General features: G+C 75.2%; 52 protein-coding genes (1 of these 52 only partly in view). 24 read left to right on the forward strand and 28 right to left on the reverse strand.

The features are described 5' to 3' along the window. From dnaN to msrB, 4 genes are all read left to right on the forward strand, one after another. Window positions 1-516 carry the 3' end of a DNA polymerase III subunit beta gene (dnaN, locus tag ACI6QG_RS12940; RefSeq protein ID WP_407024985.1) on the forward strand. Its footprint begins 612 nt before the window's first position, so the window shows 516 of its 1,128 coding nt (coding positions 613-1,128); the start codon falls outside the window, past its left edge; its stop codon occupies window positions 514-516. Between the two features lie 134 nt (window positions 517-650). Then, window positions 651-1,781, forward strand: coding sequence for a DNA replication/repair protein RecF (gene recF / locus ACI6QG_RS12945; RefSeq protein ID WP_407024986.1), 1,131 nt, complete (start codon window positions 651-653; stop codon window positions 1,779-1,781). A 56-nt stretch (window positions 1,782-1,837) separates the two neighbouring features. After that, window positions 1,838-4,267, forward strand: coding sequence for a DNA topoisomerase (ATP-hydrolyzing) subunit B (gyrB, locus tag ACI6QG_RS12950; protein ID WP_407024987.1), 2,430 nt, complete (start codon window positions 1,838-1,840; stop codon window positions 4,265-4,267). Between the two features lie 8 nt (window positions 4,268-4,275). Continuing rightward, complete coding sequence (msrB, locus tag ACI6QG_RS12955; protein ID WP_407024988.1) at window positions 4,276-4,674, forward strand: peptide-methionine (R)-S-oxide reductase MsrB; 399 nt, start codon at window positions 4,276-4,278, stop codon at window positions 4,672-4,674. Window positions 4,675-4,677: 3 nt separating this feature from the next. Here the strand turns inward: msrB and ACI6QG_RS12960 are convergent, their stop codons facing one another. Both ACI6QG_RS12960 and ACI6QG_RS12965 read right to left on the reverse strand, forming a co-directional pair. Then, window positions 4,678-5,112, reverse strand: coding sequence for a BLUF domain-containing protein (locus ACI6QG_RS12960; protein ID WP_407024989.1), 435 nt, complete (start codon window positions 5,110-5,112; stop codon window positions 4,678-4,680). Beyond that, window positions 5,109-6,746, reverse strand: coding sequence for an EAL domain-containing protein (locus ACI6QG_RS12965; RefSeq protein WP_407024990.1), 1,638 nt, complete (start codon window positions 6,744-6,746; stop codon window positions 5,109-5,111). Before ACI6QG_RS12965 ends, ACI6QG_RS12960 begins: the two co-directional genes overlap by 4 nt. A 115-nt stretch (window positions 6,747-6,861) precedes the next feature. On the opposite strand from ACI6QG_RS12965, the gene ACI6QG_RS12970 reads away from it, so the two are divergent. Together ACI6QG_RS12970 and ACI6QG_RS12975 are read left to right on the forward strand one after the other, a co-directional pair. Further along, window positions 6,862-8,811: an alpha/beta hydrolase domain-containing protein gene (locus ACI6QG_RS12970; protein WP_407024991.1), complete on the forward strand. Its 1,950-nt coding sequence runs from the start codon at window positions 6,862-6,864 to the stop codon at window positions 8,809-8,811. 34 nt (window positions 8,812-8,845) lie between these two features. Then, window positions 8,846-9,856 carry a helix-turn-helix domain-containing protein gene (locus ACI6QG_RS12975; RefSeq protein WP_407024992.1) on the forward strand — a complete coding sequence of 337 codons (1,011 nt, stop codon included), beginning with the start codon at window positions 8,846-8,848 and terminating at the stop codon, window positions 9,854-9,856. 36 nt (window positions 9,857-9,892) lie between these two features. Here ACI6QG_RS12975 and ACI6QG_RS12980 read toward each other — a convergent pair whose 3' ends face one another. The 3 genes from ACI6QG_RS12980 to ACI6QG_RS12990 all read right to left on the reverse strand — a co-directional run bounded on the left by ACI6QG_RS12980 (window position 9,893) and on the right by ACI6QG_RS12990 (window position 12,404). Beyond that, on the reverse strand, window positions 9,893-10,381 hold the full coding sequence (locus ACI6QG_RS12980; RefSeq protein WP_407024993.1) for a GcrA family cell cycle regulator: 489 nt from the start codon (window positions 10,379-10,381) through the stop codon (window positions 9,893-9,895). A 110-nt stretch (window positions 10,382-10,491) separates the two neighbouring features. Continuing rightward, window positions 10,492-11,355 (reverse strand): TIGR01459 family HAD-type hydrolase, encoded by an 864-nt coding sequence (locus ACI6QG_RS12985; protein ID WP_407025037.1) that lies wholly within the window; start codon window positions 11,353-11,355, stop codon window positions 10,492-10,494. A 2-nt stretch (window positions 11,356-11,357) separates the two neighbouring features. Next, complete coding sequence (locus tag ACI6QG_RS12990; RefSeq protein WP_407024994.1) at window positions 11,358-12,404, reverse strand: quinone-dependent dihydroorotate dehydrogenase; 1,047 nt, start codon at window positions 12,402-12,404, stop codon at window positions 11,358-11,360. A gap of 295 nt (window positions 12,405-12,699) precedes the next feature. Between ACI6QG_RS12990 and ACI6QG_RS12995 the strand changes: the two genes are divergently transcribed. Then, complete coding sequence (locus ACI6QG_RS12995; RefSeq protein WP_407024995.1) at window positions 12,700-13,569, forward strand: DMT family transporter; 870 nt, start codon at window positions 12,700-12,702, stop codon at window positions 13,567-13,569. Here the strand turns inward: ACI6QG_RS12995 and ACI6QG_RS13000 are convergent. The 3 genes from ACI6QG_RS13000 to ACI6QG_RS13010 are packed head-to-tail and all read right to left on the reverse strand — an operon-like array spanning window position 13,542 to window position 14,665. After that, entirely contained in the window at window positions 13,542-13,895 is a 354-nt protein-coding gene (locus ACI6QG_RS13000) for a DUF952 domain-containing protein (RefSeq protein ID WP_407024996.1), read from the reverse strand. The genes ACI6QG_RS12995 and ACI6QG_RS13000 overlap by 28 nt on opposite strands. A 9-nt stretch (window positions 13,896-13,904) precedes the next feature. After that, on the reverse strand, window positions 13,905-14,369 hold the full coding sequence (locus ACI6QG_RS13005) for a cell wall hydrolase (RefSeq protein ID WP_407024997.1): 465 nt from the start codon (window positions 14,367-14,369) through the stop codon (window positions 13,905-13,907). Beyond that, entirely contained in the window at window positions 14,366-14,665 is a 300-nt protein-coding gene (locus tag ACI6QG_RS13010; protein WP_407024998.1) for a hypothetical protein, read from the reverse strand. Before ACI6QG_RS13010 ends, ACI6QG_RS13005 begins: the two co-directional genes overlap by 4 nt. Window positions 14,666-14,737: 72 nt before the next feature. Here ACI6QG_RS13010 and ACI6QG_RS13015 point away from each other — a divergent pair, with 72 nt between their 5' ends. Beyond that, window positions 14,738-14,953 (forward strand): hypothetical protein, encoded by a 216-nt coding sequence (locus ACI6QG_RS13015; protein ID WP_407025038.1) that lies wholly within the window; start codon window positions 14,738-14,740, stop codon window positions 14,951-14,953. Window positions 14,954-14,992: 39 nt separating this feature from the next. Here ACI6QG_RS13015 and terL read toward each other — a convergent pair whose 3' ends face one another. From terL to ACI6QG_RS13075, 12 genes are all read right to left on the reverse strand, one after another. After that, entirely contained in the window at window positions 14,993-16,417 is a 1,425-nt protein-coding gene (terL, locus tag ACI6QG_RS13020; RefSeq protein ID WP_407024999.1) for a phage terminase large subunit, read from the reverse strand. Further along, window positions 16,389-16,661 (reverse strand): hypothetical protein, encoded by a 273-nt coding sequence (locus ACI6QG_RS13025; RefSeq protein ID WP_407025000.1) that lies wholly within the window; start codon window positions 16,659-16,661, stop codon window positions 16,389-16,391. Before ACI6QG_RS13025 ends, terL begins: the two co-directional genes overlap by 29 nt. Continuing rightward, entirely contained in the window at window positions 16,658-18,937 is a 2,280-nt protein-coding gene (locus tag ACI6QG_RS13030; RefSeq protein ID WP_407025001.1) for a glycosyl hydrolase family 28-related protein, read from the reverse strand. Before ACI6QG_RS13030 ends, ACI6QG_RS13025 begins: the two co-directional genes overlap by 4 nt. A 10-nt stretch (window positions 18,938-18,947) precedes the next feature. Beyond that, window positions 18,948-19,388 carry a hypothetical protein gene (locus ACI6QG_RS13035; protein WP_407025002.1) on the reverse strand — a complete coding sequence of 147 codons (441 nt, stop codon included), beginning with the start codon at window positions 19,386-19,388 and terminating at the stop codon, window positions 18,948-18,950. Beyond that, window positions 19,388-21,274: a phage tail protein gene (locus ACI6QG_RS13040; RefSeq protein ID WP_407025003.1), complete on the reverse strand. Its 1,887-nt coding sequence runs from the start codon at window positions 21,272-21,274 to the stop codon at window positions 19,388-19,390. Before ACI6QG_RS13040 ends, ACI6QG_RS13035 begins: the two co-directional genes overlap by 1 nt. Before the next feature lie 6 nt (window positions 21,275-21,280). Further along, window positions 21,281-21,835 carry a phage connector family protein gene (locus ACI6QG_RS13045; RefSeq protein ID WP_407025004.1) on the reverse strand — a complete coding sequence of 185 codons (555 nt, stop codon included), beginning with the start codon at window positions 21,833-21,835 and terminating at the stop codon, window positions 21,281-21,283. Between the two features lie 73 nt (window positions 21,836-21,908). Beyond that, window positions 21,909-22,742 (reverse strand): phage capsid protein, encoded by an 834-nt coding sequence (locus ACI6QG_RS13050; RefSeq protein WP_407025005.1) that lies wholly within the window; start codon window positions 22,740-22,742, stop codon window positions 21,909-21,911. 259 nt (window positions 22,743-23,001) lie between these two features. Then, complete coding sequence (locus ACI6QG_RS13055) at window positions 23,002-23,724, reverse strand: capsid assembly protein (RefSeq protein WP_407025006.1); 723 nt, start codon at window positions 23,722-23,724, stop codon at window positions 23,002-23,004. Further along, window positions 23,724-25,124 (reverse strand): portal protein, encoded by a 1,401-nt coding sequence (locus tag ACI6QG_RS13060; protein ID WP_407025007.1) that lies wholly within the window; start codon window positions 25,122-25,124, stop codon window positions 23,724-23,726. The genes ACI6QG_RS13055 and ACI6QG_RS13060 overlap by 1 nt, the downstream gene beginning before the upstream one ends. Window positions 25,125-25,126: 2 nt before the next feature. Beyond that, entirely contained in the window at window positions 25,127-25,354 is a 228-nt protein-coding gene (locus ACI6QG_RS13065; RefSeq protein WP_407025008.1) for a hypothetical protein, read from the reverse strand. Between the two features lie 146 nt (window positions 25,355-25,500). Continuing rightward, the gene (locus ACI6QG_RS13070) at window positions 25,501-26,001 is read right to left on the reverse strand and encodes a hypothetical protein (protein ID WP_407025009.1); all 501 of its coding nucleotides are present in this window, start codon (window positions 25,999-26,001) and stop codon (window positions 25,501-25,503) included. Beyond that, on the reverse strand, window positions 25,998-26,441 hold the full coding sequence (locus ACI6QG_RS13075) for a hypothetical protein (RefSeq protein ID WP_407025010.1): 444 nt from the start codon (window positions 26,439-26,441) through the stop codon (window positions 25,998-26,000). Before ACI6QG_RS13075 ends, ACI6QG_RS13070 begins: the two co-directional genes overlap by 4 nt. Before the next feature lie 149 nt (window positions 26,442-26,590). On the opposite strand from ACI6QG_RS13075, the gene ACI6QG_RS13080 reads away from it, so the two are divergent. From ACI6QG_RS13080 to ACI6QG_RS13095, 4 genes are all read left to right on the forward strand, one after another. Continuing rightward, window positions 26,591-27,247, forward strand: coding sequence for a S24 family peptidase (locus ACI6QG_RS13080; RefSeq protein WP_407025011.1), 657 nt, complete (start codon window positions 26,591-26,593; stop codon window positions 27,245-27,247). A gap of 36 nt (window positions 27,248-27,283) precedes the next feature. After that, on the forward strand, window positions 27,284-28,138 hold the full coding sequence (locus ACI6QG_RS13085; RefSeq protein WP_407025012.1) for a DMT family transporter: 855 nt from the start codon (window positions 27,284-27,286) through the stop codon (window positions 28,136-28,138). 48 nt (window positions 28,139-28,186) lie between these two features. After that, on the forward strand, window positions 28,187-28,885 hold the full coding sequence (locus ACI6QG_RS13090; protein ID WP_407025013.1) for a class I SAM-dependent methyltransferase: 699 nt from the start codon (window positions 28,187-28,189) through the stop codon (window positions 28,883-28,885). A 68-nt stretch (window positions 28,886-28,953) separates the two neighbouring features. After that, entirely contained in the window at window positions 28,954-29,616 is a 663-nt protein-coding gene (locus ACI6QG_RS13095; protein WP_407025014.1) for a hypothetical protein, read from the forward strand. Here ACI6QG_RS13095 and ACI6QG_RS13100 read toward each other — a convergent pair. The 4 genes from ACI6QG_RS13100 to ACI6QG_RS13115 are packed head-to-tail and all read right to left on the reverse strand — an operon-like array spanning window position 29,584 to window position 33,033. Then, complete coding sequence (locus ACI6QG_RS13100; protein WP_407025015.1) at window positions 29,584-30,519, reverse strand: metal ABC transporter permease; 936 nt, start codon at window positions 30,517-30,519, stop codon at window positions 29,584-29,586. The genes ACI6QG_RS13095 and ACI6QG_RS13100 overlap by 33 nt on opposite strands. Further along, a complete protein-coding gene (locus ACI6QG_RS13105; RefSeq protein WP_407025016.1) occupies window positions 30,516-31,352 on the reverse strand; it encodes a metal ABC transporter permease in 837 nt (278 codons plus the stop codon). Before ACI6QG_RS13105 ends, ACI6QG_RS13100 begins: the two co-directional genes overlap by 4 nt. Next, the gene (locus ACI6QG_RS13110) at window positions 31,352-32,071 is read right to left on the reverse strand and encodes a metal ABC transporter ATP-binding protein (protein WP_407025017.1); all 720 of its coding nucleotides are present in this window, start codon (window positions 32,069-32,071) and stop codon (window positions 31,352-31,354) included. The genes ACI6QG_RS13105 and ACI6QG_RS13110 overlap by 1 nt, the downstream gene beginning before the upstream one ends. Beyond that, on the reverse strand, window positions 32,068-33,033 hold the full coding sequence (locus ACI6QG_RS13115) for a metal ABC transporter solute-binding protein, Zn/Mn family (protein WP_407025018.1): 966 nt from the start codon (window positions 33,031-33,033) through the stop codon (window positions 32,068-32,070). Before ACI6QG_RS13115 ends, ACI6QG_RS13110 begins: the two co-directional genes overlap by 4 nt. Before the next feature lie 83 nt (window positions 33,034-33,116). On the opposite strand from ACI6QG_RS13115, the gene ACI6QG_RS13120 reads away from it, so the two are divergent. The 6 genes from ACI6QG_RS13120 (at window position 33,117) to ACI6QG_RS13145 (ending at window position 37,843) form a co-directional block, all read left to right on the forward strand. Then, a complete protein-coding gene (locus tag ACI6QG_RS13120; RefSeq protein WP_407025019.1) occupies window positions 33,117-33,443 on the forward strand; it encodes an ArsR/SmtB family transcription factor in 327 nt (108 codons plus the stop codon). Between the two features lie 201 nt (window positions 33,444-33,644). Next, window positions 33,645-34,478: a cytochrome c oxidase subunit II gene (coxB, locus tag ACI6QG_RS13125; protein WP_407025020.1), complete on the forward strand. Its 834-nt coding sequence runs from the start codon at window positions 33,645-33,647 to the stop codon at window positions 34,476-34,478. A gap of 37 nt (window positions 34,479-34,515) precedes the next feature. Continuing rightward, complete coding sequence (ctaD, locus tag ACI6QG_RS13130) at window positions 34,516-36,111, forward strand: cytochrome c oxidase subunit I (RefSeq protein WP_407025021.1); 1,596 nt, start codon at window positions 34,516-34,518, stop codon at window positions 36,109-36,111. 4 nt (window positions 36,112-36,115) lie between these two features. After that, complete coding sequence (locus ACI6QG_RS13135; RefSeq protein ID WP_407025022.1) at window positions 36,116-37,075, forward strand: heme o synthase; 960 nt, start codon at window positions 36,116-36,118, stop codon at window positions 37,073-37,075. After that, on the forward strand, window positions 37,072-37,200 hold the full coding sequence (locus ACI6QG_RS13140) for a cytochrome c oxidase system small membrane protein (RefSeq protein ID WP_407025023.1): 129 nt from the start codon (window positions 37,072-37,074) through the stop codon (window positions 37,198-37,200). The genes ACI6QG_RS13135 and ACI6QG_RS13140 overlap by 4 nt, the downstream gene beginning before the upstream one ends. A 31-nt stretch (window positions 37,201-37,231) precedes the next feature. Then, window positions 37,232-37,843, forward strand: a complete 612-nt coding sequence (locus ACI6QG_RS13145; RefSeq protein ID WP_407025024.1) for a cytochrome c oxidase assembly protein — start codon at window positions 37,232-37,234, stop codon at window positions 37,841-37,843. A gap of 97 nt (window positions 37,844-37,940) precedes the next feature. Here the strand turns inward: ACI6QG_RS13145 and ACI6QG_RS13150 are convergent, their stop codons facing one another. Together ACI6QG_RS13150 and ACI6QG_RS13155 are read right to left on the reverse strand one after the other, a co-directional pair. Next, the gene (locus tag ACI6QG_RS13150) at window positions 37,941-38,918 is read right to left on the reverse strand and encodes an extracellular catalytic domain type 1 short-chain-length polyhydroxyalkanoate depolymerase (protein WP_407025025.1); all 978 of its coding nucleotides are present in this window, start codon (window positions 38,916-38,918) and stop codon (window positions 37,941-37,943) included. A 69-nt stretch (window positions 38,919-38,987) separates the two neighbouring features. Beyond that, window positions 38,988-41,153, reverse strand: a complete 2,166-nt coding sequence (locus tag ACI6QG_RS13155) for a mechanosensitive ion channel domain-containing protein (protein ID WP_407025026.1) — start codon at window positions 41,151-41,153, stop codon at window positions 38,988-38,990. A 210-nt stretch (window positions 41,154-41,363) separates the two neighbouring features. Between ACI6QG_RS13155 and ACI6QG_RS13160 the strand changes: the two genes are divergently transcribed. Genes ACI6QG_RS13160 through ACI6QG_RS13175 form a run of 4 tightly spaced genes read left to right on the forward strand, consistent with a single transcriptional unit; the run spans window position 41,364 to window position 43,726 of the window. Further along, window positions 41,364-42,539, forward strand: a complete 1,176-nt coding sequence (locus ACI6QG_RS13160; RefSeq protein ID WP_407025027.1) for an MFS transporter — start codon at window positions 41,364-41,366, stop codon at window positions 42,537-42,539. Between the two features lie 9 nt (window positions 42,540-42,548). After that, window positions 42,549-42,737 (forward strand): twin transmembrane helix small protein, encoded by a 189-nt coding sequence (locus tag ACI6QG_RS13165; protein ID WP_407025028.1) that lies wholly within the window; start codon window positions 42,549-42,551, stop codon window positions 42,735-42,737. A 9-nt stretch (window positions 42,738-42,746) separates the two neighbouring features. Then, window positions 42,747-43,274 (forward strand): NUDIX hydrolase, encoded by a 528-nt coding sequence (locus tag ACI6QG_RS13170; protein ID WP_407025029.1) that lies wholly within the window; start codon window positions 42,747-42,749, stop codon window positions 43,272-43,274. After that, window positions 43,271-43,726 carry a hypothetical protein gene (locus ACI6QG_RS13175; protein ID WP_407025030.1) on the forward strand — a complete coding sequence of 152 codons (456 nt, stop codon included), beginning with the start codon at window positions 43,271-43,273 and terminating at the stop codon, window positions 43,724-43,726. Before ACI6QG_RS13170 ends, ACI6QG_RS13175 begins: the two co-directional genes overlap by 4 nt. A 45-nt stretch (window positions 43,727-43,771) precedes the next feature. Here the strand turns inward: ACI6QG_RS13175 and ACI6QG_RS13180 are convergent, their stop codons facing one another. Together ACI6QG_RS13180 and ACI6QG_RS13185 are read right to left on the reverse strand one after the other, a co-directional pair. Continuing rightward, window positions 43,772-44,881: an endo-1,4-beta-xylanase gene (locus ACI6QG_RS13180; protein WP_407025031.1), complete on the reverse strand. Its 1,110-nt coding sequence runs from the start codon at window positions 44,879-44,881 to the stop codon at window positions 43,772-43,774. A gap of 51 nt (window positions 44,882-44,932) precedes the next feature. Next, a complete protein-coding gene (locus tag ACI6QG_RS13185) occupies window positions 44,933-45,811 on the reverse strand; it encodes a fumarylacetoacetate hydrolase family protein (RefSeq protein ID WP_407025032.1) in 879 nt (292 codons plus the stop codon). Window positions 45,812-45,944: 133 nt separating this feature from the next. Between ACI6QG_RS13185 and ACI6QG_RS13190 the strand changes: the two genes are divergently transcribed. Next, on the forward strand, window positions 45,945-46,952 hold the full coding sequence (locus ACI6QG_RS13190) for a family 8 glycosyl hydrolase (RefSeq protein WP_407025033.1): 1,008 nt from the start codon (window positions 45,945-45,947) through the stop codon (window positions 46,950-46,952). Between the two features lie 87 nt (window positions 46,953-47,039). Next, a complete protein-coding gene (locus ACI6QG_RS13195) occupies window positions 47,040-47,678 on the forward strand; it encodes a hypothetical protein (RefSeq protein WP_407025034.1) in 639 nt (212 codons plus the stop codon). Window positions 47,679-47,773: the final 95 nt, after the last annotated feature.

Raw genomic sequence — 47,773 nt, forward strand, 5'->3', positions numbered from 1 at the left:
AAGACGGTGGCGGAGGTCCGCAAGCTGGCCGAGGAGACGCGCGACGAGGTGGGCGTGCGGCTGTCGGACACCAAGATCTCCTTCACCATCGGCCCGGTGGTGCTCACCTCCAAGCTGATCGACGGCACCTTCCCCGACTACGAGCGGGTGATCCCCAAGGGCAACGACAAGGTGATGGAGGTGGACAACCGCGCCTTCGCCGAGGCCGTCTCCCGCGTCGCCGCCATCTCCTCCGAGCGGCAGCGGCCGGTGAAGCTGTCGCTGGCGCAGGACTACCTGGAGGTGACCGCCAACAGCGCCGAGGCCGGCAACGCGCGCGAGGAACTGGACGGCGGGCTGGTCACCTACGCCGCCGCCCCGCTGGAGATCGGCTTCCAGGCCCGCTACCTCGCCGACATCACCGACCAGGCGAAGGACACGCTGGTGTTCCGCTTCTCCGACGGCAACGCGCCCACCGTGGTGCAGGACAAGGCGGACCAGGGCGCGCTCTACGTGCTGATGCCGATGCGCGTGTAGGATTCCCCACGCCAGTTTTTCCTTCGCTTCGCTGCGGAAAAACCGCCGCGGGGACCCCATTTGAGGGCTCTCAACCCCCTGATGTGGTCCCTCCCGCCACGGCGACGCCGCGGCGGGGCGCCTGAGGCGTCCTGTTGCACGATCCCTCCCCCCGTCTCACCCGCCTGCGGCTGACCCGCTTCCGCTCCTACCCGGCGGCGGAGCTGCGGGTGGGCGGGCGGCTGGTGCTGTTCTCCGGGCCCAACGGCGCCGGCAAGACCAACCTGCTGGAAGCCATCTCCCTGCTCGCGCCCGGGCGCGGCCTGCGGGGGGCGCGCATGGCGGAGCTGGCGGCGCATGGCGCCCCCTCCTGGGCCGTCTCCGGCCGCTTCGAGGACGCCGCCGGCGGCTTCGAGGTCGGCACCGGCACGCTGGACGACGCGGCGGGGGAGCGCCGGGCCTTCCGCCTGGACGGCGAGAAGCTTCCCACCCAGGCCGAGCTGGCCGAGCGCCTGCCCCTGGTCTGGCTGACGCCGCAGCAGGACCGGCTGTTCAGCGACCCCGCCTCCGCCCGCCGCCGCTTCCTGGACCGGCTGGTGCTGGCCTACGAGCCGCGCCACGCCCGCGAGGTCGGCGCCTATGAGCGCGCCATGGCCCACCGCAACCGCCTGCTGGCGGAAGGCGCGCCCGACCCCGCCTGGCTGGGCGCGCTGGAGGAGCAGATGGCCACCCACGGCATCGCCGCCGCCGCCGCCCGCCGCGCCCTGGTGGCCCGGCTCGACGGCGCGCTGGCCCAGGGGGTGGCCGGGGCCTTTCCCGCCGCCCGGCTGGCGCTGGACTGCCCCGCCGCGGCCCTGCTGGACCGCATGCCCGCCCTGGAGGCCGAGGAGGCGCTGCGCGAGGCCTGGCGCGAGGGCCGCCGGCGCGACGCCGCCGCCGGGGCCACCCTGTCCGGCCCGCACCGGATGGAGCTGGGCTTCACCCATGCCGGCAAGGAGCTTCCCGCCACCCTGTGCTCGACGGGCGAGCAGAAGGCGCTGCTGGTCTCCACCGTGCTGGCCCATGCCGGGCTGATCGCCGCCGCCCGCGGCCTGGCGCCGCTGCTGCTGCTGGACGAGGCGGGGGCCCACCTGGATGCCGGCCGGCGGCAGGCGCTGTCGGAGGCCCTGCTGGCCCTGCCGGCCCAGGCCTTCCTGACCGCCACCGAGCCCGGGGCGTTCGGCGGGGGGCGAATCGAGCATTTCGCGGTCGAAAGCGGCGAAATCCGCCCCCTGGCCCCTGGGTAAACGCCCCCGCAAATGCCATATGGGGCTTAGAGTTTCCGCGGATTTTGCCCTTCCCGATGAGCGACCAGACCACCCCCCCCAACGGGGCCGACTACACCAGCGACTCCATCACCGTGCTGCGCGGCCTGGAGGCCGTGCGCAAGCGCCCCGGCATGTACATCGGCGACACCGACGACGGCTCGGGCCTGCACCACATGGCCTTCGAGATCATCGACAACTCGGTGGACGAGGCCCAGGCCGGCCACGCCACCCGGGTGGACGTGGTGCTGAACGGCGACGGCTCCGTCACCGTCAGCGACGACGGGCGCGGCATTCCCGTGGGCATCCACGCCGAGGAAGGCGTCAGCGCGGCGGAGGTGGTGCTGACCCGGCTGCACGCCGGCGGCAAGTTCAACCAGAACTCCTACAAGGTCTCGGGCGGGCTGCACGGCGTGGGTGCCGCGGTGGTGAACGCGCTGAGCGAGTGGATGGAGGTGCGCATCTGGCGCGAGGGCCACGAGCACCGCATCCGCTTCGAGCACGGCGAGGCGGTGCGCCCGCTGGAGGTGACCGGCCCGCAGGGCGACCACCCCAACGGCACCGAGGTCACCTTCAAGCCCTCCGCCGCCACCTTCACCCGCACCGAGTACGAGTTCGCCATCCTGGAGCGCCGCCTGCGCGAGCTGGCCTTCCTGAACAGCGGCCTGGCCATCACCCTGCGCGACGACCGCCACGTCCCGGCGCAGGAGGCCGCCTTCCGCTTCGAGGGCGGGCTGCGCGCCTTCGTGGAATGGGTGGACCGCGGCAAGGAGCCCCTGTTCAAGCCCCCCGTGGTGGCCCACTCCAAGGAGACGGACGGCATCCGCGTCGAGCTGGCGATGTGGTGGACCAGCTCCCCGCGCGAGGTGATGCTGTGCTTCACCAACAACATCCCCCAGCGCGACGGCGGCACCCACCAGGCCGGCTTCCGCCAGGCGCTGACCCAGGTGGTCAGCCGCTACGCCGAGGAGCTGGCCAAGAAGGAGAAGGTGGAGCTCTCGGGCGAGGACATGCGCGAGGGGCTGACCTGCGTGCTGTCGGTGAAGGTGCCCGACCCCAAGTTCTCCTCCCAGACCAAGGACAAGCTGGTGTCGAGCGAGGTGCAGCCGGTGGTGCGCGCCGCGGTGGCCGACGCGCTGTCCCACTGGTTCGAGACGCATCCGAAGGAGGCGCGCCAGGTCCTCGACCAGGTCGTGCTGTCCGCCGTGGCGCGCAAGGCGGCGCAGCTGGCGCGGGAGAAGGTGGGGCGCAAGAACGCGCTCGACATCTCCACGCTCCCCGGCAAGCTGGCCGACTGCCAGGAGAAGGACCCGACCAAGAGCGAGCTGTTCCTGGTCGAGGGCGACAGCGCCGGCGGCTCCGCCAAGCAGGGGCGCGCGCGCGCCAACCAGGCCATCCTGCCGCTGAAGGGCAAGATCCTGAACGTCGAGCGCGCGCGGATGGACAAGATGCTGTCGAGCGCGGAGATCGGCACGCTGATCACCGCGCTGGGCACCGGCATCGGCCCCGGCGAGCCCGCCAAGGGCGGCTTCAGCGCCGACAAGCTGCGCTACCACAAGATCGTCATCATGACGGACGCCGACGTGGACGGCTCGCACATCCGCACCCTGCTGCTGACCTTCTTCTTCCGCCAGATGCCCGAGCTGATCGAGCGCGGTCACCTCTACATCGCCCAGCCGCCGCTCTACCGCGCCAAGCGCGGGCAGGAGGAGCGCTACCTGAAGGACGACCGCGCGCTGGAGGACTACCTGCTGGAGAAGGCGGTGGCCACCGCGCGCCTCACCTTCTCCGACGGGCGGGAAGTGGCGGGCGAGGAGCTGACGGCGGCGGCCGAGGCGCTGCGCCAGGTGGCATCGCGCATCAACCGCATGGCCGCGGAGGTGCCGCCGGCCATCATCGAGCAGGCGGCCCTGGCCGGGGTGCTGACGCCCGACGCCCAGCGCGCGCTGGAAGGCGCGCCCGACCTCGCCGCGCGGCTGGACGCCCTGGCGCCCCCGGCCGAGCGCGGCTGGAAGGTGAGCGTGGACGAGGCCGGCATCGCCCTGCACCGCGTGGTGCGCGGCGTGGCCGAGCGCCAGCTGATCACCGCCGCCGCCCTGCGCTCGGCCGAGGCGCGCTGGCTGGACGAGCGGCGCGAGGCGCTGCGCGCCGACTGGGGCCAGGGCGCCCGGCTGGGCGGCGAGGGGGGCGAGAGCGCGCTGCGCGGCCCGCTGGCCGGCTTCGACCGGCTGATCGCCATGGGCCGGCGCGGCCTGACCATCCAGCGCTTCAAGGGCCTGGGCGAGATGAACCCGGACCAGCTGTGGAAGACCACGCTTGACCCGGCGGTGCGCACCTTGCTGCAGGTGCGCGTGGACGACGCCGAGGACGCCGAGAGCGTGTTCAGCACCCTGATGGGCGACGTGGTGGAGCCGCGGCGCGACTTCATCGTCGGCAACGCCCTGAAGGTCGCCAACCTGGACGTGTGAGGACAGCGATGCCCGGACCCTTCCCCGTCACCTTCACCGAGGCCGAGTGGCGCGCCCGCCTCTCGCCCGAGCAGTTCCGCGTGATGCGCGCCCATGGCACGGAGGCGCCGGGCTCCTGCGCCTTGCTGCGGGAGAAGCGGCCCGGCCGCTTCCTGTGCGCCGGCTGCGGCCAGCCCCTGTTCGAATCCGGCACCAAGTTCGAGAGCGGCACCGGCTGGCCCTCCTTCGACACGCCGCTGGAAGGCGCGCTGGGCACCACGGTGGACCGCGGCTTCGGCATGGTCCGCACGGAGGTGCATTGCGCGCGCTGCGGCAGCCACCTGGGCCACGTCTTCCCCGACGGGCCGCCGCCGACCGGCCAGCGCTACTGCATCAACGGCGTGGCGCTGGACTTCGCCCCGGCCTGAGGCTCAGGCGTCGTCGCGCGCCAGGCGCTCGCGCAGCAGGGTGAACAGGCGCTCGCCGTCCAGCCGGGCGATGTCGAAGCCGCTCTCGGCGGCGAAGCGGTCCAGCGCGGCGGCGTCCGCCTCCTGCGTGCCGACATGGGCCATGGACCAGTGCGGAAAGGCGCGCGCCGCGCAGGGCGCGAAGGACAGCAGCGCCACCTCCCCGTGGCGGTCGTCGCCCTGGATGCGCTCGAAGGTGTCCTCCACCGCCGCCTGGGGGCCTTCCAGCACCTGGGCGAACAGGCCGCGGTTGAACATCAGCGCCCCCGTCACCCCCACGCGCGGGTTGTTGCGCCGGCTCGCCTCCAGGATGGTGGCGGCCTCGGCCGCCAGCGCGGCCTCTTCGCCGCGGATGCGGTTGCGGCTGACATAGACCAGGCGCCAGGTGTCGGGGTTCATGCGGGGATGTCCTCGTGGAAGGCCAGCAGGAAGCGCGTCGCGTCCGCGGCCGAGAGCGGCTTGCTGAAGTGGTAGCCCTGGAATTCCGAGCAGCCTTCCGCCGTCAGGTGGCGGACCTGCTCGGCCGTCTCCACCCCTTCGGCGGTGGTGCGCAGCCCCAGGCTGGCGCCCAGCCCGGCGATGGCGCGCACGATGGCGGCGGATTCCGCGTCCTCGCCCAGGTTGCGGATGAAGGAGCCGTCGATCTTGATCTTGTCGAAGGGGAAGCGCTGCAGGTAGCTCAGGGAGGAGTAGCCGGTGCCGAAATCATCCATGGAGATGCGCGCCCCCAGCGCGCGCAGCGCCACCAGCACCGCCAGCACCTCCTCCGTGTTGTCCATCAGGGTGCTCTCGGTGATCTCCAGGTCCAGCCGGGCGGGGTCCAGCCCGCTGGCGGCCAGCGCCGCGCGCACGTGCTCCAGCACCGCGCCCCGGCGGAACTGCAGCGGCGAGAGGTTGACCGCCACCGACACCGGGCGCGGCCAGCGCGCCGCCTCCCGGCAGGCCTGGTGCAGCACCCATTCGCCCATGGCGCCGATCAGCCCGATCTCCTCCGCCAGCGGGATGAACTCGGCCGGCGAGACCAGGCCGCGCGTCGGGTGGCGCCAGCGCAGCAGCGCCTCGAAGCCGGTGACCTCGCGGCTCGCGCTGTCCACCAGCGGCTGGTAGGCCAGCTCCAGCTCGCCCATCGTCAGGGCGCAGCGCAAGTCGGCTTCCAGCAGGCGGCGGGCCTGCAGCCGCTCGTTCATCCCGCGCTCGAAGAAGCGGAAGGTGCCGCGCCCGGCATCCTTGGCGGCGTAGAGCGCGAGGTCGGCGTGGCGCATCGCCTCCCCCGCGTCGCGCGCGTCGGCGCCCAGCAGGCAGATGCCCAGGCTGGCGCCGACATGCACCGAATGCCCTTCCAGCAGGTAAGCGCGCGACAGCACCTCCACCAGCCGCTCGGCCACCCGCGCCGCTTCCGGCGCGCCGGCCGGGCCGGCCAGCACCACCGCGAACTCGTCCCCGCCCAGCCGCGCCGCGAGGTCCCCGGCGCGGACGGCGTTGCGGATGCGCCGCGCCACGGTGCGTAGCAGGGCGTCGCCCACCGGGTGGCCCAGCGTGTCGTTCACCGCCTTGAAGCGGTCGAGGTCGAGCAGCAGCAGCGCGCCGCCCCCCTCCGCCTCCGCGAAGGCCTCGCGCAGCCGCGCCTCCAGCGCGCCGCGGGTGGCCAGGCCGGTCAGGGCGTCGGCCTGCGCCTCCGCCGCGCCGGCGCCGGCCGGGGCCAGCGCCGCTTCCGCCAGCCAGCCGCCGCCGGGGCGCGGGCGCAGCGCCAGCTCCAGCACCTCGCCCGCCTGCCAGGGCAGCCGGTGCCGGGCGGCCTCGCCGGGCGGCGGCAGCAGCGCGCCGGCGGGGCCGCGCAGCAGCCCGGCCTCGGCCAGGCGGCGCGCCGCCTCCTCCAGCGCCAGCCCCGGCAGCTCCAGCGGCGCCAGCAGGCGGCGCGCGGCCAGGTTCGCCAGCACGACGCGGCCGCCGGAATCCAGCAGCAACACCGCGCCGGACAGCTCGTCCAGCAGGGGGGCGCAGGATTCGTCCGTCACCGCAGGCAGGTGGTCCATCCAGGGGTTTCCTTCTCGCCGGGCAGCATGGGGGGGAATGGTGAAGCCTTCCTTGCCGGCCTTGCGGCGCCGCGCCGGGGCTGCGAGCCTCGGCGCGTCGCAGGAGGGAACGCCCATGTCCAGGATCGGCCTCGCGCTCGGCGCGATGCTCGCCGCCGTGCCGGCCGCCGCGCAGGTCAGCCGGCTGGAGGTCGCCGCCGAGCCCGCCTTCGGCGGCCGGGAGTTCGGCGCGGGCGGCCGCTACGAGCGCCTGTCCGGCCGCGTCACCTTCGCGCTGGACCCGGCGGAGGCGCGCAACGCGGCCATCGCCGACCTCGCGCTGGCGCCGCGCAACGCCCAGGGCCGGGTGGAGGCGACGGCGGACCTCGTCATCCTGCGCCCGGCGCGCCCCAACGGCACCCTGCTGGTGGAGGTGCCCAACCGCGGCCGGGAACTGGCCGGGCAGCTGTACCACGACGCCGCGGCCAACGACCTGCTGCTGAACCGCAACCCCGGCAACGGCTTCCTGCTGGAACAGGGCTACACCCTCGCCTGGCTGGGCTGGCAGGCCGACATCCCGCCCGGCGAGGGGCGCGGCGCCGGGCTGCGCCTGGACGCCCCGGTGGTGCCCGGCGTCACGGGCCCCTCGCGCGAGGAGTTCCTGTTCGAGCACGCGCGCAACCCGGTGGAGGTGACCCTCACCTACCCCGCCGCGCGGCGCGAGGGCGCCACGCTGACGGTGCGCGCCCGCACGGAGGACCCGCGCGCCACGCCGCCCGGCCTGTCCTTCCGCTGGCTGGACGACCGCCGCATCGAGATCACGCGCCCCGCCGGGGGCTTCGACCAAGCGGCGCTGCACGAATTCATCTACGAGGCGAAGGACCCCACGGTGCAGGGCATCGCCTTCGCCGCCTTCCGCGACCTCGCGGCCTTCCTGCGCCATGACGGCAGCCCGGCCAACCCGCTGGCGCGCGACGGCCGCTCCACCGTCAACCGCGCCATGCTGCACGGCGTGTCGCAGAGCGGGCGCGTGGTGCGCGACTTCCTCCACCAGGGCTTCAACGAGGACCTGGAGGGGCGCATCGCTTACGACGCCATGCTGCCGCACATCCCCGGCACCCGGCGCTCCTTCACCAATGCGCGCTGGGCGCAGCCCGGCCGCAACCCCACCCCGCATGGCGACCGCCACTTCCCGGTGGACCAGTTCCCCTTCGCCTACGCCGAGAGCGAGGACCACCTCAGCGGCCGGCGCGACGGGCTGCTGCGCCGCTGCACCATCACCGCCACCTGCCCCCAGGTGATGCAGACGGACAGCGAGTACGAGTTCTGGGGCGCCCGCGCCTCCCTGCTGGTGCACGACACCCGCGGGGCGCACCTGCCGCTGCCGGGGAACGTGCGCGCCTACCTGCTGGCCGGGCACCCGCACTTCGCCCAGGCCAGCGCGCTGGCCCAGCCGGTGCCGGGCTGCGCGCTGCCGCTGAACCCGCTGCAGGCCGGCGCGCCGCTGCGCGCCCTGCTGGTGGCGATGGAGCGCTGGATGCGCGACGGCATCGCCCCGCCGGACAGCCGCTATCCCAGCCTGGCCGCCGGCACCCTGGCCCCGGCGGCGGGCCTGTACCCCGCCATCCCGCCGCTGCGCTACGCCGGCCGCCACGCCCCGGCGCAATGGGTGGACGCCACCGCTATGCCGCCGGTGGTGCGCGGCGAGTATCCCGTGCTGCTGCCGCGGGTGGATGCCGACGGCAACGCCCTGGGCGGCATCCGCCTGCCGGTGCTGGAGGCGCCGCGCGCCACCTACACCGGCTGGAACCCGCGCGCCGAGGGCTTCGCGCCCGGCATCCCCTGCACCAACCAGGGCGCCGCCATCCCCTTCGCCGCCACCCGGGCGGCGCGCGAGGCGGCGGGCGACCCGCGCCCCTCGCTGGAGGAGCGCTGGCCGGACGCCGCCGCCTACGTGGCGGCGGTGGAGCGCGCGGCGGCGCGGCTGGTGGCGGAGCGGCTGCTGCTGCCGGCGGACGCGGCAGCCATGCGCCAGGCGGCGGCGGCGGGCACCTTGGCGCGGTTGCCGCCCGGCGGCGGGGGCTGATACCTTCCCCCGGAGGCCAGCAAGGGATGCCGCCGTGGGCCCGCAGCCGCTCGTCTTCGACACCGCCTCGCTGCCGCCGCGGGACCGCGTGGAGGCGTGGCGCGCCCGCCACGCCTTCTGGATGGACGTGACCCCGCTGGACGCGCCGGACGGCTTCGGCGCCCGCAGCGAAACCTGGAGCCTGGGTCCGCTGGTGTTGAGCTGGAACAGCGCCGGCGCCGCGCGCAACGTCCGCGGCGCCCAGCACGTGCGCCGCGACCAGCTGGACCATTACGGCCTGATCCGCTGGCGCCGCGGCGCCATGCATGGCCGCGCCAGCGGCGCCGACTTCGCGGGGCAGCCGCTGGCGCCCTCCCTGTTCGGGCTGCAGCAGCCTATGGAGGGCGACCGCAGCCCGGCCGAATGGCTGATGGCCTTCGTGCCGCGCGACTGGGTGGCGGACGCCACCGCCGGGCTGGACGCGCAGCTGGGCCAGGCGATGGACACGCCGGGCGGGCGCCTGCTGGGCGCGCACCTGGACCAGCTGGCGCGGGAGCTGCCGCACCTCGCCCCGGCCGAGCTGCCCCTGGCCTGCGAGGCGACGCGGCTGCTGCTGCGCGCCGCCGCCCGCCCCGGCGGCGACGCGGCGGCTGAGGCCGCGCCGGTCATCGAGGCCACGCAGCGCGCCCGGCTGCGCCAGGCGATCCGGCGGGAGATCGGCTCGGCGCGGCTGAACCCGGGGCGGCTGGCGCAGCTGTCCGGCGTGTCGCGCTCGCGCCTCTACCGGCTGTTCGAGGCGGAAGGCGGGGTGGCCAAGGTCATCCTGGCGGAGCGGCTGCGCGCGGTGCGGCGCGCCCTGGCGGACCCGCTGGACCGGCGCTCCATCGCCAGCATCGCCGAGGCCGCGGGCATGCCCGACCCCTCGGCCTTCGGGCGGGCCTTCCGGCGCGACGCGGGGCTCAGCCCCGGCGCCTTCCGCGCCGCGGCGCTATCCGGCCAGCTGCCGGCGGATCGCGCGCCGGCACCGGCCGACCTGCGGGACGCGCTGCTCGCCCTGGCGGCCTGACCGGCCGTTGCGCCCGGGCGGGCGGCGCGCCCTGCGTCAGGCGGCGTCCTCGCGCCGGTCCTTCACGCGCACATAGGCCAGGGCGGCGTGCTCGGCGCAGTAGGGCTTGGGCGCCATCGCCTCCGCCGTGCAGAAGCGGAAGCCTTCCGTCCCCGGCTCGCCGATCGGCCAGCAGCAGCTGCGGGCGGAGGCGCGGGGAAAGGGCCGCACCACCGCCGGGGGCGCCAGCACCGGGCGCGGCGCGGCGGCCACCGGGGCCTCGCGCCGCGGCGGCGCGGGCACGGCCGGGGCGGGCGCGGCGGCGACGTGCAGCGGCGGCAGGGTGGGCCGGCGCCCGGCGGTGGCGGGGCGCGCGGCGGGGGCATCGCGCCGGATGGGGCTGGGGCGGGCCGGCAGCTGCAGCCGGTGCGCCTTGCCCACCACGGCATTCTTCGAGATGCCCATGCGCCGGCCGATCTCGGCGGTGGACAGGCCTTCGGCCCAGAAGGCCCGCAGGCGATCTATGGCTTCGTTCGTCCAATCCATGGTGGCTTCTCCGCGTCCTGCTACCAGATGGTGTAGGTCAAACGCGTTGGAACCCACAAGGGATGGATTCCCGGCAGCGAATCATTTTCCTGTGGAAAAACCGCCACACCTCACCAGCGGAGAATCCGCAGGGCAGCCCTCGGCGACACGCGTTCCTCGTGCGCCACCGCGGCCAGCACGGCGGGGTCGGGGTCCTCGCCATGGGCATCCGCCGTCAGGCCGGTCAGCGCCCACAGGCTGTCCAGCCCGGCGGCCTGGGCGCCGGCGAGGTCGGTGTGGGGGGTGTCGCCGATGCACAGCACGCGGGCCTTGTTGGTGGTGCCCAGCATCTCCAGCACCGGGCCGTACACCGCCGGGTCGGGCTTGCCGACCTCGCAGATGCGCCCGCCCCATTCGGCGTAGATGTCGGCCAGGGCGCCGGCGCACAGGATGCGCTGCCCCGCCACCATCACCGCGCGGTCGGGGTTGACGCAGACCATGGGCAGGCCGGCGTTGAAGCAGGCCAGCAGGTCGTCGCGGTAGGGTTCGGCCGAATGGGGGCCGCGCTCGTGGTCCGGGCCGGTGTTGAGCAGGAAGTCGGCGTCCTCCGGGTTGTCCACCAGCTCGGCCGCGCCGTCCTCCACCACGCTCAGGTCGCGCTCGGGGCCGATGTGGAAGGCGCGGCGGCCGGGCAGGGCGGCGAAGAAGGGGTGGGTGCCGTCCTTCAGCCAGCGCCAGGTGACCTCGCCGGAGGAGATGATGCCGTCATACAGGTGGCGCCCCAGCCCCATGCCGTCCAGCAGGTCGGCCACGTACCAGGAGCGCCGGGGGGCGTTGGTGAGGAAGACCACCCGCTTGCCGGCGCCGCGCAGCCGCTCCAGGCAGTCCAGCACGCGGGGATAGGGCTTGCGGCCGTCATGCACCACGCCCCACAGGTCCAGCACGAAGCCGTCGTAGCGGCCCGCCACCGGCTCCAGGTGCTCCAGGATCTCCATGCTCACGCCTCCACGCCCACGGCATCGGCCAGCCGCGCCACGCCGTCGCGCCGCAGCAGCGCGGCGAGTTCGTCCTTGATGCGGCGCACCAGCGCCGGCCCGCCATAGGCGAAGCCCGAATACAACTGCACCAGCGAGGCCCCGGCCTTCACCTTGGCGTAGGCGTCGGCGCCGCTCGCCACGCCGCCGGCGCCCACCAGCACCAGCCGCGGGCCCGCCAGCCGCCGCGCCGCGCGCAGCATGGCGGTGGAGCGCTCCAGCAGCGGCGCCCCCGACAGCCCCCCGGCCTCGCCGCGCTGCGGCGAGCGCAGCGTCTCCGGCCGCGCCAGCGTGGTGTTGGAGATGATGAGGCCGGCCACGCCCTGCCCGACGCAGAGCTCCACCAGCGCCGGCAGCGCGTCGTCCGCCAGGTCGGGCGCCAGCTTCACCAGCACCGGCTTGCCCAGCGCCGGCGCGTCCACCGCGCGCAGGATGGCGCGCAGCCGGTCCTCGCCCTGCAGGTCGCGCAGGCCGGGCGTGTTGGGCGAGGAGATGTTGACCGTCACGTAGTCCGCCAGCGGCGCCACGGCGCGGCACAGCATGGGGTAGTCGCGCTCCGGTTCCGCGCCTTCCTTGTTGACGCCGACATTGGCGCCCAGCACGCCGGGCAGCGGGCGCGGCAGGTCGCGCAGCCGGGCCAGGAAGGAGTCCAGCCCGGCATTGTTGAAGCCCATGCGGTTGATCACCGCGCGGTCCTCCTCCAGCCGGAACAGGCGCGGGCGCGGGTTGCCTCCCTGCGGGCGGGGGGTGACGGTGCCGGCCTCCACGAAGCCGAAGCCCAGGCGCAGCAGCGGCAGCACCGCCGCGGCGTCCTTGTCGAATCCCGCCGCCAGGCCCAGCGGGTTGGCGAAGCGCAGGCCCAGCGCCTCCATCGCCAGGGCGGGGTCGTCCGGCGCGGCGTCGCGCCCGGCCAGCCCCGCGCGCAGCGCGGCCAGCGCCCAGCCATGCGCCGTCTCGGCATCCACGCGGCGCATCAGCGGCATGAGGGCGGAGGCGAAGGCGGGCGTCATGCCGCAGCCCATAGCCCGCGTTGACAGGCGGGCCAAGGCGGCGGAGAGGCGGCGGCATGCACCGGATGCCCATGCCGCCTGCGCGCAGGGGCGCACCCCGCCGCTGGCCTGGCCAGGCGACCGGCCGCCGGGCGCCTGGGGCCCCGGGCGCGCACGGCGCGCCCCGCCGCCAGACCGCCTTTCCCACCGGCGCACCCGTGGCGCGGCGCAGCCAAGGCCGCGGATGCGGCCGCCCGGCGCCTGAGGCCACAACACAGACTCATGCCGGCGGCCGGGCAGCCGCCTGGCCGCCGGCATGAAGGGCCCTGTCCTGCTGATGCTGGGCATCGGCCTGTTCGGCGTGCTGGACGCCAACAGCAAGTTCCTGTCCGCCGAGTTCAGCGCCGCCCAGGCCATCTTCCTGCGCCACGCCACGCTGCTGCTGATCCTGTTCGGCCTGCGCGCCCTGTGGCGCGAGGCGGGCGGGCCGTTCCGCACCGCGCATCCACGGCTGCACGCGCTGCGCGCGGTGGCGATGCTGTTCTCGGGCGTTTTCTTCTTCACCGCCTTCCGCCACCTGCCGCTGGCCGATGGCTACCTGGTGTTCTTCACCGCGCCCTTCCTCACCATCATCCTCGCGCAGTGGTTCCTGGGCGAGCGCGCGCCGCGCGCCGCCTGGGTGTGGTCGGGCGTGGGGTTCGGGGGCGTGGCGCTGGCGCTGGTGCCCTCGCTGGCCGGGGGCGGCTCGGCGCTGGGCTTCCTCTGCGCGGGGCTGGGCACGCTGTGCTACGCGGTGAACATCACGGTCAACCGCGGGCTGCGGGCGGAAAGCGGGCTGGCCCGGCTGATCCTGTTCCCCTCCACGCTGGGGCTGCTGGCCACCGCGCCCTTCGCCGCCTGGCACTGGGTGCCGCCGGACGCCGTGCAATGGGGCCAGCTGGCGCTGAACGGCGTGCTGGCCGGCGCGGCGACGCTGACGCTGGCGCTGGCCTTCCGCCACGCCAGCGCGGCGCGGCTGGCGCCCTTCGAGTTCATCGCCCTGCCATGGAGCGTCTTCCTCGACTGGTCGGTGTTCGGCAACGCGCCGGAAGCGGCGGTGATCGCCGGCGGCTGCGTGGTGGCCTGGGCCTGCTGGATGAGCGAGCGCGCGGTGATGCGTCAGGCGATGTCGTCCGGGAAGCGGTGAACCCCGCCCTCCAGCGGCACCGCCACCGCGCGCACCACCGCCGCCAGCGGCAGCGGCGCGTACAGGTGCGGGAACAGCCCGGGGCGCGAGGAGCCGCTCGCCGCCTCCCACCGCAGCGCCGCGCCCAGCGCCGCCGCGTCGGCCTCCAGCATCCACAAATCGGCCACGCCGGCGCGGTGCTTCGCCGCGGTGGCGCGCAGCTGCGCGGCGGTAGAGAAGTGCAGGAAGCCGTCGCGCGCGTCATCCGCGCTGCCACGGTATTCGCCCGCGGCCAGCGCCGCCTGCCAGTCGGCGGCGCGGACCAGGGTGTAGACGAAGCGCTCCATGCGTCCCCTCTAGCGGTAGAAGGTCAGCCCGCCCAGCTCCGCGCAGGGCACGCGGCCGATGGCCCAGGCGGGCAGGCGCAGCGCGTCGTGCCACCACAGCGCCCCGCCCGAGGCATCGGGCAGCGCGCCGGCCAGCGCGCGCCGCGCCACGCGCCGGCACATCAGCAGGCCGGGGTCGCCCTCCGCCGGGTGCAGGAACAGCGCGTGGCGCGGGTGGCGCGGGTGGCGCGCCGGGAACTGGAAGGGCGCGCGCAGCACGGCGATCACCGCGCGCGCCAGGCTGCCCGGCGCCTCGCCGCCGGCGAAGCGCGCCTGCGCCTCCGCGTCCTCCAGCACCCGGCGGGCGCGGTTCATCGCCAGGCTGGCCAGCGCCTCGATGCCGCGCACCGGGTGCGCCCCGGCCTCCGCGTGCAGCACGCGGGCCAGCAGCTCCGCCGCCGCCTCCTCCGCGCGCACCATCGCCGCCCCGCTCATCGCCGCGCCTCCCGCTCGTGCCGGATCTCCTCCAGCTTCTCCTCGATGCGCAGCAGGTGCTCGCTCATGCGCCGGTCCGCCTCGCGGATGACGCTCAGCGGCACGTAGGTGCGCGCCACCTCCAGCTTGAACTCGGCCAGGTCCTCGCGCGTGCGGGCCAGGCCGTCGCCGTGGCGCAGGTCGCGCCGCTCCAGCCGGGATTCCACGTCCTTCTTCAGGCCGTGGATCATCCAGAACAGCGCGGCGACGACCGGCGCCTCCACCGCGTTGATCCACCACATCATGGTGGGCGTCATGCCTTCCATCGGGCCTCCTTGCAGCCACGTCTGGGCATCGCCACAAAGGACGACGCGCGGTTGAACGGAACCATGTGGAACGAGCCCTACCTCGAGACCTGCTGCCGCTCGGCGCTGCACCGGCTGACGCTGGTGCGGGGCCACGGCCGGCCCCCCGGCCTGGCGGACCAGCCCTGCCTGCGGCGGCTGGAGGCCCGCGGCCTGGCGCGCGAACGCCCCGATGGCCGCTTCGAGATCACCCCCGCCGGCACGGCCCAGCACGGCGCGCTGGTGCTGCGCCGGGCGTGACGCAGCGCCGCTGACCCGCGTCCCGGGCCGGGCGCCGCGTCACCCCCGCCACGACACCCGCGGCCGGGGCGGCAGGGCCGGCAGCCGGGTCGGCTCGGCCAGCAGGGCGCCGGCGGTGGCGTCCAGCGCGTCGTCGCGCGCGCCCTTCGCCTCCGGGCGCCACTCGCGCATCTCCTGCGCGAAGGCGGTCCGCAGCACGCTGGCGTGGGCGTGCAGCCGGCGCGCGGCCAGCAGCGGGTCGAAGGCGGCCAGGATGCGCTCGGCCTTGCTGGTGCGGCTGGGCGCCTCCAGCACGGCGCAGGCGGCGCCGGCGCGGGCCAGCTCCTGGCGCAGCAGCTGCGGCAGGAAGCGGCCCAGCCCGTTGGTCTCCACCCGGATGACCGGCAGGTGCAGCTCGCGCGCCAGGGCGGCGACCTGCTGGCACTGCTGGGTGGCCGGGTCGGCCGGCGCGTCCTCGCGCTGGGTGATCCAGGCGACGCGGTGCAGGTAGTGCCGCCCCTCCGCGTCGGCATAGGTGGCGGCGAGGACGGAGCCGTCGCCCGGCTTGCCGGCGCGGCCATAGGCGGGGTCCCAGAAGCCGCCGCCCGAGGCCATGCGCCGGCCCAGCAGCCACAGCGCCGCGCGGCCGTTCGCCTCGCGGTACTCGGGCTCCTCGGCGTAGGCCAGCAGCAGGGCGGGGTCCAGCCGCGCGGCCTCGGCGGCGATGGGCTGCAGCAGCATCTGCCGGGCGAAGCGCAGCGGGCCCACGCGGTCGCGCAGCGCGGCCACCGCGGCGGCGTCGAAGCGCTCCGGCCAGGCGGAGGCGCCGCCGCGGTCGAGCAGCGGCACCTCCAGCCGCTGGTAGCCGCGCAGGAAGGCGTCGCCGCGGCGGTAGAGCGAGTGCTCGGTGTGCGGCGTGCCGACGTAGAGGATGGAGCCGCCGGGCACCAGCACGAACTCCGTCTCGGCCAGGCGCTCGCGCAGCTCCTCGCGCTTGCCGTCGGTGTCGCAGTTGCCGGCCACCTCCACGTCGTCGCAGATCACCAGCTCGGCCCGCGCGCCGGTGATGTTGCCCTGCAGGCCCTGCGCCAGCACCGAGGGGTCGCGCAGGGCGCCCGGGCGGCGCACCGTCAGCCGGTCGGCCGCCCAGGCCTCGCCGGCGTCGGGGCGCAGCCCGGCGCACAGCGGGTGGCGCTCGATGATGCGGCGCACGTGGCCCAGCATCTTCATCGCCAGCGACTGCTCGGCGGCGAGGATGAGGATGCGCGTGGAGGGCTCGCGGTACAGCGTCCAGGCGCACAGCAGGCCCACCAGCGTGGACTTGCCGCAGCCGCGGAAGGCCATCAGCAGGCGGCGCTTCGCCTCCTCGCGCCCCAGCCAGCGCAGGATGCGGCGGTGGACCGGCGGCGTGCCCTGGTGCAGCAGGCGGTTCCACAGCCAGGCGAACTCCCCCAGCTCAACCGGCGTCTCCTTCGTCGTCCTCATCGTCATCGGATGGCATCTCCTGGGCGATGGCGGCGCGCAGCGCGCCGAGGTCGAGGGGCTGGGGGCCGCGCTGCGCCTCCAGCCGGCGGCGGGCCTCCACGTACTGCGCCATGACCGACTTCAGCGCGGCGAGGCGCTGGCTGGCCTGGCGGTCGTCCTCCGGCGCCTGTTCCAGCAGGCGGTCGTACTCGCGGGCCAGCAGGCGCACCGCCCGGGCCCAGTCCAGCTCGGGCACGTCGCTCACGGCTTCACCGCCCGCACGCGCACCGTGCCCGCCGGCATGTCGATGGCCGCGCCTGAGCGGTTCCAGGCGGTGACGGTGACGGTGTCCGCCGCCCCCACCTGGGCCAGGAACACCAGGCCCGAGGTGGCGAAGGAGAAGGAGGCCTGCGCGAAGTCGCCCGGCCGGGCGCCCGCCACCGCCACGTTCACCTGCGCCGAGGCGCCGGCCGCCAGCGACGGCGGGTCCCACGCCGCCTCGCCGCGCAGCTCGCGCGCGCCGTGCGGCAGGTCGGGCAGGCCCCACAGCAGCGGCGGCGACTGCGCCGGGTCGCAGGACAGGCGCAGCGCGCGCACCTCGTAGTCGGCGCCGATGCGCGCGACGCCGATGATGGCGTAGGCCACCTGCGGCTCCAGCCGCACCACCTGCAGCCGCGTCAGGTCGGCGTCCGTCATGTCCGCCGCGCCCTGCCACCAGCGCGCGGTGGCGTTCCAGGCGAGCGACATGCCCGAGGCGCGGACCATGGGGCCGGCGGCGTCCGTCAGCAGGTTCATGCCGGCGTCGAAGCACTGCACCACCAGGCGCGGGCTGTCGGCGTCGGCGGCCAGGGCGAATTCCCGGCAGCGCCGCGCGTCCACCACGAAGCCCAGGCCGCGCCCGCCCGGCAGCACCACGCCGCGGTCGGTGGGCACGTAGTCCTCCAGCGCGGGGAAGGCGAACTGCCCCAGGGTGGTGGGGCTGCCGTTCACGTTGGTGGACAGGCAGGCCAGGCGCTCGAACCCCCATTGCGTGGCGGACCAGCGGAAGGCGGCGGCGCGCAGGTTGGGCACGTGCGCGACGTCGCGCGTGAACTCGCGGTGGGCGGCGGCCTGGTGCAGCGCGCGCACCACCGCGCCGACGCGGCTGGAGGTGGGCAGGTAGTCCACCCCGACGCCGTAGCCCTGCGAGGCCCAGGCGACCTCGTAGACGTGGTCCTGCGCGTTGCCGGCGTGGCGCGCGACGAAGGGCGAGCAGCCCTCCATCCGCAGCCCGTAGGCGAGCACGGCGCGCGAGCTGACCTCGCACAGGAAGGGGATGCCGCTGATGGGGCGGTCGCGCGCCTGCAGCTCGAAGCCCGGGCCGAAGAAGACGTGGCGGTTGTGCGCGGCGTAGCCGCCCGGCGCGGCGGACAGGCGCACCCCGAAGCGGTCCTTGTCCACGTGCAGCGAGGAGGCGATGGCGAAGTGCCCGCCGTAGTAGCGCACGGAGGTGTTCCAGGCCGAGGCCGCCTCGGCGCGGATGTCCAGGCCGATGCGGTTGTTGACGATGCGCCCGAGGTGGACCGAGCTGTCCTCGAAGCCGCGCTCCACGCCCAGGGTGCGCACGCCGATGGTGAAGCCCTCCACCTGGCGCACCTCCACCAGCGAGGCGTCGAGGTTGCGCAGCACCAGGCCGATGTCGGCCTCGTTCAGCCAGTCGCTCACGGTGGCGCGCAGCACGCGCAGGCCCTGGTACAGCTTGGCGGCGTTGCGCACCGCCCCGCCATCGCCCAGCGTCAGCGCCGCCGCCCCGGCCGGCCCGGCGTAGACGATGGCGCCGCGCATGGTCAGCCCCGGCCCGGCGCCGCCCAGGGTGAGCGGCATGGTGGTGCGGAAGCTGCCCTCGCCCACCAGCAGGTGCTTGCCCGAGGCCGCGGCGGCGTTCATCGCCGCCTGCAGGGCCGGGCCGTCATCGGTCACGCCGTCGCCGGTGGCGCCGAAGTCGCGCGCCGACAGCGCTTCGCCCAGCTTGTCCTCCACCGAGCGCGGCACGGCGCCGGGGAAGGCCGCCACCACCTGCCCGCCGCGCGGCAGCACCGCCACCGCGCCGGTGCTGTCGAAGCCCAGCAGCTTCTCGGCGCGCGCCGCGCGCGGCGGCAGCTCGATGCCCGCCGGCGGCTCGGAGGGGTGCAGGCGGATGGCGGCGGACAGCTCGTCGCGCATCTCCTGCAGGGCGGCCACCTGGCGGTCCAGCTCGTCGTTCAGGGTGTTGGCGCGCAGCACGCCGTTGGGCTGGAAGTCGGTGGTGCGCGCCACCACCTGGCGGCGGCGCAGCGCGATGCGCGCCCCGGCGCGCGGGGGGGCGGCGAAGCGCAGCGTGCCGCCCTCGCTGCGGCCGGCGCCTTCCACCTTGAAGCCGAAGCCCAGCGCAACGCCGTCCACCCAGCATTCCAGGTCGGCCGGCGAGAAGACGGGGAAGGGGAAGGGAAAGGCGGCCTGCGCGCCGTCGGCGACGTAGTGCACGCGCGGCGCGACGGCGCCGATGCGGATGTGCTCGGGCATGGGGGTCTCCTCAATCCAGCAGGCTGCGGATGGCGGTGCCGAAGGTGGGCACCGCGCGCAGCGCGTTCGTCAGGCTCATGTCCGGGTTCAGCAGCGAGGCGCGGCCGGAGGCGAGGCGCGCGCGGAACATCTCGTCGCTGTCCTGCTGGCCCGCGGCGGCGTCGGCGCGCAGCCCGGCCTCCAGCGCCGCGCCGGAGCCCTCGCCCGCCGCCACGCCGCCGGCGCCCAGCCGCGCGCGGGCGGCGGCGATGGTGCGCGCCAGCTGCTCGGCGCGCGCCCGCCGCTCCGCCTCCTGCTGGAGCGCGAGCTGCCCCTGCTGGGCCTGCTGCTGCTGCTGCGCCAGCTGCACCTGGGCGCGGTTCTGCGCCTGCTGGGCCTGCTGCGTGCGGCTGGCGGCGTAGAGGGAGGCGCCGGCGCCCGCGAGCGTGGCGAGGGAGGTCAGTGCGCCCATCAGTCGGTCGTCCTCATCTCGGTGGAAACGGAAAGCAGCGTCATCGGCAGCGGTGCGTCGCCGCCGATGCGCCACAGCGGCTTCGTCGCGTCGCGCCGCCAGCCCAGGGCGGAGAGCCGCACCTCGCCGGTGAAGGGCGCGGGCGGGGCGTCGAGCAGCGCGGTGTCCAGCCGGCGGAACGCCACCGGCCGCAGCCCGCGGCCGAGGTCGGCCGACAGCGCGGGGGTGTCGAGCAGGCGGAAGGTCACGCCCACCAGGCGCAGCGGGGCGCGGCGCGCGCCCAGCGGCGTCTGCAGCTCCGGCGGCAGCGGCTCCACCTCGTGCGCGAAGGGCAGGCCGAGCTGCACGGCGGCGGCCGGCGGGTCCAGCAGCACCGCGCCGCCCTGCACGATGGCCGGGGCGCGCGGCGCGCCGTCGGCCAGCACGCCGACCTCGCGCCCCTCCAGGTGGGCCATGCCGCTCCAGCGGTCCTGCGGGGCGGCGCTGGCGCCGTCCAGCGCGGCGTCCAGGTTCAGCGCGGCGTCCAGGCGCTCCAGCCGCCAGGCGCCGGCGCGCTCCACCGCGAAGAAGACGCGGCCGTCCAGCTCGGCCACGGCGCGGAAGGCGCCCTGCGTCTCCTGCCGGGTCCAGCCCGTCACCTGCTCGGCGCGGAACAGCGTCAGCGTGGCGCAGCCGCCATCGGCCATCACCACGTGCAGCAGGCGGCCCACCTGGTCGTAGGCCATGGCCAGGGGCTCCTGCATCAGGTGCGCCGCCACCAGGCCGAGGTCGGAGGACTGGTAGGCCTGCGACACCTCCGTGTAGGCGAACTCGTGGATGGCGCGGCCGGAGCGCGCGGCGAACACGGTCGCGCCGTCCACGTCCACCGGCGGCACGGAGCGCGCGGGGTGCGAGCCGATGCGCGTCTGCCGCGTCACCTGGATGGAGGCGGGCGTCAGCGGCTCGCCCGACACCATCCACTCGCCGCCCGTGGTGAAGACCTGCAGGTGGCGGCCGGAGAACACGTGACGGATGGCGTTCACCTGGTCGCCCATCAGGCCGAACTCGATGCCCTCGTCGTCCAGGCCCTTGCCGAGGTCGAAGTCCCACAGCGCGCCGGAGCGCGACAGCCACAGCCGGTTGGGCAGGTCGCGCGAGCCGCCGAGCACCAGGCGGTCCTGGTGGAAGCAGGCCGCCACCGGCCAGCCGCGCGCGGGGGAGAAGGCGGCCTCCTCCCAGTCCGTGCTGGCGCCGGTGTCGGGCAGCGCCCCTTCCAGCGTGGCGACGGCCTGGGTGGCGGAGAGCACCTGCGCGATGGCCAGGCGCACGCCGCGGAAGCGCCAGGCGGCGCCGGGCTGCGCCGCGCCGAACACCGCGCCGCCGGCCGTCAGCGTCACCGTGCCCGAGGTGGCGGAGGGCGCGAGGGACACGCCCTCCGTGCCCATGAAGCGGAACACCGGCATGCGCGCCCAGGGCCAGGCGCCCACCTGCCAGGCGGCGTGGCCGGTGCGGGTGATGCGCTGCGGCGGCAGGGCGGGGTGCGTCACCAGCAGCGTGTCGGCGCTCTGGGTGAAGGCCAGGCCGGGCAGCATCGCCGCCGTCCAGGGGCCGCCCACCGTGGCCACCACGGCGTCGCCCAGCACCACCTGCATGCCGCCGGCGAAGAAGGCCAGCAGGTAGGTTTGCTCCGTGTTGAACTCGAAGGGCACCAGGCGCACCGGGCCGGGCAGCGTGGCCAAGTGGCGCAGCCCCGGGCGGCGCGACAGGCCGCCGGTGGGGTGCAGCACCACGTTGCGCAGCCGCGCGGCGCCGTTGGCGTAGGCGCGCAGGTCGGCGCGGCCCAGCATCTGCGGCGAAAGCTCGCCGGCGGTGAAGGAGTTCTTGACCTGGCGGGTGGAGCCGGACATGGCGCCTCAGCCCCGCACGGAAACGAGGGGGAAGCCGCCGATGGCCTGCACCGTGGCCTGCTGGCTGTCGGCGCGGCGCGCGGCGCGCAGCTCGCCCTCGGCCTGCTGCATCAGCAGCTGGGCGCGCGCGGTGTTCTCCGTCAGCGGGATGCAGAACTCGGCGGCCAGGCGCGCCACCAGCGCGGCGGCGAAGAAGGGCGGGAAGGCGGCCTCGTCGGGGCGGAACACGTAGCTCAGCGCCACCTGCGGCGCGTCGGTGTGCAGGCGGTCCTCCAGCAGGCGGTAGGCGACGCCGCGCCCGGCCGACAGCGCGCGCAGGAAGCCCGCGGGCAGCTGGAAGGCGAAGGCGAAATCGGCCACCGGCGGCGCCTGCAGCCGCGCCAGCGTGGCCTGGCCGGTGGCGAAGCTCCAGGGATGCGAGGACAGCAGCGCGTCGCGCGCCCCGGCGTAGAGCCCGGCGGCGATCTCCGCCTCCGCGGTGCCCTCCTCCAGCGAGGCGATGGGCGGCGCGCCCAGGCGCAGCAGCGCGCGCGAGCACAGTTCGAGGGCGGTGAGCGCCATCGTCGGGACCTCCGGCAGGGTGGGTGGGAAGGGGGTGCGGCGCCGGGCGCGGGGCCCGGCGCCGCGGGGCGCGCTACTCCTTGCAGCGCATGCGCACGACGCCCTCGTCGTCCACCAGCACGGCGCCCTGGCTCATCATGCTGTTGACGAAGTGCGCCGCGCGGTCGCCGTGCCAGGTGACGTCCGTCATCACCTCGCCCGCCGCGGCGTGGCCGATGGCCGAGCGGTGGAAGAAGTAGCAGGAGCGCAGGCTGCCGGTCCGGGTCAGGCCCGAATGCGGGATCCAGGTGGCGCCCAGCCACTTCTTGGCCTGGCCGCCCTTCCAGGGCAGGTCCGCCTCGCCCACGAACTGGGCGTTGGCGAATTCGGGCACCGTCAGCAGCTCGCTCCACTGCTTCCAGCCGACCACGGCGAAGCGGTTGCCGTCGTCGGGCACGTCCATGGCGCCCAGCATCTCGAAGGCCAGCAGCACCTTGGCGCGGGTCAGCCCGTCATTGTCGGTCTGGCCGGCGCCGGTGCCCACCGCCTCGCGCGTGCCGGTGTCCATGGCGCTGATGATCAGCTCGTCCGTCTTGCGGCCCAGCGCGTAGGCGCCGGCATTGGCCAGCACGCCGAGCTCGTTGGCGTTGGTCTTGAGCTCGTCGAAGCGGTCGATCCAGTCGCCCGCGTAGTGGTCCTGCAGGAAGCACTCGACGGAGCCGTAGGCGACGTTCATCACCGGCACCACGCCGTTGCGCGCCTTCGCGCCGGCCACGCCGCGCCCCACCTTGGGGAACACGGTGCTGGCACCCTTGACGCCGGTCTTGGCGCGCACGCAGGCGCGCAGCTTGGAGCCCTGGCGCTGGTACGCCTCGTGCACCTCGGTCTGGTACTGCTTCACGAAGGCCTGGTCGATCGAACCGGACATGAAGTCCTCCTCGCGGTGTGGAAAGGGATGGTCGGCGCGGCGCGCGGTTCCCCGCGCCATCGCGGGCCACGCGCCGGGCCGGTGCGGCCGCCCGCGCCCGGCGGGGTTGTGCCGGCGGCCAAGGGGGACCTCGCGCCCGCCGCGGCCGCGCACGGCAGGGGCGGCGGCGGGCGCCGGGCCCGCGCGGCGGGCCCGAGACGCGCGCGGCGAAGCCGCCGCGGCGCGTCGAGGAAGCGGGTTCAGGCGGGCAAGGCCGGCGTCAGCCGGACACCAGCTTCCGGAAGCCCTCGGTGACGCGGCGCACGATCTCCGGCTCGCGGGCGCGCCAGTAGCGCGGGTCGCGCATCATGCGGCGCAGCTCGGCCTCGTCGGCCGGCGCGGGGGCCTCGGCCTCGCGCTGCATCTGCGGCTCCTTGGCCTGCATCATGCGCTCCATCGCCAGCACGCCCTCGGCGGTGGTGGACAGCGCCTCCATCACGCCCGGCGGCAGGTGGGCGGCGCCCCAGGCCTTGACCTGGGCGGCGACGCGGCGGAACCGCTCCTCGCCGCCGAAGTGCTCGCGCAGCTTCTCCAGCTGGCGGTCGGCCTCGAACTGCTGCGCCGCCTCGGCGATCAGCGGCAGCAGGCGCTCGGCGGCGAGGTCGTAGACCAGCTGCACCTGGGCGGGGGTGAAGCCGGCCTCGTGCAGCAGGGCGTTCACCCGCGGGTCGGGGCCCACCAGCTCGTGCCGGGGCGTCACCTCGTAGGCGTCGGGCGTCTCGGGGATGCCCAGCATCTCGCGCCAGCGGCGGCGCTCCTCCTCCGGCGCGCCGGGGGCGGGCGGGCCCATGCGGGCGGACAGGCGGCGCTCCAGCTCGCGGTAGGACTTCAGCAGCGCATCCACCCGCAGCTCGCCCGCCTCGCTGTCCCAGAACTTCTCGGGGATGTCGCTGGGGCGGGGGGTGGAGCCGGCGGCGGCGGCGTCGAGCAGGCTGTCGGACATCAGGGAACCTCCACGTTGGGAATCAGCACCTCGGCGGGGGCGCCGAGCGTCTTGGCGAGCCAGCGGGCGGCGGCGGGGGCGTCCACCTGGGCGGCGGCGGCCTCGCCCATCCGGCCGACGGCCTCGAGGAACAGCAGCGTGTTCGCGGCGTCGGCGCGGCCCTGCACGCGGGCCAGCGGGCTCTCGTAGCGCAGCTGGGCCGCGCCCTCGCGCACCAGGGCGGGCGGTACCTCGCCGCGCCGCGCCAGGATGGCGAGGGAGCGCGCCACCAGCGGCGTCAGCAGCTCGCTCTGCAGCCGGCCATAGGTGGCGCCCAGCAGCCGCGCCGCCTGGGCCGAGCGCTCCAGCACCTCGGTGGCGGTCATCCGCGCCTCGGCCGGCAGGCCCAGCCGGTCGGCCAGCAGGGCGTTGCGGATGCGCGCGCGCAGGTCCTCCAGCACCAGCTGCGACACGTCGAAGGAACCCGGCGCCGCCAGCGGCGTGAGGCCGGAGGAGCCGGGCGCCTTGGGGATGATGGCGCCGGGCACCAGCTGCACCGTGGCCGGGTTCAGCACCCCGTCATCCTCCGCCTGCCAGATGCCGGTGACGGCGATGGAGGCGTTCTTCAGCACCAGCTCCACCACGCGGTTGGCGGTGCGGATGTCGGGCAACGCCTTGGTGACCGGGCCGCGGCCATAGGTCTCGCCCGGCGCCTTCAGCCAGCGGAAGGCGATGAAGGGCGCCTCGGCGAAGCCGCCCTGGGCCAGGAAGCGCGGCGCCTCGTCGGCCAGCACGGCGGCGTAGCGGTGGCCGGCGCGGCTGTCCGGCCACACCGCCTCCAGCACGCGGTGGCGGGCGGGCTCGGCCTCCGGGTCCTCCCGCAGCAGGGCCGGCGGCAGCTCGGCGAAGGGCCAGCGCGCCAGGATCTCCGGCACCGGGAGCCGCATCTCGCGGAACACGGTGTCGAGCCGGCCGGAGGGGCCTTCCTCCAGCACGGCGGACAGCAGGGGCACGGCGGAGAAGCGCAGGGCGGAGGCCTCGCCGGGCGGCGCCTCCTCCACCAGCAGCAGGCCGGTGCCGGTGATCACCAGGTCCAGGAAGGCCTGGTGGACCTCCTGCGCCAGGTTGGAGCGGTCGAAGTGGCGCTGCAGCGTGTCGGCGGCCTCCTCCATCGCGGCGGCCTCGGCGGCGTCTGGGCGGGACGGGGCCAGGGCGAACCAGCGCGACCAGGGCGGGCAGAGCTCGGCCAGCAGGGAGGCGGCGAGCTGCTCGGCGGCGTCGGCGGCGGTGGCGTCGAACAGGGCGGCGGCCTGGTCGGCGCGCGGCAGCACGTGGGCGTAGGCGTCGCGCCAGCCGTGCTCCAGCGGGGCGCGGCGGGCGGCGGCGCGGGCGTGGCGGGCCAGGATCTGTTCCGGCGTCATGCTCACTCGCCCAGCAGGGAGCGGCGGGCGACGGCCAGCGGCGCCAGCACCCCGGCCGGCGCGGTGGCGATGGTGCCGGCGATGCCGCCGCGGACGCGCGCGCGGGCCTCCGTCCGGGACTGCTCGGCCACCTGCGCCGGGGCGGGGGCGGCGGGCACGGCGGCGGCGGCGGGCGGCGGGGGTGGCGCCTCGACGACCACCGGCTTGGGGGTGCGGAACAGGCCTCCCATGGCGCGGCATCTCCTGTGGTGATGGGGGTTCCCAACCGAACAAAAACGGAACGCCCGGGACCTGCGAAAGGGCCCGGGCGTTCCAGTTCGTGCAGCGGAGGGGAGAGGATGCCAGCGGACGCAACTCGCCCGTTGACACCGGTGGTCTAGCCGCGGGGAACCGCCGAAGTCAAGGATTTTTTCCTAGACTCACCGAGACGCCGGAGGCCGCGATACAACCCATGCGGAGTCCAGGCGCGCGGGGCCGCGGGGCCCAGCAGGGCGCGGCACAGCGCCACGCAGGAGAAGGGCGACAGCAGCAGCCGCCCGCCGCGGCCCGGGGCGGCGGGGGCGAAGGGCCCCAGCACCGTCAGCCCGGCGCGGCGGTAGAAGCGCGGCAGGTCGGCGGCGGGCGGCAGGTCGAGGCGCGTCAGCACCAGGCGGTTGGTCAGCGGGTCCGCCACGGTCCAGCCGCCGGGGTCGCGCAGGGCGGCGAAGCAGTGGCGGAAGCCGGGGTGCAGCAGGCGCAGCCAGGCGTGGTCGGCCCGGCCGGAGAACACCACGAACACCTCCGCCTCGGCCGCGGCGTCGTGCCGGAAACGACGGACCCCGCCGGGCGGGCCCGGCGGGGTCTCGGAGGGTTGGTCCGGCGCGGGAAGGCCGCTCACCGGGCCTGGGGCGCGGCGGGGAAGGGGATGATGGCCGCCCCTTCCTCCGGCCGCGCCGCCGGGGCGCCGGCGACGATGCCCTTGACGCGCAGGGGCCATTCCAGGCGGTTCATCGCCTCGCGCCACAGCCGCGAATCGCCGCGCTCGGACAGGTGGCGCGGGTCGGGGGCGGCGCCGCGCTCGCCCCAGATGCGCATGATGCGGGCATGGGCGATCTCGATGCGGCGCTGGCGGTACAAGCGGTCCAGGCACTTCAGCACGTCGTCGGGTTCGCAGGGGCGGGCGACCAGGCCCTTGCCGGCGGTGATGCGCGCGCCCTCGCGCCGGGCCACCAGGGCCGCCATGGTCCAGATCCACGCCTCCTCGGCCGAGGCGAAGGGCACGGCCTGGCGCAGGGTGGACAGGGCCGGCGAGTGGCCGGGGCGGGGGGCAGCGGGCATGGGCAGTCTCTCCGTTCGTTGGGTCCGGCGGGCCGATTCGGCCTGCTGAACAGAACGTGAACATAACCTGAGGTTGCAAAGCCGGGCAAGCGGAAAAAAGCAACATTTTCCTATTGCTTGCTGACGATGGGCCTATAAACGTCCATAGCGTGAAGCATGACGACATCTGGCGCGCCATCGATTCGCTGGCGGCCGAGAATGGCCTCAGCGCGTCCGGCCTGGCCAGGAAGGCGGGGCTGGACCCGACCGCGTTCAACCCTTCCAAGCGCATCGGCCCCGACGGGCGGGCCCGCTGGCCTTCCACCGAAAGCGTCGCCAAGGTCCTCAATGCCACCCAGGTCGGGCTGGACAGCTTCGCCGCCCTGGTGTCCGGCCAGGCGGCGCTGCCCTCCGCCCCGCGCAACGCCCCGCGCGGCGTGCAGCGCCGCGTGCCGCTGATCGGCCTGGCGCAGGCCGGCGGCGAGGGGTTCTTCGACGATGCGGGCTTTCCCGTCGGCGCCGGCTGGGACGAGATCTCCCTGCCCGACATCCCCGACCCCAACGCCTATGCGCTGGAGATCTCGGGCGATTCGATGGAGCCGGTGCTGCGCGACGGCGACGTCGTCATCATCTCGCCCGCCGCCCCCATCCGCCGCGGCGACCGCGTGGTGGTCCGCACCCGACTGGGCGAGGTGATGGCCAAGGAACTGCGCCGCATGTCGGCCCGGCGCATCGAGCTGGCGAGCCTGAACCCCGCCTACCCCGCCTACGCCTTCGAGCTGGAGGACGTGCAGTGGATGCACCGCATCCTCTGGGCCAGCCAGTAGCCGCCGCCGGGCGGTCGCCTATGCTGCGCCATGGCCTTGCGCGGCGTCCTGCTCCAGCTCCTCGCCCTGCTGATCTTCGTGGCGATGGACACCTCCATCAAGTGGATGACGGGCGGCTTCCCGCCGGCGCAGGTGATCTGGGCGCGCTTCCTGTTCTCCTTCGCGGCGGTGGCGCTGTTCTTCCGGCTCTGGCTCGGCCGGCTGCCCTGGCGCTCCCGCGCGCCGGGGCTGCAGGCGCTGCGCTCGCTCACGCTGCTGGGCTGCTCGCTGCTGTTCGCCACGGCGCTGTCTCGCATCCCGCTGGCGGACGCCACGGCGGTGGGCTTCGCCTCGCCGCTGCTGACCATCGCGCTGGCGGCGCTGGTGCTGAAGGAGCCGGTGGGGGCGCGGCGCTGGCTGGGGGTGGGCATCGGCTTCGCGGGCGTCATGGTGGCGCTGCGCCCGCCCTTCCTCACCGGCTTCGTGCCGGACTGGGGCTACCTGCTGCCGCTGGGCACCGCGCTGGGCTTCGCCTGGTACCAGATCCTCACCCGGCGCCTGGCGGCGCTGGATGACGCGCGGGTGACCATCTTCCACACCGGCCTCGCCGCCACGCTGGCGGCCAGCCTGCTGCAGCCCTTCGTCTTCGCGCCGCCCACGGCGGGGCAGTGGGCGCTGCTGGCCGGGGTGGGGCTGCTGGGCGCGGTTGGGCACGGGCTGCTGGTCATGGCCTATGCGCGCGCCCCGGCCTCCCTGCTGGCGCCGCTGTCCTATTCGCAGCTGGTCTGGGCCACGCTGGCCGGGGTGCTCGTGTTCGGCGAGCGCCCGGATGGCTGGACGCTGCTGGGCGCGCTGGTCATCGCCCTGGGCGGGGTGCTGGCCACGCTGCCGCAGCGGGGCCGCCCCGGCTGATCGGCGCTTGCACCCCCCGGCGGCGCTTGGTAACGGTCCCCGCCCCGATTGGAAGGGATTTGCAACATTTCGACCTTCGGCATCTCGGAGGGCGACCGCGCCCACCCCCGCGCCGCGCTGGACGCGGATTCGGTGCGCGACGCCTATCGGCGCTGGGCGGGCGTCTACGACCTGGTGTTCGGCGGCGTCTCCGGCTTCGGCCGCCGGGCGGCGGTGGACGCCGTCAACCGGCTGACCCTTTCCGCCGGGCGGCGCGTGCTGGAGGTGGGGGTGGGCACCGGCCTGGCCCTGCCGCACTACCGCCCCGATCTGGAGGTGACGGGCATCGACCTGTCGCGCGAGATGCTGCTGAAGGCGCAGGAGCGCGTGGCCAAGGAGCGCCTGGGCGCCGTGCGCGGCCTGCTGGAGATGGACGCCGAGGGCATGGCCTTCGCCGATGCCTCCTTCGACGTGGCGGTGGCGATGTTCACCGCCTCCGTGGTGCCAAACGCCCGCACCCTGTTCGCCGAGATGTCGCGCGTGGTGCGCCCGGGCGGGCACCTCCTGTTCGTGAACCACTTCGCGGCGGAGGACGGCTTCCGCTGGTGGGTGGAGCGCACCACGGCGCCGCTGGCGCGCATCCTGGGCTGGCACCCGGATTTCCGCCTGGAGGACCTGCTGGACCGCGGCGCCGCGCGCATCGAGCGCGTGCAGCACTGCCCGCCGCTGAGCCTGTTCACCCTGGTCGAGGTGCGCAACCCCGGCTGAGGCCCCGGGTTCCCCCGCGCCGCCCGGACATGGCATCATGGACGGGTGGCGAGGGCGAAGGGGGCAGCATGGGCAGGGCGCTTCTGGGCATCGGGCTGGGCCTGGCCGGGGTGCTGGCCGCCGCGGCGCCCGCGCTGGCGCAGACCTCCCGCCTGGGCGGCGCCGGCGCTTGGGAGGCCTATGGCGGGCGGTCCCAGGACGGCACGCGCCTGTGCGGGATGACCGTCAGCAACGCCAACCGCAGCCGGTCCCTCCATTTCAAGTGGTACATGGGCACGCCGGGCTTCGTGGTGCAGGCCTTCGGCCAGGGCTGGCGCATCCCGCCCGGCACCACCCTGCGCGTGACGCTGGCGGTGGACGGCAACCCGCCCTGGACCACCCAGGGCGCCACCGGCAACGGCACCATGGTGCAGTGGCGGGTGCAGGGCGACGCCTTCCGCCCCTTCACCAACCAGTTCCGCGCCGGCAGCCGCATGACCGTGGCCTTTCCCGACGGCAGCGAGACGCCGTGGTCGGTCAGCCTCGCCGGTTCCTCCGCCACGCTGGACCTGTTCACCCGCTGCGTGCTCGCGCAGACGGATGGGGCGGCGCCCGCGAAGCCCGGTGCCCCGGCGCCGCGGCCGCCCGGCGCCGCCCAGCCGCACCAGCGCGGCCCCGAGGCGCCGCTGCCCGGCGGCAAGCAGCCATCCGGGCCGGCTTCAGCGCCGCGCGGCGGCGACCTCGCGACCTGATGTCGGCGGCGGGCGGCGGGCCAGCAGCATCGCCCCCGCCACCGACAGCCCGGCCAGGGTGCCGATGACGCCGGCCGCGTTCAGCGCAACGGGCGCGCCCAGCGCCGCCGGCAGCGGGCCGGCCAGCAGCACCCCGGCCACGCCCAGCCCCGCCCCCAGCGCCGCCCCGCCCCAGAGCTGCACCGCGTAGCGGTCGGTGAGGAAGCGCAGCGCCGCCGCCGGCCCGGCCAGCAGCGCCACCACCAGGATGGAGCCCACCGCCTCGAAGGCGGCCACGGCGGCCAGGGCGATCAGGGCGTTGAGCGCCAGCTCCCACCGCTCCACCCGCAGGCCCAGGGCGCGCGCCAGGTCGGGGTCGAAGCAGACCAGGCGCAGCGGCTGCCAGCACAGCGCCACGAAGCCCGCCGCCAGCGCCGCCACCGCCGCCAGCAGCCCGAGCTGCCGCGGCAGCCCCGCCAGCGCCGCGGGGTCGAGCAGGGAGCGCCAGCCCGTCGCCTCCAGCCACAGCAGCGTCTCGATCTGGCCGAACAGCACGCAGTCGAGGTCGAGGTCGGCGGCGCGGGCGTCCGTCAGCTCCAGCCCCACCAGGCCCAGGGCGAAGAAGCCGGTGAACACGAGGCCGGTGGCCGCCCCGGCCTCCAGCCGCGCCCGCCGCCGCACCAGGGTGATGGCGGCGGTGGCCAGCAGCGCCGCCGCCAGCGCGCCCAGCAGCATGGGCCAGGCGGTGCGCAGCCCGGTCAGCGCGAAGCCGGCCACGATGCCCGGCAGCACGGCGTGGGAGATGGCGTCGCCCAGCAGCGCCTCCTTCCGCAGCACCAGGAAGCCGCCCAGCAGGCCGCAGGTGCCGCCGGCCAGCGCGGCGGCCAGCAGGGCCGGGGCGTCCAGCTGCAGGAAGGTGCTCATGCCGCGCGCCGCCCCAGGGCCAGCGCCCCGCCGAAGATCACCAGCCCGGCCAGCACCACGGCGGCCGCCGTCGGCAGCTCGGGCAGGCGCACCGAGAGCAGGGCGCCCGCCACGCCGGAGGCCGCGCCGAAGCCGCCGGCCAGCACCAGCGCCGGCCCCAGCCGGTGGGCGAGCTGGCGCGCCGCCGCGGCCGGCGCCACCAGCAGCGCCACCACCAGGATGAGGCCCACCGCCGGCAGCCCGGCCAGCGTCACCGCGCCGATCAGCGCCAGCAGCAGCGCGTCCAGCCGGCGCACCGGCAGGCCCAGCGCGGCGGCGTGCGCCTCGTCGAAGCACAGGGCGCGCAGCGGCTGGAACAGCGCCGCCACCACGCCGACGCAGCCCAGCGCCAGCGCGCCCGCCACCAGCGCGTCCGCCGCCGTCAGCGTCGCCGCCTGTCCGAGGATGAAGTGCGACAGCCCGGCCTGCGCCGCGCCGGGGATGGCCTGCGCCACCGAGAGCCCCACCGCGCCCAGCGCGTAGAAGGAGGACAGCACGACGGCGATGGCGGCGTCCGGCCGCAGCCGCCCGGAGGCGGTGAGCCGCCGCAGCGCCCACAGCCCGGCGGCGGCCGACAGCGCGCCGCCCAGCAGCAGCGGCGGCAGCGCGCGCGCCGGCCCGCCCAGCGCCGCCACCAGCAGCGCCGCCGCCACCACCCCGGGCAGGGCGGCGTGGCCCAGCGCGTCGGCCAGCAGGGCGCGCCCGCGCAGCAGCGCCAGCACCCCCACCACCCCGGCGGCCAGCCCCAGCGCGGCGCAGCCCAGCAGCACCACCAGGGTGTTGTGGCCGGGCATCACGCCGGCAGCAGCCGCGGCAGGCCGCCGAAGGCCTCGGCCACCGCCTCGGGCGTGAAGGCCTCGCGCACCGGGCCGGCGGCGACCACGCGGCCGGCCAGCAGCAGCACGTGGTCGAAGTGCTCCGCCACCAGGGACAGGTCGTGGTGGACCATCAGCACGGCCGCGCCCCCCGCCACCAGCCGGTGCAGCACGTCGAGGATGGCGCGCTCCGTCACCGCGTCCACCGCGGCCAGGGGCTCGTCCATCAGGAAGACCTCGGCGCCCTGGCACAGGGCGCGGGCCAGCATCACCCGCTGCTGTTGCCCGCCGGAAAGGCGGCCGATCTGCCGGCCGGCGAAGTCCGCCATGCCCACGGCCTCCAGCGCGGCGCGGGCGGCCGCGCGCGCCGGGCGGTCCAGCCCGCCCCACCAGCGCATGCGCGGCAGGCGGGCCATGGCGACCACCTCCTCCGCCGTGGCCGGGAAGTCCCAGTCCACCGTGGCGCGCTGCGGCAGGTAGGCGACGCGGCCGCGCACCGCGTCCAGCGGCTGGCCCAGGAAGCGCGCCGTGCCCTGGTGCGGCACCAGCCCCAGCGCCGCCTTCAGCAAGGTGGACTTGCCGGCGCCGTTGGGCCCCAGGATGGCCGTCAGCCCCGCCTGCGCCGCCCAGGTGACGCCCGCCAGCGCGGCGCGGCCGCCATAAGTGACGGACAGGTCCTCCACCGCCAGCGGGCTCACAGCCGGCCCCGCAGCCCGCGCTCCGGCGCCGTGCCGCCCAGGGCGCGGGCGATGGTGGTGATGTTGTGGTCCAGCATGCCCTCGTAGGTGCCGCGCCAGCTTCCCGGCGGGCCCATCGAGTCGCTGAACAGCGCGCCGCCCAGCGCCACCCGCTGCCCACGCGCCCCCGCGCCTTCCAGCAGGGCGCGCACCGCGCGGTCGGGCACGGAGGCCTCGGGGAACACGGCGGCGACGCGGCGGGACACGATCTGCGCCACCAGCGCCTCGATGCGGGCCAGCGACGCCTCCGCCTCGGTGGACAAGCCCTGGATGGAGGCGACCTCCAGCCCGAAGCGGGCGCCGAAATACGCGAAGGCGTCGTGCGCGGTGACCAGCAGGCGCGACTCCGGCGGGATGGGGGCCAGCGCCTGGCGGGCATAGTCGGCAAGGCCGGCGCAGGCCGCCTGGAAGCGCGCCAGCCCCGGCGCGGCGTCGAAGCCCGGGCGCAGCGCCGCCATCGCCGCGGCGGCCGGGGCGGCGCAGCGCGCCCACAGCACCGGGTCCATCCAGACATGCGGGTCGGCGGCGTCCGGGTAGTCCGGGTGGCGGCGCAGGTCGTCGCGCGGCAGGGCCTCCGCCACGGCGACGACGGGGCGGGTGGCGGCGGCGCGCTCCAGCACCTCCGTCATGCGCCCTTCCAGCCGCAGCCCGCTGGCGAGCACGAGGTCGGCGCGCAGCAGCCGGGCCAGGTCGGCGCGGGTGGGGCGGAACAGGTGGGGGTCCACGCCCTCGCCCATCAGCGTCTCCACCGTGAAGGCGGCGCCGCCGATGCTGCGGGCGATGTCGGCCACCATGGCGGTGGTGGCCACCACCAGGGGGCGCGCGCCCTGCGCCCGGGCCGGCAGGGCGGCGGGCGCGGCGAGGGCCAGCAGGGGCAGCGCGCGGCGGCCGATGCCTCGATAGGTGTTCAGCTTTTCATTCATCCAATGTTATCAAGGGCTTGTGCTGGGGCAGCTTGGGCGCCTGCGTCCTTGCGTCAAGGGGAGGGGCGGGCGAAGCTGCCCCGATGGCGCGACGGGTGAACGAGGACGAGGTGGTGGAACTGGCGGAGATGTTCCGCCTGATGAGCGACCCGACGCGGCTGAAGATCATCCTGGCCTGCCTGGACGCCCCGGTGAGCGTGGGCGCGATGGCCGAGGCGCTGGGCATCTCGGCCAGCCTGGTGTCGCACCACCTGCGGCTGCTGCGCGCGGCGCGGCTGCTGAACGCCGACCGGCGCGGGCGGATGGTCTTCTACGTGGTGGGCGACCAGCACATCCGCTCCATGCTGACGGACATGGCGGACCACGTGGCCGAGGACGTGGCGGAGGCCGAGATCGAAGCCGGATCGTGACAAGTGGGACAGGCTTGCGCCGGCGCAAGGCGTGGGCCCGCGGGCTTGTTCGGGGCGGCTTCTGCGCTTATGGTCCGGGCGCATGGCGCCGGGGCCTGGACACGGGTTCCGCGCGCGCAGATGGCGGCCAGGGTGGCCGCCGAACGACGCGGGGATGATGGCGTGATCGGTCGGATCGGACGTGTTCTGGGGCTGGGGGCGGTGGCCGTCCTGCTCGCGATGGGCGGGGCGCTGGCTTCGGAAACGAACCTCGGCGCGCCGGTGCCCTGGGGCATGGGGCTGCAGGCCTCGGGCGGGCCGATCAAGGACGCGATTCACGCCTTCAACACCATGGTGTTCTGGATCATCGTCGCCATCACCATCTTCGTGGCGGCCCTGCTGGCCTACTGCGTCTGGCGCTTCAACGAGAAGGCCAACCCGGTGCCGAGCCAGACCAGCCACAACACCCCGCTGGAGATCGCCTGGACGGTCATCCCCGTGCTGATCCTGCTGGTGATCGCCATCCCGTCCTTCCGGCTGATCTACTACCAGGACCGCGCGCGCGACGCCGACATCACCATCAACGTGGTGGGCCGGCAGTGGTACTGGAACTACGCCTTCCCCGACCATGGCGGCTTCAACTTCGACAGCCGTCCCATCGCGGACGAGGAGCTGCGCCCCGGCCAGCTGCGCAACCTGGAGGTGGACGAGCCGCTGGTGATCCCGGCCGGCGCCACCGTGCGCGTCATCACCCAGGGGGCGGACGTCATCCATTCCTTCTTCGTCCCCTCGCTGGGCGTGCAGAAGTACACCATCCCGGGCCGCACCATGGAGACGTGGCTGAAGGCGGACCGCCCGGGCGTGTATTACGGCCAGTGCAACCAGATCTGCGGGGTGAACCACTGGTTCATGCCCATCGTGGTGCGCGCCGTGCCCGCGGCGGAGTTCGAGCAGTGGGTGGCCGCGGCGCGCACCCGCTTCGCGTCGGCGCCCGCCGGAACGACCCTTGCGGCCCAGCCGGCCGACCCCATCACCATCGCTCAGGCGCAGCGCTGACCGCGCGGGCCTGAGAGAGCGAGAAGAGGCAGACCCCATGGCACATGCGGCAGACGCCCACGGCCACGACCACCACGACCACAAGCCCGGCTTCGTGGCGCGCTGGCTGTTCAGCACCAACCACAAGGACATCGGCACCCTCTACATCATCTTCTCGCTGGTGGCCGCGCTGGTCGGCATCGGCATCTCCTTCCTGATGCGCCTCGAGCTGCAGCAGCCGGGGATGCAGATCTTCGCCGACGGGCAGATGTGGAACGCCTACGTCTCGGCCCACGGGCTGATCATGGTGTTCTTCGTCATCATGCCCGCGCTGATCGGCGGCTTCGGCAACTGGTTCGTGCCGATCATGATCGGCGCGCCGGACATGGCCTTCCCGCGGCTGAACAACATCTCGTTCTGGCTGCTGGTGCCGGCCTTCATGCTGCTGGGCGCCTCCCTCTTCGTGGGCGGCGGCGCCGGCGCGGGCTGGACCATCTACCCGCCGCTGTCGGACGCCGAGTACCAGTCCGGCCCGGCCATGGACATGGCGCTGTTCGCGCTGCACCTGGCGGGCGCCTCCTCCATCCTGGGCGCGGCGAACTTCATCACCACCATCTTCAACATGCGCGCCCCGGGCATGACGCTGCACAAGATGCCGCTGTTCGTGTGGGCGATGCTGGTGACGGCCTTCCTGCTGCTGCTGGCGGTGCCGGTGCTGGGTGGCGCCATCACCATGCTGATCACCGACCGCAACTTCGGCACGGCCTTCTTCGACCCGGCCGGCGGTGGCGACCCGGTGCTGTTCCAGCACCTGTTCTGGTTCTTCGGCCACCCCGAAGTGTACATCATGATCCTGCCGGCCTTCGGCATCGTCTCTCACGTCATCTCTACCTTCTCCAAGAAGCCGGTGTTCGGCTACCTGGGCATGGCCTACGCCATGGTGGCGATCGGCGTGGTGGGCTTCGTGGTGTGGGCGCACCACATGTACACCTCCGGCATGGACGTGGACACGCGCGCCTACTTCATGGCCGCGACCATGGTCATCGCCGTGCCGACCGGGGTGAAGATCTTCTCCTGGATCGCCACCATGTGGGGCGGCTCCATGCGGTTCGACACGCCCATGCTGTTCGCGGTGGGCTTCATCTTCCTGTTCACCGTGGGCGGCGTGACCGGCGTGGTGCTGGCCAATGCCGGCATCACCCAGATCCTGCACAACACCTACTACGTGGTGGCGCATTTCCACTACGTGCTGTCGCTGGGCGCGGTGTTCGGCATCTACTGCGGCATCTACTACTGGATCGGCAAGATGAGCGGCCGCCAGTACCCGGAGCGCCTGGGCAAGATCCACTTCTGGCTGACCTTCGTCGGCGTGAACCTGACCTTCTTCCCCATGCACTTCCTGGGCAACCAGGGCATGCCGCGCCGCTACCCGGACTATCCGGACGCGCTGGCGGGCTGGAACCTGGTGGCCTCGGTCGGCTCCTACATCGCCGTCGCCTCGTTCCTGTTCTTCTTCTACGTGCTGTGGGCGACCTTCCGCCGCGGCGCGGTGGCGGCGGCCAACCCCTGGGGCGAGGGCGCGACGACGCTGGAGTGGCAGGTGAGCTCCCCGCCGCCCTTCCACACCTTCGACGAGCTGCCGCGCATCAAGTAAGGCCATGAGCGACAGCGCGATCCACGACGCGAAGGGGGCGCAAGCCCCCTTCACCCTTGCCGAGGGGGACCTCGCGGGCTCCGAGCCGCGCGACTGGATCGCGCTGCTCAAGCCGCGCGTGCTGTCGCTGGTGGTGTTCTCCGGCGTGATCGGGCTGCTGGTGGCGCCGGGCGCGCTGCACCCGGTGCTGGCGCTGTCCGCCATCCTGTGCATCACCCTGGCCGCCGGCGCGGCGGGGGCCATCAACATGTGGTACGACCGCGACATCGACGCGGTGATGCGCCGCACCCGCAAGCGCCCGGTGGTGACCGGGCGCATCTCCCCCGACGGGGCGTTGGCCTACGGGGTGGTGCTGGCGGTGGGCTCGGTGGCGCTGATGGGGCTGGCGACCAACTGGCTGGCCGCCGGGGTGCTGGCCTTCTCCATCTTCTTCTACGTGGTCATCTACACCATGTGGCTGAAGCGCCGGACGCCGCAGAACATCGTCATCGGCGGCGCGGCCGGCGCCTTCCCGCCGCTGATCGGCTGGGTGGCGGTGACCGGCTCCATCGAGGCGCTGCCGCTGGTGCTGTTCGCCATCATCTTCATGTGGACGCCGCCGCATTTCTGGGCGCTCAGCCTGTGGGCGCATGACGACTACAAGCGCGCGGGCGTGCCCATGCTGCCGGTGGTGGCCGGCGCGCGCGAGACCCGGCGGCAGGTGGTGCTCTACACCGTGCTGCTGGTGCCGCTGACGCTGGCGCCCTGGCTGATGGGCTTCTCCACCGCCGCCTACGGCGCCGCCGCCGCCCTGCTGGGCGCGGGCTTCCTGCGTCACGCCTGGGCCACCTGGCGGGACGCGCAGGACGCCCAGGGCGTGTCGCTGACGCAGGACGCCCCGGCCAAGGCGTGCTTCCGCTACTCCATCACCTACCTCTTCGCCCTGCTGGGCGCGCTGGCGCTGGACCGCCTGCTGCTGGCATGACCGAGGAGGAGAAGGCGCTGTTCGCCCGCCGCCGCCGGGCGCGGAACTGGGCCATCCTGGGCGCGCTGGCCGCCCTGGTGGTGCTGTTCTACCTCATCTCGGTCGCGCGGCTGCTGCGCGGTTGACGTTCCGGCCCCGCCGCCGCACCTGAAGCCCATGCCCCCGCGCCCCGAACCCGCCGCCCTTGCCCGGAAGAACCGCCGCCTGCTCGGCGCCTCCCTCGGCGTCGTGGCCGGCATGGTCGGGCTGGCCTACGCCTCCGTGCCGCTTTACGACCTGTTCTGCCGCGTCACCGGCTTCGGCGGCACGCCGATGATCGGCCAGGCCGCCCCCGGCACCCCGGGGGAGGTGGTGGTGACGGTGCGCTTCAACGCCGCCACCCAGCCCAACCTGCCCTGGCGCTTCGCCGCCCAGCAGCCCTCCATGCGGCTGCGGGTCGGCGAGGAGGCGCTGGCCTTCTACGTGGCGCAGAACACCGCGGCGGGCGCGGTGACCGGCATCTCCACCTACAACGTCACGCCCGACGTGGTGGGCAGGTACTTCCACAAGGTCGCCTGCTTCTGCTTCGAGGAGCAGACGCTGGAGCCGGGGCAGTCGGTGGACATGCCCATCTCCTTCTGGGTGGACCCGCGCATCGCGCAGGACCCGCAGACGCGCGACATCCGCACCATCACGGTCAACTACACCTTCTTCCGCTCGCTGAACGACGCCGAGCGCTCGGGCGCGCTGGCCAATGCCGGCCCGCATGTGGGCCGCGCCACGCGCTAGAGCACGATCCGCTTTGATGGAATCATCAAAGCGGTGAATCGTCCTCTCAGCAAAGGCTAGATCATGATCCGCGTTTGCGGATCATGATCTAGCAGCCTTAGCTGCCGGCGGCCGGGTGCAGGCAGTCCCAGCCGGGCGAATGCCGCAGCGGCTCCGGCGCCGCGCGTGACGCGCCGGCCAGGCCCCAGCCGGCAGCGATGTGCCAGGTGGAATGGCAGCCGCAATCCAGCAGGAAGGGGCCGGGCACGCCCCCGGCGCCGATGGGGACGCCGTGGTCCAGGCCTTCCAGCGTCCAGCTTTCCACCGCCGGGCGGCCGGCCTCGTCGTGCCAGGTCAGGCGGTGGGCGCCGTCCACCCGCACGGCGCCGCGCGGCGCCCAGGTGATGCCGTGCAGCCCCAGCCACTGCGCCAGCAGGGCCTGGGCATTGGCCGGGTTCACCACCCCATCCGCCAGCCCCTGCCAGACCTGCACGCGCGGCCAGGGGCCCTCGTGGGCGGCGGCGGCGCGCACCGGCGCTGCCCAGCCGCCCGCCGGCTCCGGCGCGCCGTCGCGCATGGCCGCCAGCGCCTGCTCGGCGTCGCTGGCGGCGCCGAAGGGCAGGCCGGCCACCACGGCCCCGCCCGCGAAGACGCCGGGCGCCGTGGCCAACAGCCGGGCGGCCATGGCCCCGCCGGCCGAGAGCCCCGCCACGAACACCTGCCGCAGCCCGTGCGCGGCCTGCAGCTGCCGCACCATGGCCAGGATGCTGGCGGCCTCGGCGGCGGCGCGGGCCGGGTCAAACCAGTTGAAGCAGCGCCAGGGATTGTTGGGGCCGTTCTGGTCGGGCAGCAGCAGCGCGAAGCCTTGCTGGCGCGCCAGCGCCTCCCATCCCGTGCCGCGGGCGAAGCCGCGGGCGTCCTGCCGGCAGCCATGCAGCACCACGGCCAGGGCGCGCGCGCCGGGCGGCACCAGCGCCCAGCCATCCAGCGCGCCGGGGTTGGGCGAGAGGCCGGTCATCCGCTCCAGCGGCGAATCGGCGGGCGGGCGCGGACGGCTGCGGACCAGCGCGTCCAGCGGAAAGGAAAGCTTGGGCACGGCGGGCTCCCGGTGCGATGTTGCACCGCAGCATGAACCCCCGGCGGGCCGGATGGTTACGGCGGGGGCTCAGACCCGCCGGTTGGCGTTGAACAGCGCCACGCCCTGGGCGTCGCAGCGGTGCTTGATGCGCCGGTTCAGCTCCCGCGCCACCGCCCAGCGGCGGGCGGGCGGCGTCATCACGCGGGCGCGCAGGATCACCCCGCCCTCGCCGATGCGGTCCACGCCCATCACCTCCAGCGGCGCCAGCAGCTGCGGGCCCCAGGCCTCGTCCTCGCGCAGCTCCTCGCCCACGGCGCGCAGCACGCCCACCGCGTCGTCCGTGTCGGCCGCGTAGTCCAGCGCCAGGTCCACCATGGCGTAGCCGAAGTCGCGCGTCTGGTTGGTGACGGTGGTCACCGCGCTGAACGGCACGATGTGGACCGAGCCATCCACCGCCCGCAGCCGGATGGAGCGGATGGACAGCTGCTCCACCGTGCCGGACAGCCCGCCGACGGTCACGGTGTCGCCCACCGCCACCGCGTCCTCGAACAGCAGGAAGATGCCGGTGATGACGTCGCGCACCAGCGTCTGCGAGCCGAAGCCGACCGCCAGCCCCACCACGCCGGCGCCGGCCAGCAGCGGGGCGACGTTGATGCCGACCTCGTTCAGCAGGGTCAGCGCCACGATGACGAACAGCACCACCCCCAGCGCGGTGCGCAGCATCGGCAGCAGGGTGCGCACGCGGGCCGATTGCGCGGCGGCGCCGGAGGCCGGCAGCTTCGCCAGGTGGCGGCTGACGGCGGCGTTCACCGCCTCCCACACCGCCAGCGCCACCCCGGCGGTCAGGGCGATGGTCAGCCCTGCCGCCAGCGCCCGCCCGCCCAGCCGGCCGGGGCGGAACCAGTCCAGCGCGCCCAGCCCCCAGGCCTCCAGCAGCAGGATCAGCGTCACCGCCAGGATCAGGAAGGACAGCGCGCCCTTGATGGCGGGCAGGTAGGCGTTGGCCCGCGCCTCCAGCCCCGGGTACTTGCGCGCCAGCTCGGGCGAGACCGTCATCAGCCGGGTCAGGCCGCGGCGCATCGCCTCGTCCAGCAGCTTGCCGCCGCCGGCCAGCAGCACCGTGAGCAGGGAGGCGGTGATCAGGCGCTCGAAGCCGCGGTCGATCTCCAGCGCCCAGACGGTCCAGGCGGCCAGCAGCCACAGGATGACCACGACGTGCCACGCCTCGGCCAGGCGGTCGCGGGTGGCGCGCAGCAGGCGGCGGGCGCCGTCGGGCTCCTCGCCTTCCTTCAGGGGCGGGGCGGCCAGCAGGTTGGCCACGGCGGCCTTGTTCTGCAGCACCACCACCGCCGCCAGCACGGACAGCACCAGCAGCCCCAGGCGCCAGATCGCCTCGTGCGCGGCGAAGGGCAGGCCGAAGAACAGCGCCAGCTCGCTCAGCGCGTGGAAGGTCACGGTGGTCAGCGCCAGGCGGCGGATCCACAGGGTGGCGTAGGCCGCCGTCTCGTCGTCGCAGCGCAGCAGGCGCAGCTTGGTGGCGGAGGGCGCGAACACCACGCGCCCCACCGCCATCACCGCGCGTGCCGCCATGTAGGACAGCGCCACCGTCTCCATGATGATGCGGTTGGACGGCCAGGTGGCCAGAAAGCCCACCGTGCCGATGGAGGCGGCGCCGAAGGCCAGGATGGGCAGCATGTCCAGCAGCAGGTTCCCCAGGATCCAGGGCACGCGGCGCAGGCCGCGCAGCGGGCCGTCCACCGCGGCGGCGCGCCGCTCCAGCCAGCGGGTGGCGCGGCGCAGCAGCAGGCGGGCCAGGCGCTCGGCCAGCAGGCCGCCGCCCAGCACCAGCAGCAGCTTCCAGGACAGGGAAGCCACCTGCTGCTGCAGGCGCCCGTCCTCCCACAGCCGGGCCAGCCAGTCCCACACGCCGCGCAGGTCGGTGGCGGAGGACAGGGCGTCCAGCGATTCCCCCAGGAAGGCGCCCAGGCGTCCGGCGATGCCGGCGGCGATCTCCGCCGGGGCTTCCAGCACCGCGGCGGGGGCGGGCTCGGCCGGGGCGGCGGGGGCGCCCTGCTGCGCCGCCTCCAGCGCGCGCACCAGCTCGGCGCGGCGGGCGTCGTCGCGCAGCACCTCCAGCAGGGCCGCCACCTCGGGCGAGGCGGCCGGGGCCGGGGCCGGGGCTGGGGCGGCGGGGGCCTGCGCCGCCGCCGGGGCAGCGAGGAGCAGGAGGACGAGGGCCAGGGCACGCAGCATGGCGGGGGGTTTCGCGGCCCGGCGGGGCGGGGTCAAGGCGGGTGGACGGGTCGCCGCCCGCGGCGCAGCATGGGCGCACATGCACCCTGACGCGCGGCGACCTCCCTCCCCGACCCGGCCCCGGGCCAGCGGCCGGGGCTGCGCCGCCGGGGGCGCGGGGCGCAGCGCCCGGGGGAACCCCCTGGCCGGCCGCGCGGCGGGGCGCCGGGCATGAGCGTCTGGCTGGTGATGCTGGCGCTGATGGGCACGCACCTGGCCGGCATGGGCGCCTTCCTCACCGTGCCGGTGCTGGCGCCGGCCATCGCGGCGGAAACCGGGCTGCCGGCCGGGCTGGCGGGTCTGCACACCTCCCTGGTGTATGCGGGGGCGCTGGTGTCGGGGCCGCTGACGGCGGGGCTGCTGCGGCGGCATGGCGGGGTGCGGGTGTGCCAGGGGGCGCTGGTGGTGGTGGGGCTGGGCATCGCGGTGGCGGCGCTGGGGCACCCGCTGGCGCTGGTGCTGTCCGCCCTGCTGGCCGGGTTCGGGCACGGCCCCATCACGCCCGCGGGCTCGCACCTGCTGGCGCCGCGGGTGCCGCCGGGCCGGCGCTCCCTGATCTTCGGGCTGAAGCAGTGCGGGGTGCCGATGGGCGCGATGATGGTGGCGGCCCTGGCGCCGCTGCTGGCGCTGCTGTTCGGCTGGCGCGGCGGCGTGCTGGGGGTGGCGCTGTTCGCCCTGGCGCTGGCGCTGGCCCTGCAGCCGCTGCGCGCCGCGCTGGACGCCGACCGCCAGCCGGCGGCGCCGCCGATGCGCCCCCTGGCCGAGGCGGTGGACGCGCTGCGCATCCTGGGTTGCGACCGGCGCATCCGGGCGCTGACCGTGGCCTCGGCCTGCTACGGGGTCGGGCAGTTCTGCTTCTCCTCCTTCTTCGTGGTGTGGCAGGTGCAGGTGCTGGGGCGCGGCCTGCACGAGGCCGGGCTGGCCCTGGCGCTGGCCCAGGCCGGCGGGGTGGCCGGGCGCGTGCTGTGGGCCGTGGTGGCCGACCGGGCGGGGGCGCGGCCGGTGCTGCTGGCGCTGGGCGCCGTCATCGCCGCCGCCGCCCTGGGGCTGGCGGTGGCCGGCCCGCACTGGAGCGAGGCGGCGGTGCTGGCGCTGGCGGTGGCCATGGGCGCCTCCGCCGTGGCCTGGAACGGCGTGCTGCTGGGCGAGGTGGCGCGGCTGGCCCCGGAGGGCCGGGTGGGGGCGGCGACGGCGGCGCTGGGCTTCGCCTTCGCCGCCACCTTGGTGGTGGCGCCCTCGGGCTTCTCGGCGCTGGTGCTGGCCACCGGGGGCTACGGGGCGGGCTTCGCGCTGTGCGGCGCGGCGGCGGTGGCCGGCGCGCTGGCGCTGGCGCGGATGCGTCCCTAAATTCACCTGATGACCACCTTCCTCACCATCCTCGTCGCCGTGGCCATGCTGGCGACGCTGGGCGTGCTGTTCGCCGGGCTGCTGGGCATGGCGCGCGGCGGCTCGCCCGAGACCTCGCAGAAGCTGATGCGCTACCGCGTGGTGCTGCAGGGCGTGGCGCTGCTGCTGTTCGGCGCGCTGATGCTGCTGCTGAAGTAGGCGGCCGCGATGGACGGCCCCGCCTTCACGCGCCGGGTGCCCGCGGGCGAGGACCGCGAGCGGCAGGTCTGCGATGCCTGCGGCTTCGTGGCCTACGAGAACCCCAAGGTCGTCGTCGGCTCGGTCGTGGGGGACGGGGAAGGGCGGGTGCTGCTGTGCCGCCGCGCCATCGAGCCGCGCCGCGGCTTCTGGACCCTGCCGGCCGGCTACCTGGAACTGGGCGAGACGGCGGAGGAGGGGGCGCGGCGCGAGGCCTGGGAGGAGGCGCGGGCCCGGCTGCAACTCCAGGGGCTGCTGGCGGTCTATTCCATCGCGCGCATCGGCCAGGTGCAGCTGATCTTCCGCGCCGGCCTGGCGGAGCCCGGCGTGGCGCCCGGCCCGGAAAGCCTGGAGACGCGCTTCTTCGCCTGGGAGGAGATACCGTGGGACGAGCTGGCCTTTCCTTCCGTCCGCTGGGCGCTGGGCGCCTGGAAGGACGCCGCGCCGGGCGTGGCGGGCAACCCCCCGGCCGATCCGCGGGGCACGGGGGGGCTGTGAGCCTGCTGCTGCCCCTGCTGGCGCTCGGGGCGTGGCTGGCGCCGCTGCCGGCCAGCGCCCAGCCGCGGGACGTGCCGGCCGCGGCCGCCCCCCAGGCGGCGCCCGCCCCGGCGCCCCGGCGCGAGGCGCCGCCGCGCCCCCGCCCGCGCGACCCGCGCGACCGCGCCTGGATGGATGGCGGCGTGCCCGGCACCGGCGGCTTCGCCGGCTTCGGCGCCACGGCGACGGCGCCGCCGCGGCCCGAGCTGGCGCCCCGCCCCAACCTGGACATCGAGGGGCCGCGCACCGCCGCCGCCCCCCGCCCGGGCGAGCCCGCCATCTCGCCCACGTTGATCAACCCGCGCCTGCCCGGGCGCAACGCCACCCAGGACACCGGCGCCACCCAGCGCGAGAACCGCTTCCTGCAAAGCCCCGCCCCGGGGCTGCGGGTGACGACGCCACTGGCGTGGTGAGGGCGCGCGCCCGCCAGGGCACCATCCGCGTTTGCGGATCATGATCTAGCCGAAGGCGCGCAGCAGCGCGTCGCGGAACGGCTTGGGGCGCAGCTCGGCGTCGTAGGGGTGGCCGCGGGTGGCGGCGCCGTCCGGCCGCGCCACCGCGGGCATGGAGACCAGCCAGGAATCGCGGTCGGTCAGGCCCCAGGTGATGACCGTGCGCACCCCGCCCTCGATGGCCGCGCGCACCACCTGCTCCAGGTAGGCGGCCATCAGCGCGTCGCGCTCGGCGATGCCGGGGGCGAGCAGGTCGGGCTCGCGCACGTCCAGCTCGGTCAGCGAGACGGACAGGCCGAGCGACCGCAGCTCCCGCAGGAAGGCGATGAAGGGCTCGGGGCGGAAGGGCTCGCGCATCTGCAGGTGGGCCTGCAGGCCGATGGCGTCCAGCGGCGCCCCGCGGTCCAGCAGGGCGCGCACCAGGCGCAGCAGCCGGGCGCGCTTCTCCGCCGCCCAGGGGGTGTCGGCCTCCATGCCGTAGTCGTTCAGGGTCAGGCGCAGGGTGCGGTCGGCCTGCCGCGCGGTGCGCAGCGCCAGCTCCACGTAGCCCGGGCCCAGGGCGCGCAGCCAGGGGGTGTCGCGCAGGTCGCCGGGGGTGGGCGAGGGGTTGTCGCTGCCTGGGGGGTTGGCGATCATCTCGTTCACCACGTCCCACTCGCGCATCACCGGGGCGGTGGCGCCCAGCAGGGCGCGGAAGTGGTCCTCCATCACCCGCCGGGCGCGGGCCGGGCCTTCGGCCAGGGCGGCGAGCAGCCAGTCCGGGTTGCCCTCGTGCCAGACCAGGCAATGGCCGCGCAGGCGCTGCCCGGCGCCGGCGGCGAAGCTGGCAAGCTCCTGCAAGGGGGCGAGGTTCCACTCGCCCTCGCGCGGCTGCACCGGGCCCCACTTGGCCTCGTATTCTGGCACCAGCACCTCGGCCTCCGCCGCCACCAGGGCGCGCAGCGCGGCGTCCTGGCGCAGCAGGGCGGCCTGGGCGGCGGTGCCGAAAACCAGCCCGCGGGCGCGGGCGGCGGCGCGCAGGCTGGGCCCGTGGGGCTGCGCCGGCGGGCGGCCGGGCGTGCAGCCGGCGGCCATCAGCCCCAGCGCCGCGCGCCGCCCCCACGTGCTTCCCGCCATCCCTGCATCTCCCGGTTGCAACGCCAGGATGGCACAACCGGGCGCGTGCCGTCAGCCCACCGGGTTGCGCAACCGGCCGATGCCCTCGACCTCGATCTCCACCACGTCGCCGGCCTTCAGCACCTGGGGCGGCTGCATGGCGTAGCCCACGCCCTCGGGGGTGCCGGTCATCACCACGTCCCCCGGCAGCAGGGTGAAGCCCTGCGACAGGTGATGGAGGATGGCCGGCACGTCGAAGATCATCTTGGAGGTGCGGGAGGATTGCCGCTGCTCGCCATTCACCCACAGCCTAATGGCGAGGTCGGTGGCGTCCAGCTCGTCCGCCGGCACGATCCAGGGGCCCAGCGGGCAGGAACGGTCGAGCGACTTGCCCTTGAACCATTGCCCGTAGCGGCGCTGGAGGTCGCGGCCCGTCACGTCGTTGGCGATGGTCCAGCCGAACACGTGCCGCAGCGCCTCCCCCGGCGCGATGCCGCTGCCGGCGGTGCCGATCACCAGGGCCAGCTCGGCCTCGTAGTCCAGCCACTTGGTCACGCCGGTGGCGCCGTGGTCGGGGATGGCGTCGCCGTCGGCGATCACGCATTCCGGCGCCTTGGTGAAGAACTGCGGGAACTTGGGCAGCTCGGAATCCTGGATGCCGCGGGTGCGGTCGCCCTCCGCCACGTGGTCCATGTAGTTGCGGCCGACGCAGAACACGTTGCGGCGCGGGCGCGGGAGGGGCGCCAGCAGGCGGGCCTGGGCGCGCGCGACGGTGGCGCCCGGGGCCGCCAGGGCGGCGCGGATGCGGGCCAGCCCGTCGGCGCCGGCCTCCACCACCGCCTGCATGTCGGCGAAGCCCAGGCCGGAGAGGTCGAGGATGGCGTCCTCGCCCAGCAGGGCGCCCGGGGCGGTGCGGCCGGCGGATTCAAAGGTGACGAGGCGTGTGGGCAAGGCGCGGTTCCCCCTGGTGTGGCGCCGCCAGGGGACGCCGCGGCGGCGGGTTTGGCAAGGCTCCGTCAAGGAAGCGCCGGGAAGATGCCGGGCGTGCCGCCGCGCGCCGCGCCGGCCTGGATGACCGCCGCCCATGCGCCGACGCCTGCTCCTGTCCGCCCCGCTGCTGGGGGCCATGGCCGCCCCGCCGCTTCCCGCGGCCTGGGCCGCCTTCCGCGCGCGCTTCGTGCAGCCCGATGGCCGGGTGGTGGACACCGGCAACGGCAACATCTCCCACAGCGAGGGGCAGGGCTGGGCCATGCTGGCCGCCGCGCGCGCGGAGGACCGCGCCGCCTTCGACGCGCTGTGGGGCTGGACGCGCCGGGCGCTGCGCCGGCCGCACGACGCGCTGTCCGCCTGGCGGTTCCGCCCCGGCCGCGGCGTGGAGGACATGAACAACGCCACCGATGGGGACCTGTTCATCGCCTGGGCGCTGCTGGACGGCGCGGCCCGCTGGGCCGAGCCCGAACTCGCCCGCCAGGGCGAGGCGGTGGCGCAGGACGTGCTGCGCCTGCTGGTGCGCCCGGCCGGGGAGTTCCGGGTGCTGCTGCCCGGCGCCCACGGATTCGAGCAGGCGGCGCACACGGTGGTCAACCCCTCCTACTACGCCTTCCCGGCGCTGCGTGCCCTGGCGCGCGCGGTGCCCGACCCCGCCTGGCTGCGGGTGGCGGCCGACGGCGTGGCCCTGCTGCGCGAGGCGCGCTTCGGCCGCTGGGGCCTGCCGCCGGACTGGCTGGCCCTGCCGCGCGGCGGCCGCCCCGCCCCGGCGATGGGCTGGCCGGCGCGATTCTCCTACGACGCGGTGCGGGTGCCGCTTTACCTGGGCTGGGCCGGCATGGGGGGCGAGCCGGCGGTGACGGGCGCAGCGCGCTTCTGGGCCGACCCGCGGCACCGCCACCTGCCGGCCTGGGCCGACCTGGCGACGGACGCCATCTCGCCCTATCCGGCGATGGCGGGAATTGCGCAGGTCGCGGAATTCGCGTCCAGGTTGCAGAGAAGTGAATTCATGCATCCTTCAATGCGGGAGAGCGGGCTTCACTACTATTCCTCGGCGTTATCCTTGCTGGTTCGCATGGCGCAGGACGACCTATTGAGTGTCTGACGTGCCACTGGCATCGGGTTTTTTCCGCATCGCGATTTTCTTCTGCAACCAGATGCGCCATGGTGCCGGCGGAGAGGCGGGGCGTGGATGACTCAGGAGCATGATGTTGCGCGCGTGGCAGCAGCGCTGAACACGCCTGGGCTGCGCTACCGGTCGTTCCGGAACGAACCCGTGCGCGTGAAGCCGATTTCCGAGGCGGAGGAGCTTCCCGCCCCGCTGCCGGACGAAGCCGAGCCGCTGCTGCTGGAACTGCCCGAAGCGCTGCCCGAACTGCCACCCGAACGGCCAGAGGCGCCGCCCGCCCTGCCATTGGCCGCCGCACCGGACGCCTCGCCCGCGCGGGAGCAGGCCATGCCGGAGGCGATGCCCGCGCCGCCGGTCCTGCGGGCTGCGCCGGAAGCGGTGCCCGCGCCGCCGGTCCTGCGGGTCCCCCCGGAGGCGGCGCTCGTGTCCTGGAGTGCGCCGGAAGCGATCCCTGCGCCGCCACCCGCCTTGCGCCCTTCCCCGGACGCGGCGCCCGCGCAGGAGCCGGCCGCCCAACGGGCCGCGCCGCCACCGGCCCCGGAGCCGCCGCCCGCCGCCCTCAACCTGGCCGCCTTGCTGCGGGCGAGCGAGGCTGCGCTGGGCCTGGCCGCCCCGCCGCCGCCGGCCGCCACGCCGGCACCCGTGCCCGCCGCGCCGGGGATGGCCTGCGCCACCGAGAGCCCCACCGCGCCCAGCGCGTAGAAGGAGGACAGCACGACGGCGATGGCGGCGTCCGGCCGCAGCCGCCCGGAGGCGGTGAGCCGCCGCAACGCCCACAGCCCGGCGGCGGCCGACAG

This window comes from Sabulicella flocculans (assembly GCF_045449635.1).
Taxonomy (GTDB): Bacteria; Pseudomonadota; Alphaproteobacteria; order Acetobacterales; family Acetobacteraceae; genus Roseococcus.

What these genes read in the sequence shown, in the direction of transcription:
- gyrB (WP_407024987.1), top strand. Translation starts at nt 1,838, where the DNA reads ATGAGCGACCAGACCACCCCCCCCAACGGGGCCGACTACACCAGCGAC.
- msrB (WP_407024988.1), top strand. Translation starts at nt 4,276, where the DNA reads ATGCCCGGACCCTTCCCCGTCACCTTCACCGAGGCCGAGTGGCGCGCC.
- ACI6QG_RS12960 (WP_407024989.1), bottom strand. Translation starts at nt 5,112, where the DNA reads ATGAACCCCGACACCTGGCGCCTGGTCTATGTCAGCCGCAACCGCATC.
- ACI6QG_RS12965 (WP_407024990.1), bottom strand. Translation starts at nt 6,746, where the DNA reads ATGGACCACCTGCCTGCGGTGACGGACGAATCCTGCGCCCCCCTGCTG.
- ACI6QG_RS12970 (WP_407024991.1), top strand. Translation starts at nt 6,862, where the DNA reads ATGTCCAGGATCGGCCTCGCGCTCGGCGCGATGCTCGCCGCCGTGCCG.
- ACI6QG_RS12980 (WP_407024993.1), bottom strand. Translation starts at nt 10,381, where the DNA reads ATGGATTGGACGAACGAAGCCATAGATCGCCTGCGGGCCTTCTGGGCC.
- ACI6QG_RS12985 (WP_407025037.1), bottom strand. Translation starts at nt 11,355, where the DNA reads ATGGAGATCCTGGAGCACCTGGAGCCGGTGGCGGGCCGCTACGACGGC.
- ACI6QG_RS12990 (WP_407024994.1), bottom strand. Translation starts at nt 12,404, where the DNA reads ATGACGCCCGCCTTCGCCTCCGCCCTCATGCCGCTGATGCGCCGCGTG.
- ACI6QG_RS12995 (WP_407024995.1), top strand. Translation starts at nt 12,700, where the DNA reads ATGAAGGGCCCTGTCCTGCTGATGCTGGGCATCGGCCTGTTCGGCGTG.
- ACI6QG_RS13000 (WP_407024996.1), bottom strand. Translation starts at nt 13,895, where the DNA reads ATGGAGCGCTTCGTCTACACCCTGGTCCGCGCCGCCGACTGGCAGGCG.
- ACI6QG_RS13005 (WP_407024997.1), bottom strand. Translation starts at nt 14,369, where the DNA reads ATGAGCGGGGCGGCGATGGTGCGCGCGGAGGAGGCGGCGGCGGAGCTG.
- ACI6QG_RS13010 (WP_407024998.1), bottom strand. Translation starts at nt 14,665, where the DNA reads ATGACGCCCACCATGATGTGGTGGATCAACGCGGTGGAGGCGCCGGTC.
- ACI6QG_RS13015 (WP_407025038.1), top strand. Translation starts at nt 14,738, where the DNA reads ATGTGGAACGAGCCCTACCTCGAGACCTGCTGCCGCTCGGCGCTGCAC.
- terL (WP_407024999.1), bottom strand. Translation starts at nt 16,417, where the DNA reads ATGAGGACGACGAAGGAGACGCCGGTTGAGCTGGGGGAGTTCGCCTGG.
- ACI6QG_RS13030 (WP_407025001.1), bottom strand. Translation starts at nt 18,937, where the DNA reads ATGCCCGAGCACATCCGCATCGGCGCCGTCGCGCCGCGCGTGCACTAC.
- ACI6QG_RS13035 (WP_407025002.1), bottom strand. Translation starts at nt 19,388, where the DNA reads ATGGGCGCACTGACCTCCCTCGCCACGCTCGCGGGCGCCGGCGCCTCC.
- ACI6QG_RS13040 (WP_407025003.1), bottom strand. Translation starts at nt 21,274, where the DNA reads ATGTCCGGCTCCACCCGCCAGGTCAAGAACTCCTTCACCGCCGGCGAG.
- ACI6QG_RS13045 (WP_407025004.1), bottom strand. Translation starts at nt 21,835, where the DNA reads ATGGCGCTCACCGCCCTCGAACTGTGCTCGCGCGCGCTGCTGCGCCTG.
- ACI6QG_RS13050 (WP_407025005.1), bottom strand. Translation starts at nt 22,742, where the DNA reads ATGTCCGGTTCGATCGACCAGGCCTTCGTGAAGCAGTACCAGACCGAG.
- ACI6QG_RS13055 (WP_407025006.1), bottom strand. Translation starts at nt 23,724, where the DNA reads ATGTCCGACAGCCTGCTCGACGCCGCCGCCGCCGGCTCCACCCCCCGC.
- ACI6QG_RS13060 (WP_407025007.1), bottom strand. Translation starts at nt 25,124, where the DNA reads ATGACGCCGGAACAGATCCTGGCCCGCCACGCCCGCGCCGCCGCCCGC.
- ACI6QG_RS13065 (WP_407025008.1), bottom strand. Translation starts at nt 25,354, where the DNA reads ATGGGAGGCCTGTTCCGCACCCCCAAGCCGGTGGTCGTCGAGGCGCCA.
- ACI6QG_RS13075 (WP_407025010.1), bottom strand. Translation starts at nt 26,441, where the DNA reads ATGCCCGCTGCCCCCCGCCCCGGCCACTCGCCGGCCCTGTCCACCCTG.
- ACI6QG_RS13095 (WP_407025014.1), top strand. Translation starts at nt 28,954, where the DNA reads ATGGGCAGGGCGCTTCTGGGCATCGGGCTGGGCCTGGCCGGGGTGCTG.
- ACI6QG_RS13100 (WP_407025015.1), bottom strand. Translation starts at nt 30,519, where the DNA reads ATGAGCACCTTCCTGCAGCTGGACGCCCCGGCCCTGCTGGCCGCCGCG.
- ACI6QG_RS13105 (WP_407025016.1), bottom strand. Translation starts at nt 31,352, where the DNA reads ATGCCCGGCCACAACACCCTGGTGGTGCTGCTGGGCTGCGCCGCGCTG.
- ACI6QG_RS13115 (WP_407025018.1), bottom strand. Translation starts at nt 33,033, where the DNA reads ATGAATGAAAAGCTGAACACCTATCGAGGCATCGGCCGCCGCGCGCTG.
- ACI6QG_RS13120 (WP_407025019.1), top strand. Translation starts at nt 33,117, where the DNA reads ATGGCGCGACGGGTGAACGAGGACGAGGTGGTGGAACTGGCGGAGATG.
- ctaD (WP_407025021.1), top strand. Translation starts at nt 34,516, where the DNA reads ATGGCACATGCGGCAGACGCCCACGGCCACGACCACCACGACCACAAG.
- ACI6QG_RS13135 (WP_407025022.1), top strand. Translation starts at nt 36,116, where the DNA reads ATGAGCGACAGCGCGATCCACGACGCGAAGGGGGCGCAAGCCCCCTTC.
- ACI6QG_RS13140 (WP_407025023.1), top strand. Translation starts at nt 37,072, where the DNA reads ATGACCGAGGAGGAGAAGGCGCTGTTCGCCCGCCGCCGCCGGGCGCGG.
- ACI6QG_RS13145 (WP_407025024.1), top strand. Translation starts at nt 37,232, where the DNA reads ATGCCCCCGCGCCCCGAACCCGCCGCCCTTGCCCGGAAGAACCGCCGC.
- ACI6QG_RS13155 (WP_407025026.1), bottom strand. Translation starts at nt 41,153, where the DNA reads ATGCTGCGTGCCCTGGCCCTCGTCCTCCTGCTCCTCGCTGCCCCGGCG.
- ACI6QG_RS13160 (WP_407025027.1), top strand. Translation starts at nt 41,364, where the DNA reads ATGAGCGTCTGGCTGGTGATGCTGGCGCTGATGGGCACGCACCTGGCC.
- ACI6QG_RS13165 (WP_407025028.1), top strand. Translation starts at nt 42,549, where the DNA reads ATGACCACCTTCCTCACCATCCTCGTCGCCGTGGCCATGCTGGCGACG.
- ACI6QG_RS13170 (WP_407025029.1), top strand. Translation starts at nt 42,747, where the DNA reads ATGGACGGCCCCGCCTTCACGCGCCGGGTGCCCGCGGGCGAGGACCGC.
- ACI6QG_RS13180 (WP_407025031.1), bottom strand. Translation starts at nt 44,881, where the DNA reads ATGGCGGGAAGCACGTGGGGGCGGCGCGCGGCGCTGGGGCTGATGGCC.
- ACI6QG_RS13190 (WP_407025033.1), top strand. Translation starts at nt 45,945, where the DNA reads ATGCGCCGACGCCTGCTCCTGTCCGCCCCGCTGCTGGGGGCCATGGCC.
- ACI6QG_RS13195 (WP_407025034.1), top strand. Translation starts at nt 47,040, where the DNA reads ATGACTCAGGAGCATGATGTTGCGCGCGTGGCAGCAGCGCTGAACACG.